Here is a 56,213-nt window from a genome sequence, read left to right as displayed (position 1 = left end):
TGCCCTCGCCGCCGTCGGCCACGGGAATTGCCGTCACGTCCAGGGTGCCGCTGGCGCCAGCCCGCAGGCCCCGCTCGAGGTGCCGGATCACGTCTGGGGCGGATAACGAGCCCTTGAATTTGTCCGGGGCGATAACCACACGCATTCCGGTACCTCCTTTCAGGTTTTTACTAGTCCAGCAGGGCGATGATCGCGGTGGGTGCGTCTTCGCCGTTGGCTGCCAGGTCTTCGAATTCGTTCACGCCGTCGATCTCAACACCCATGGAGATGTTGGTGATCTTTTCGAGGATCACTTCAACCACCACGGGAACCTTGAATTCCGCCATCAGGGCCTTGGCCTTGTCGAACGCGGCAGCCAGGTCGGCGGGGTCTTCCACGCGGACGGCCTTGCAGCCCAAGCCCTCGGCAACCTTGACGTGGTCCACGCCGTAGCCGTTGGTCTCCGGCGAGTTGATGTTCTCGAACGCCAGGGACACGTTCTGTTCCATCTCGAAGCCGCGCTGCGACTGGCGGATCAGGCCCAGGTAGGAGTTGTTCACCACCACGTGGATGTACGGCAGGTTGAACTGCGCGCCCACGGCCAGCTCTTCGATCATGAACTGGAAGTCGTAGTCACCGGACAGCGCAACCACAGTCTCGTCCGGCTTGCCACGGACGACGCCGAGCGCAGCCGGAGCGGTCCAGCCCAAGGGACCAGCCTGGCCGGCGTTGATCCACTTGCGCGGGCCGAAGACGTGCAGCAGCTGCGCGCCAGCGATCTGGGACAGGCCGATGGTGGACACGTACGTGGTGTCCTTGCCGAAGGACTTGTTCATTTCCTCGTACACGCGCTGCGGCTTGATCGGCACGTTGTCGAAGTGGGTCTTGCGCTGCAGGGAACCCTTGCGCTCGAGGCACTCAGCAACCCAACCCTTGTAATCCGGCAGCGTCTTGGCGGCCTGGCGTTCGCGGGCAATCTCGAGCAGGCCGTCCAGGGCTGCACCGGCGTCGGATGCAATACCCAAGTCGGGGGAGAACACGCGGCCGATCTGGGTGGGCTCAATGTCGATGTGCACAAACTTGCGGCCGGCCGTGTAGGTGTCCAGGCCACCGGTGTGGCGGTTGGCCCAACGGTTTCCGATGCCGATCACGAAGTCGGACGCCAGCATGGTCTGGTTGCCGTAGCGGTGGCTGGTCTGCAGGCCCACCATGCCGGCCATCAGGTCGTGGTCATCGGGAATGGTGCCCCAACCCATCAGGGTGGGGATGACCGGCACGTTCAGCAGTTCAGCGAGCTCCACCAGCTGGGCGGAAGCGCCGGCGTTGATGATGCCGCCGCCGGCCACGATCAGCGGGCGCTCGGCTGCGGTCAGCATGTCCAGGGCCTTTTCGAGCTGCTTGCGGGAGGCCTTGGGCTTCTCGACGGCGATCGGCTCGTAGGTGTCGATGTCGAATTCGATTTCGGCCATCTGCACATCGAACGGCAGGTCCAGCAGGACCGGGCCGGGACGGCCGGAACGCATCAGCTGGAAGGCCTTCTGGAAAGCGCCGGGCATCTGGCCGGGTTCCCGGATGGTCATGGCCATCTTGGTGACGGGCTTGGCGATGGACTCGATGTCCACAGCCTGGAAATCTTCCTTGTGCAGCTTGGCAACGGGTGCCTGGCCGGTGATGCAGAGCATGGGGATGGAGTCTGCCCAGGCTGCGTACAGGCCGGTGATCATGTCGGTGCCGGCGGGGCCGGAGGTGCCGATGCAGACGCCGATGTTGCCGTCCTTGGCGCGCGAGTAGCCGTCAGCCATGTGGCTGGCACCTTCTACGTGGCGGGCCAGCGTGTGGCGGATTCCGCCGTGCTTGCGCATTGCTGAGTAAAACGGGTTGATTGCCGCGCCGGGCAGGCCGAACGCCTCAACGGCGCCTTCCTTTTCCAGGATTGCGACGGCAGCATCTACGGTGCGCATCTTAGCCATGGTGTACTCCTTGAGAACTTTTTGGTGCCCGTGGTGGGCTGAATGTGGGTGGTGCGGGCCGCCGTCGTGGATGTCCGACGACGGCGGCCCGAGTGTGGTGCGGTGCCGCACCTGGTGGGGCGGCTGGCTGACTCGTGGGGTGGTTACTCGCGGCCGGACAGCTGGAGGACCTGCTTGAAGAGGCCTGAGTGGTCGAGTGCGCCGTCGCCCTGGTTGACAGTGGCTGCGACGAGCTGCGCGACGACAGCGCCGAGGGGAACGGCGACGTTGGCTTCGCGGGCTGCGGAGGTGACGATGCCGAGGTCCTTGTGGTGCAGGGCCAGGCGGAAACCGGGGTCGAAGTTGCGGTTGAGCATCTTCTGGCCCTTCTGCTCCAGGACCTTGGAGCCGGCAAGGCCGCCGCCAAGGACCTTCAACGCGGCGTCGGTGTCTACGCCATAGGCCTCAAGGAACGCGATTGCTTCGCCGAGGACCTGGATGTTGACGGCCACGATCAGCTGGTTGGCTGCCTTGACGGTCTGGCCGGAGCCGGCGGGACCAACGTGGACGATCGTCTTGCCGACGGCGTTGAGGACGTCCTGCGCTGCGTCGAAGTCTGCCTTTTCGCCGCCCACCATGATGGAGAGAACGGCGTCGATGGCGCCCTGTTCGCCGCCGGAGACCGGAGCATCGAGGGGGCGAATGCCGGCTGCGGTGGCGTCCTCGGAGAGGCGCTTGGCGACGTCGGGGCGGATGCTGGACGCGTCGATCCAGAGCGCACCCTGCTTGGCGTTGGCGAAGACGCCGTCCTTGCCGCTGACCACACCTTCAACATCGGGGGAGTCCGGCACCATGGTGATGACGACGTCGGCGTCCTTGACGGCGTCGGCGATGCTCGTGGCACCCTTGCCGCCTTCGGAGACGAGCTTGTCGATCTTGTCCTGGCTGCGGTTGAAGCCGGTGACGGTGTGCCCGGCCTTGACGAGGTTGATGGCCATGGGCAGGCCCATGATTCCGAGTCCGATGACTGCAACGTTGCTCATGAGGTTCTCTTTCTGGAAAGTCTGCGGGTGGTCTACCCAACTAGGTCGCAGTTGTTGTCGTTATGAGGGCTCAAAACGACAACAACTGCCAGTTAGTTGGGCGGGCGGGATTAAGAGGCGTTGGCGCGCTGGCGGATGGCCCAGCTGAACGCGGATTCCTGCGGCTCTTTGTATTCGAGGCCGATGTAGCCCTGGTAGCCCAATTCGCGGCTGCGGGCGATCCATTCACCCAGCGGGAGGGTGCCGGTGCCGGGGGCGCCGCGGCCGGGGTTGTCGGCGATCTGGATGTGGCCGAAGTCCTTGGCGTGCTCTTCGATGACTGCTGAAACGTCGTCACCGTTGACTGCCAAGTGGTAGAAGTCGGCCAGGAGCTTGATGTTGGTGGCCCCGGACTCTTCCTTGACGCGGGCGATGACCTTCAGCGCGTCAGCGGCGGTGAGCAGCGGATACTTTGCCGCGCCACTGACCGGTTCGAGAAGCACGGTGCCGCCGATGCGGGCCACGCCGGCAGCTGCTGCCGCGAGGTTCTTGGCGGCGATGTCGTCCTGCTCTTCTGCGGTGGCGTCGTCCTGACGGTTGCCGTAGAGGGCGTTGAAGGCCTTGCAGCCCAGGCGCTCGCCAATACCAACGACGACGTCGATGTTCTCTGCGAATTCAGCCTCGCGTCCCTTCCACGAGACCAGGCCGCGGTCACCGCCGGGCATGTTGCCGGCGTTGAAGTTCAGGCCGGTGAGCTGCACGCCGGCGTCGGTGATGGCCGACTCGAACTCGTTGATCTGGGCGTCGGTGGGCACCGAGGATTCGAAGGGCCACCAGAACTCGACGGCGTCAAAGCCGGCAGCCTTGGCAGCGGCCGGGCGCTCGAGCAGGGGCAGCTCGGTGAGGAGGATGGAGCAGTTCACTGTGTACGTCATCGTAGGTCCTTCCAGGGTGGGCTGGGATCTAAGTTTCGAGCTTCCCGCCCACTTCGCCGTTTCCGCTTTGTGGAATTTAGATTCTGCTTTATGAAAAGTGTAGGGAAGGTGAAGGCGGGAGTCAAGGGGGCGAGGGAGCTGCGCATCCTGTGGCCCAGTTCATAGCCACAGCAAAAGGGCGGAGCCACAGGAGAGTGGCTCCGCCCTTAGCGTGGGCTGATATTTGGTTCGCTGGCTATGTTCGCCAGCGGTGGTCGAAAGACTTTAAAAACTCAAGGCGGGACCACCAGGTGGCCCCGCCTTGAGTGCGTGAATTTACAGGATGCCGGTGGGAACCAGCAGGGCCCAGGCCAGCGCCGGAGCCACCAGGACCACGCCACCTGCGTACATCATGAGCTGGCGGTAGATCCGCTGCCGGTCAGCCTCCTGGGCGTTGGCCACGATGAGGGCGCCGTCGGTGGAGAAGGGAGAGACGTCAACCACGGTGGCCGCGATGGCCAAGGCGGCGACGGTGCCGGAAGCACTCAGGGTGCTGGAGGCCAGCAGCGGGCCAGCCAGTGGAATGAACGCCGTCAACAGTGCTGTGGACGATGCGAAGGCCGAGCCCACGCCGATCACGTAGCAGAGGACCAGTGCGATCAGCAGCGGGGCGCCGAGTGCCAGTGCCATTTCCGCCAAGGTGTCGATGACGCCAACGTGCTGCAGCAGGGATACGTAGGTGATCATGCCGGCCACGAGGAGGACGGTAGACCAGGAGACGCCGCCAATGAAGGTCTGGTGTTCCTTGATGTTGACCAGGGCCAGCAGCAGCCCGGCGGAGAGGGCCACGAAGCCGATCGGCATCCGGAAGCCGAGCGTGCAGACCAGCATCGCAATGATCAGGGCGAGGGTGAGGATCTGCTGGCCGTGCGGGCGGGTGGTGCGGGCAATCTCCAGGTCCGTTGCGGCAATGCCTGCGCCGTCCTTCAACTTTCCGAACGCGGCAAACAACACCAGAGAGAGGGCGGACAGGATGAGGTTGATGGCAAAGCTCGCGGCGAAGAGGCCGCCCTGGGAGATGGGGAAGCCATTGTCCAGCGCGATGTTGTGGACCAGGACCCCGGCCACCGACAGGGGCGAGAAGCCGCCGGCGTGGGCGCCGTTGATGACGAATGCGCCCATCAGGACGGGGTGGATGCGGGATTCGTAGGCGAAGCCCATGGCTGCGGGGGCCAGGAGCGCGACAGCGGCGGGAGAGAAGGTGCCCAGCGACGTCAGCGCGGCGGCGAGAAGGAAGAAGACCCAGGGGAGCAGCATGGTCTTGCCGCGCACCATCCGCACGCAGTTTTGGACGATCACGTTGATGGTGCCGTTGCGCTGGGCCATGCTGAAGAAGTAGGTGACGCCGATGATGGTCATGACGATGCTGGCGGGGAAATCAGCCAGGATTTCCTTGTCGGACATGCCCAACATGAAATAGCCAACGCCGAACGATGCCACCAGGCCCATCACGCCGATGTTCAGTGGCCACTTTGTCGCCACGATGAACATGATGACCAGGATCACCAACGGGATGATCTGGGTTGCGGTCAAGGTCGGCTCCGATCCTGAGGTAGCCGCCGGGTTGACGATGGCGTTGCCGAAGAAGAGAGCGGCCAGTCCCAGCACCGCAATCACCACTGTTGCTATCAGCAGGATACGGCGGCGCCGGTTGGTGCGGCTGGATTCGGGAGGTTCGGTGCTGTCCGCAGTCGCGGGAGCAGGTTTGAGGTCGGTGTTGGTCATGATCGTTTACTCCTCATTGAGTGGAAGGGCTGGAGTGTTATTGCGTTGCTGCTGCGAGTGCGGGTTCAACGGCGAAGCCGAGGACTTCCGGGACGTGAAGGGTGGTGCTGGCGATGGTGCGGGCGGTCCGGTCCACGCCCACCAGCAGTGACCCGTCCCGGTCCTCGCGCCAGGTCTCGATCACCCCAGCGGGGGTCTGCAGTCGCAGGGTGGCCGCTGCGGTGGTGGCGCAGTGGCGGTGAACGACAGTTCCGGGGGTGCTGGCAGCCAGGGTGATGGCGATGCTGCCGGTGATGGCCAGTGCGGGGTGGGGCTGGCCCATGGAGAGCATCAGGACGTTGATGTCGGCGTCGGTTGCAGCCTCGGCGGGGCGGCCAATGATCGCCAGCTTGGGGATGGCACGGGCGGCGGCGGCCTCGGTGGGGGCAAGCCCCATCCGGACTGCAGCCTGCCGACGGATTCGTTCCAGCGTGCCCAAGTGCGGCAGGACGCCGGCGGTCCACGAACTGTAGTCGGCCGCGTCCAGGCCCACCTCCGTTGCCTGGACCATGGCAACCGGTGCGCCGGCGTCGACCATGGAGACGGTCCACTTCGTTCCGTCGACGGTGATGGTGTCCGTTGGCGAGCCGGTGGGGAGCAGGTTCCCGGTGGTTTTTCCGGCGGGGTCCTGGAAGCCGAGGCCCACCCGGTAGCCGGGGAAGACGACGCCGGGCATCTGCGCGTCCGGAACAATCGGCAGTGCGCCGGCCGGGGTGGACACGCGCTGGATGATGATCTGGTTGGTGTTGGTATTGCGGGTGACGATCCGGGTGTGGTCGCCGCGGGGTGTCACCCAGCCCTTCTCGATGGCGTAGAGGCCGACGACGGCGGAACAGTTTCCGCAGTTGCTGCCCCAGTCAACGGTGGCTTCCTCGATGCCCACCTGGGCGAAGGTGAATTCAACGTCGACGGTGCGATCGGCGGGGCGGCTGAGGATGACGGCTTTGCTGGTGGTGGAGGTTCCGCCGCCGACGCCGTCAATCTGGCGGGGGTCGGGGCTGCCGAAAAGGCGAGGCAGCAGCTCATCCAGTTCGGTGCGGGTGTCCGCCAAGCTGTCCGCTTCGAAGACCCAGCACTTGCTGGTTCCGCCGCGCATCCATTCTGCTTCTACCTTCATGTCGATCCCTCCGTGTCGTGTGCCGCGCTATGTTCAGGGGCTTATTTCGAGCATGATCCTGATCACAAGTGAAGACAATGTTGGATAAATGAAGGGGTATGTAGAAAAACTTCAATCATTGATGGGGCAGTGATGGATCGGTGGACTTATGCGCCCGACGGCGCGAAAAGCAGCAGCGTAAACAGCAGAATCGCACCATCCTGAATAGAATGAACGAAAAGCACAGAAGGATTAAGCGATGCTTAAGGATCAGGGTTCAGAATTATTCGATATTCGCCGCCTGGCGCTCCTCGTGGAGGTGGTGGAGCAGGGATCCATTACTGCGGCGGCCGATTTGATGATGTATACGCCCTCTGCCGTGTCCCAGCAGTTGCGCAAACTTGAGCAGGAAGTGGGACAACCCCTGTTGAACCGCCGGTCTCGCGGGGTGGTGCCCACCGAGGCTGGCCAGGTCCTCGCCGGGCATGCCCGGAAGATCGTGGGGCAGATGCGGGCGGCCCAGAACGATCTCGACCAGATGGCTGGTCTGCGCAGTGGTTCGCTGTCGATCGGAACGTTTCCCACGCTGGCGGGATCGTTCCTGCCATTGGTGATTAGGGCGTTCAAGAAGCGGTATCCGGCGATCGCCCTGTCAGTCCGGAGCGCTCGTTTTGAGGAGCTGGTCTCGGACCTGGAGTCGGGTGACACGGGACTTTGCCTGCTGTGGGACTATCCCTGGAACCGCTTTCACGATGACTCCATCCGCATCACGGAGGTGTTCCAAGAAAGCACGGTGATCCTGGTGGCCAAGGGGCACCATCTTGCCGATCGTGACGAGGTGCGGATGGCGGATCTGCAGAAGGAGTCGTGGATTGTCCGCGCAGATTCGCACCCGGTGGTGGAAGTCCTGAAACGCTCCGCCAACGCCGCCGGTTTCGAACCCACCATCGGCTTCCTGGCGAACGACTACCAGGAGGCCCAGGCCATGGTCAGTGTGGGCATGGGCGTCGCCATCGTGCCCAAAACCGCGGTGGCGCTGCAACACCCGGACATCCGTGTCCTGAGCCTGGGGGCCGCTGCCCCGCTGCGTCGCGTCTTGCTGGCCCAGCGCCAGGACAAGGTCTACGCACCTGCGGAGGTCGCCTTCCACACCACCTTGTTGGAGATTGCCCGGGAGCACGTTGCGGACTACCTCTAGCACCGCCGTTCTTGCATCCCCGGCGAACTGGGTGACGCTCGGCAGGGGACTCTTGGTCCTGGGCTGCGCTGCCGTGGTGATCCTGGCGCTGCTGGGAACACTGCCGATGCGCTCGTGGTGGCTGCTGGTGCTCGCCGTTCCGGCCCTCATCCTGGACGCAGTGGATGGCGCCGTGGCCCGCCGCACAGGCACCGTCAGCCCCTTCGGTGCACGCCTGGACATGGAAACGGATGCCGCGCTGCTCCTGGTCCTCAGCGTCCCGGCGGCGGCGACCGCCGGCTGGTGGATCCTGCTGATCGGGCTCTTGCGCTACTTGTTTGTCGCGGCTTCGGCGCTGCGGCCGTTGCTCCGGGCGCCGCTGCCGTTCAGCCAGTTCCGGCGGACGACGGCGGCAGTCCAGGGGATCGCCCTCTGCCTCGCGTTGGTGCCACTATTCCCGGTGGCGGCGGCCCCCGTCGTCAGTGCGGCGTCTCTTGCCTTGTTGGTGGTGTCGTTTGGGCGGGACGTGCTGTATCTGGAGCGGCGAGGATAACGCCACCCTGCTGGAGTCTGCTGGCAGTACAGCGAAACAGCGGCTCTGACCTCGACCGCCGGCACCTCCGGTGCTGGCCCGGACAACTACAGTGTCACAACGAGGGAACCGGAAACACGATGAGAACAATCTTATGAATACGGCCAAGGAGCGAACAAGGGCGGCACGGTCCAATTTTGGGCAACAGCCTGGTGACCCGGGTTATGGCGCCCAAGTCCGAACCCGCTCAACAGATCGCTAAGGGGCCCTATTACTTTGAGCTGCTTGGACTTTCGGCTATGTTGCGGAATGGGAACTCACGGACGCTCGCACCAGATGGATCCCGAAGACGCAACGGGATCTCCGGCTGAGGTTCTCCTTCGTCGGCCGTCAAGTTCAGGTCGACTTCGACGGCGACGACTTCTACACCGATTTGCTCTTCAGGACTGCCCCGGGTTTTGTCGACTCGGGGGCAGTCCCGATCGTTTAGACGAGGTAAAGCTTGGGCCGCTGGTCGGCATGCCCCAGAAGCATTCTCACTCGGGCCGGTTTCGTCGTTAGGGGTATGACCAGAGATCCGGACACAAGCGCATCCGGGCAGGAATTGGGGAGTTCGAATCGGTCGCAGCCCAATTGGCCCTCGAACGTGACGTCCAGTCCTGCTGCTTCGAGTGCGAAGGTAGACCGCTCCGAAGTCCCTCCGAGGTCTGAGGGACCGGGCCCCGCAGAGATTCCGCGAAAGATGCATCTGGAGGTACTGCGCAGGGTCAACAGGACATGACGTCACTTATCGGCGTTTAAAGTGCGGGAGTAGAAGTAGCTGCTAGCAACTCCCTACAGAAATCCCATTCATCAGGTTCGAGCAATAGAGACTATCTCCCCCATACTGGCATCATGCCAAGAAGGTACTTCGAGATTGAATCCGACTCGCCCGAGGAGTCGTGGCGGCGAATCCGAGCATTGCGCTCTGGAGCACCCACCGGCATGCCCTCATCGCGGCGAATGCTCTTTACTAGCTCCTTGGAGCAGGCGCAGCAGCAATTCGAAGCAGCTGCTCGTGTGGGATTCGAGTCTCGGTCCCTGAATCTCTATTACGGCCTTTCGCAGGCTGGTCGCGCCATCGCCGCTGCTCTCACTCCCCCAAATATGGGGAAGTCCCCAGAGGTGAGCGGACACGGTCTTCGCATCGCAAATTTCCAGTCAGCAAAGGCCAAGAGTTTCTGGGAAATTGAGGTCAGAGCTGAGGGGAACGACGATACGTCGTATGGACGTTTAGCTTCGCTCCTTCGCTCATCTTCGTTGTCGACGCCCGTTTCCCTGGGAGAGCTCTGGCATATGGTCCCAGAGGTTCATCTGGACCATCCGATAGGAAATTTCATAGAACCACGGTGGGTCGACAAGCCTTATGCAAGTAGCGGCTTTGCGCAGGAGAATACCTTCACGCTGCAGGCGACTGACGAAGAAATGGATCACGATGCAGAAAAGCTGCGTGAGCTTTACCCAGACCTCAGAGAAGCCCGGGTATTGAGGTTTAAGGGGGGATCATATTCCGAGGACAAGGGCATCCGGACGGACGAGGCGGTCTTCTCCCATGAAGGACGGCAAGGACCCATGCGCATCCTCCGGGGTAGCACGGCGCTCATGCCCGCTACCCGGGGCAGCCTTCAGTCACTGGATCCACTCTTAACTTGGTGGACACTTCTTTACGCCCTATCGATGATTACTCGGTACAAGCCTGTTCTGTGGACTGAGGTCATCGACGTAAACCGATCACCTCTTGCTGTGCCCTTGGAGACTCTTCTCAGCAAAGCCCTTGAGGCCGTTCCAGCCCAGGTGTATACAACCTTGTCCACTAATGGAGATGCGCCGTCCTAGATGCCACCAAGCGAGCTGTCTGTGACGCTGACGGCTCGACGGCCCGTCGCCCTCAATTGGGAAATTCCCAATTGAGGGTAGGGTAGGTGCATGGAGACTGTAGGCACCCGGATCCGTCAGCGCATCGCTGAGCTGCATATAGGTGTGCCCGAAAAAGAAATCGCCGCGTCCGTCGGAATGACCCCCGATGTCTTGTCCAGGTCCTTGAATGGCAAGCGGACGTTTACGAGCATCGAGCTTGCCCACCTTGCCGAGCGCCTTTCGACGTCCATGTACCGGCTGGCCACAGGAGAGGCCGATCCCTTTGAAGCGCGGATCGCTGCACGTCACGAATACGACTTCTATGCCGGACGCTATGTTGAGGGCAAGGACGAAAGTATTAGTCAGACGCTGGACAACATCGAGCTGGCGTACCGCCAGGTGTACCAGGGAAGAAATGACGCACTCACGCCGGTTGCAGGTCCGGATGAAATCCGTGAGCAGTTGGGCGCCGGCTTCGTCGGTGATTTCGTCTCCCGCGTCGAAGAGATCCTCGACATTGACGTCGTTCGGGTCGAGGGCGTCACGTCCGCCTACGCCCTCCGAGCCGGAGGGCGCTATTGCATCGTCGTTCCCCGCAGCGGCAACTGGTTCCGCCAGAACAGCGACATCGCGCACGAGCTTGGCCACATCTACCTCGGCCACTTCAACGACCGCGACGAGGCCGCGTCTGACGTAAAAGAAGGCCCTGCCTTCGACTTTGCCGCGCAGCTTCTGCTTCCCGAAGCGACGATGCGCGCCGTCGACTGGGCGAAGACCACGTGGCTCGAGGTCGTCAATTTCCTGTGGGACCATGGGGTATCGACGAAATATCTCGCGAACCGCCTGCGGAAGCTGTCGCTCACGGCCCGCGCCGAGGTGTGGCAACTCCTGGAGCTCTCGACCTTCGACGTTTTCAGCCGGCCTCTGGAAGGGACGTCTTTCTCCCCCTTCGCGGTTGCCGCGCGAACCCAGCGTGCCGCGGAGCGCCGCTTCCCGGAAGCCCTGATCGCAGCTCACATGGAGGCCGCCTCGACGGGAAAGGTGGCGAAGGAGACGCTCGCATGGATGCTGGACGTCTCGCCCGAAGAGATCGAGGTGCACCCCCCGCAGTCCGCGAGTGTCAACCTCGACGATCTGGCGGCTGAACTGGGGCTGGTGGCCAAGGGTTGAGCGGCCGGCTTTTCCTGCCGGACAACACGGTGCTCGTGAACTTCGCACAGATCGGCCGGATGGATCTTCTACGGCTGGTAGCCGAAGGGCGCTCGACCTGGTGCTACACGGTCTCCGAGGAGTGCGCCAAGAGTTCGCAGGTGAGCGGACTTGAGCAGCTTGCCGAAGCACCGGGCATTTTCGGGGAACCGTTGAAACTGGAGACCCCTGTTGAGAATTCGGACACACGGGTCTTCCAGACACGGCTGAAAAAGGCAGGCGACGGCCCCGCCGCCAATCTTGGCGAAGCGGAAAGCCTCTCGATCATCATGAACCGCCAGTTGGACGCCACGTTTATCACCGATGACAACGGTGCGCTGGGCTTTGCAGTCGATCATGGTATTTCCTACATGACCACTTGGGACCTATTGAAGCTGTTCGTCCGTATCAAGAGGCTGGACCGAGACACAGCCTGGCAATACGTGCTGACCTTGGAAGGCCACAGGCGGCGGTACAAGGAACTGTGGGACCAGGTTTCCTTCTACGCATGGCTGGAAACCTCGGGTGCGCTCCAGTTCGCTCCCTGACGGGCTCTCTCGCCCGTCGTGCCTGATGCTAACCCGGACGGCTGCGCCCCGAAAATGATGCATCTGATTAAATACGCAGCGCTCAGCTTGACGGAAGGTCACTTATCGGCAAAAGCCTTACGACGGGTCGGCTGTGCAAGCACCTTCAGCATTTCGCACCGACTTGGCCCAGCGTTTGGCGGCCGAAGATTCCATGTCGTCGAGCCAGGTCACGGTTTCCCTCCAGCAGCAGCCCGGGCCCGGCGGATCGGCGCAAACGTGGGCGGGGCGTCCTGGGTTAGGAACGCGAGGATGAGCCGGTTGCAGAGATCGGGCTTCTCTACCAGCAGGCCGTGTGAGGTGCCGGGGACCACGGCGAGTTCTGCCGTGGGGAGCCCGCGATACATGGCGATCGCATGCTCAAGGCTCACCTCGTCATCGTCGCCGATCATCACCAGAGTCCGGGCCTTGATGCCCGCCAGGTCGGCGGTGGTGAACTGTGGCTCGGTCGCGTGCATCTGGTCCAGTTTGGCCATCACGACGTCGAAGTGGTCACCGCCGTCCGGTGACAATTCGGCGTAGGCCTCGCGGAAAAACTCCGGCAGCGGGTCATCCGTTGCGGCCCCGGAGTCCGTTGCCGGGCCGTCGTCAGTCCCGCCGCCGTCGTCCGAAACCTCCGGATTCCTGGTCCATCCCTCCCGGTGGAAAACCCCGGCCACCAGGACCAGCCGCCGGACCAGATCTGGCCGCAGCAGGGCAAGGGTCAGGGCCACCACGGAACCGTCACTGCAGCCCAGCAGGTGGACCGGCTCGCCCACCTGGGACTCGATGAACGCGATCATGTCCTGCGCCATCAGTTCATAGCTGATGGGGCCGGCGACATCCGGCGTGCGGCCGTGCCCGCGCCGTTCCAGCGTGTACACGCGCAGCTGCTCGGCGAGCGGGAGGACGGTGGCGTCCAGAGACCGGGCGTCGATGCCGCCGGGGTGCAACGCCACCACCGCTTCGCCGGAACCGTACGCCGCGAACCAGGTAGCGGCGGAGTCAGGTGCAGCAAACGGTGGGGTGGCCATGGTTGATCTTCCCCGCTGCGTTGCCGCGGCGTCCAGCATTTGAAGCCGCTCACCTGCGAACTCTTTCCTAAACGGGCAAGCCCACCGCAGAATGGGGCAATGACTGCCACGCGCGTTGCACCGTTGGGGGATGGCTTGAGCGCTGCCGAGGTTGCCGATCGTGTGGCCAAGCATCAAACCAACACCTTTGACCAGGACACCAGCCGGAGCCTGTGGGCAATTGTTCGCTCCAACGTGTTCACCCTGTTCAACGGCATCATCGCCGCCTGCTTCCTGGTCCTGTTGGTGCTGGATCGCTGGCAGGATGCGTTGTTCGGGCTCGCTGCGCTGTTCAACGCGGTGATCGGTGCCGTGCAGGAGTATCGGGCCAAGCGCGCGTTGGATCGGCTCGCACTGCTCCACGCCCCGAGTGCCCGCGTCCTGCGGGTCGGCGTCGAGCAGGACATCACGGTGGGCGAGGTGGTGCTCGATGACCTTCTGATCCTCCGCGCCGGCGACCAGGTGCCCGCAGATGGCCGGGTGCTGCAGGGGCGCGGGCTGCAGCTGGACGAGTCGATGCTCACCGGCGAATCGGACCCCATCGACAAGGTAGCGGACGACTACGTCCTCTCGGGTTCGGTGGTCGTGGCCGGTGAGGGGGCGGCCCAGGTAGTTCGGGTGGGCGCAGATTCGTTCGCCAACCGGATTGCCACCCAAGCGAAACGGTTCTCGCTGGTCAGATCTGAGCTGCGCACCTCGATCGACCGGGTGTTGAAATGGGTGGCGTGGCTCATCGGACCGCTCGGTTTGATCGTGCTGAATGCGCAGATGATGGCGGTGGGCGGCTGGGGAGTAGCAACCCGGACCGATGCGTGGCGGGACGCAGTGGTGGCAACGATTGCCTCCGTGGTGGCCGCTGTGCCCCTGGGACTGGTACTCATGACCAGCATTACCTTCGCCGTGGGCGCCGTGAAACTGTCCCGCCAGCAGGTCTTGGTGCAGGAACTCCCTGCCGTGGAGGGCCTGGCCAGGGTGGACATCATCTGCCTCGACAAGACCGGCACGCTCACCTTCGGCGACATCATTTTCGACGCCGCGCACCCACTTCCAGCCGCGCAGCCGCTTCCGGCGGCGCACCCGAAGGATCCAGACGCAACGCCTGGCTGGGAAAGCGTCCTGGCCTGGTACGGCGTCCAAAACGACGCGAACGCCACCGCGCGGAGCCTCGCCACGGAGTACGCGGCGCAGCCTACGGGGCAGCCGGCGGACAGGGTGGCCTTTTCCTCTGCCCGGAAATGGAGTGCCGTCACCTTTGGTCAGACCATGTGGATCCTGGGTGGGCCGGAGATGGTCTTCCCCGCCAATGCCGGCCACGAAGACCTGCACGCCAAGGCTGCGGAACTGGCCCTTACGGGTCGCCGCACGCTGGTGCTGGCCCAGGGAAGTCCGACGGCGGATGAAACGGTTCCCGCCGACGCCGCACCCGTGGCGCTGCTGACGTTCCGCGAAAACGTCAGGCCGGACGCGCAGCAGACCCTCACCTATTTCGCCGAGCAGGGAGTGGATGTGCGGGTCATTTCGGGCGACAACCCACAGACGGTAGCGGCGATTGCCCGCGACGTAGGCCTGGTAGCACCGCAGGGCTTTGATGCCCGCGACCTCCCGGCAGACCAACAGGAACTGATCAAGGTCCTCAACGAGAATGTGGTCTTTGGCCGCGTCAGCCCCGACCAGAAAAAGGAGATAGTGCTGGCGCTGAAGGCGGCCGGCCGGACCGTGGCCATGACGGGCGACGGCGTCAACGACGCGCTCGCCATCAAGGAAGCAGACATCGGCATTGCCATGGAGTCCGGGGCAGCAGCCACCAAGGCCGTGGCGCGACTGGTCCTCCTGGACGGTAAGTTTTCCCACCTCCCGGTGGTGGTGGCTGAAGGTCGGCAGGTGATCGCCAACATTGAACGGGTCTCCATGCTGTTCCTGACCAAGACCGCCTACGCCATTGTCCTGGCGCTGATCTTCGGCGTGCTGTTTCTGCCGTTCCCGTTCCTGCCGCGCCAACTATCGCTCACGGACGGACTGACCATCGGGATCCCGGCGTTCTTCCTGGCGTTGCTGCCCAACACCCGCCGCTACGTTCCTGGCTTCCTCAAACGCTCGCTGTCTTTCGCGATACCGGCCGGCGTGGTCATTGCCGTGGCGCTCGCGGTGTTCGCGCGGGTCACGGCGAGCTGGGGTTTGCCGGAACCGGAGATTCGCAGCGGTTCCGTGCTGCTGCTGGGTGTAGCCGGTTTGTGGGTACTCGCCGTTCTGGCCCGCCCCATCACGCCCTTCAAAGCTGGCGTTGTTGCCGTCATGGTGGCGGGGCTGGCGCTGGCGTACCTGCTGCCGTTGGCGCGGGACTTCCTGCAGTTTGCAGACCTGAGCCAAGCCGCCCTGCTGCTCCTCGCTGCCTTGGCCGCAGCGTGCGTTGGGCTGATCGAAGTGGTGGGCCGCCGTCGTCGGCGTTAATTCTGGGGGCTGTCCAGGTGCGCCTGAAGGGTCCGCATGGCGTCTGCCACGGCGTGCAGCTGCTGGTCGCTCAGCCCAGCGATGTAAAGATCGGCGACGGCGTGCAGGTGCGGCGAGGACGCGTTCCGGAAGGATTGCGCGCCAAGATCGGACAGCACAATGTCGGCGCCCCGGCTGTCCCCGGTGGCCGCCTCGCGGGTGATCAGCCCCCGGCGCTCCATCCGCCCCAGGTGATGCGAGAGCCTGCTGCGTTCCCAGCCAATATGCTCGGCCAGATGGGAGGAACGCATCCTGCCATTGGCACTCTCGGACAGTGCCAGCAATACCGAATAGTCCGGCATGGACAGGCCGGAATCCGCCTGCATCCGGGCTGCGATGAGGTTCTTCACCGCCTCGGACGTTTCGATGAAGGAGCGCCATGCGCCGAGCTGGCTGGCGGTGGGCGACTTCCGTCGTCGATTCGGTGTTGCGGGTGTGCTCATGATCATCCTCTAGTTGACATATCAACTATATGTTCGCATAATTGACGTGTCAACCAAAAGAGAAGGAAGCACACAATGCAGGATCTCGAATTCGGCCTCGATACCTTCGGTGATCTCCCGGAGACCGACGCTGGAACCATGGCCTCCCATCCAGAAGCGATCCGCCAGGTGCTGGCCGAGGCCGTCATGGCTGACCAAGTGGGCGTGGACGTCTTTGCCGTGGGCGAGCACCACCGGCCCGATTTCTCCGTCTCATCACCTGAAACCGTGCTGGCAGGCATTGCCACCGTGACCAACCGCATCCGCCTCAGCTCTGGCGTGACCGTGCTGAGCTCCGATGATCCGGTGCGTGTTTTCCAGCGGTTCGCCACCGTGGATGCGCTCTCGAATGGCCGTGCGGAGATCATTCTGGGCCGCGGCTCGTTCACGGAATCCTTACCGCTGTTCGGCTACGACATGGCTGACTACGAGACGCTGTTCGAAGAAAAGATTGAACTTTTCGCTGAATTGCTGAAAGAAAAACCCGTCACCTGGTCCGGGACCATGCGGCCAGCCCTCCATGAGGCAGATGTCTTCCCCAAAACCGAATCTGGCAGCCTGCCTACCTGGGTGGGCGTGGGCGGCTCGCCCCAGTCGGTCATCCGGACCGCCAAATACGGCCTGCCCATGATGCTGGCCATTATTGGCGGCAGCCCCGAACGCTTCGCCCCGTACGTGGACCTCTACCGGAAGGCCGCTGGCCAGTTCGGCACCACCGTACATCCGGTGGGCATGCACTCGCCGGGCTTCATCGCGGACAGCGACCAGGAAGCCCGCGAGATCTACTACCCGCGCTACAAGGTCATGCGCGACAGGATTGGCGCTACCCGTGGCTGGCCGCCCCTGACGCGCCGCGAATTCGACCAGGAAGTGGAACATGGTTCCCTCTACGTCGGCTCGCCCAGCACTGTGGCCAAGCGGATCGCTGCCGCCATCAAGGCCTTGAACGTTGGCCGCTTCGACCTCATCTACGGCGGTGGCCCCACCCCCGTCAGCGCCCGCCTCCGTGCCGTGGAGCTCTACGGCAAAGAGGTCATCCCCATGGTGCGGGACATCCTGGGCCGGCCGGGCGACGCAGCGTGACGGACTCCGCAATGGGACGTCCGACGACGGTTGGCATCCTGGGTGCCGGCAAGGTGGGTACCGTGCTGGCCCGGTTGGCCGTGGCCGCCGGGTACCGGGTCCTCGTCGCCGCGTCGGGGGATCCGGCCGCGATTGCGCTGACCATCGAGGTCTTGGCCCCGGGGGCCGAAGCCGTCACGGCAGGGCGCGCGGCTGCGGAGGCCGACGTCGTCATTCTTGCTTTGCCGCTGGGCAAATACCGCAGCATCCCAGCAGACCAGTTGGTGGGCAAAGTGGTGGTGGATGCCATGAATTACTGGTGGGAGGTTGACGGACTGCGCGACGATCTTGCGCAACCGGAGGCCAGCACCAGTGAGCTGGTCCAAGAGTTCTTGGCCGCATCGGTGCTGGTCAAGGCCTTCAATCACATGGGTTACCACGACATGAATGACGAACCACGGCCTGCCGGAACGCCTGGCCGGAAGGCTATTGCCGTGGCAGGCGATCGTGCCGACGCCCGAGCCCTGGTGGCTGACCTGGTCAACGATCTGGGCTTCGATCCGGTGGATCTCGGTGCGCTGAGTGCCGGCAAAATTCTGGAACCGGGTCACTACCTCTTCGGCGCCAACGTCTCTGCTGCCGATTTGCGCGCCATCGCGGACCGGTCGTTGGAGTCGAATGTTGCATAGGCCATGTTTGCAGGCCTTGCCCCGGGGCTAGGGTTCTGGCGTGATCACACCCTCTTGCGGGACACCGATCTGGGTGTGCTGATGCCTTGGGTGAACCTGGTGCACCACACCGTTCTTTCGCTGCCTAGCTATTCGGGAACGACGCTGTTTCCTTCGCCGTCTACGTCGGAGTCGGGAGCTGTGCCCTGGTAGGTCACGGTGTTGGCGCCGCCACTGATTTTGACGGTGACGATGTTGGCTGAGGCCACCGTATTGCCGATCCCGGTAATACTGACTGTGCCCAATCCGAAGGCTTTCAGGGTGTTGGCCCCGGCCTGGGGCTCGGCCGTGCTGGTGATGATTGCCGAATCGATTTGGCCCCCGGACAGATCGTTGCCGATACCGTCGATTAAAACCGACCCGATGTCCGACGCCCGCACGCTGTTGGCGTTTCCGGTGATTTCAATGGACTCGCAGCGCCCGGAGACATTTACGGAGGCGCCAATGGTCTCAATAACGATCTTTCCGCCCTGGCACGTGAGATTCACTTCTGACGCCGAGGATTTCACCGTGTTTGTTGCTCCAGCCTTGACCACCGCTGCCGCCGGATTCAAGGACGGAATCGCAATGCTGGCACTCGAAGTGCTTGGCGGAGTCGAAGCGGTCGGGGTGCTGGGGGTAGCCGATGACGTTGCGGGAGTGGCCGGCGTTGCTTCGGGGCTGCGCGACGTTTCAGTTGTTTGGGATGTGGTTGGAGCGCCTACCGGAGCACCGCCGGTGCCGCATGCTGTCAAAGCGAACAAGCCGACGGTTCCGAGTAGGGCAAACGAGCTGAGCGGTCGGGGACGAGTATTCATGATGGACCTCTTTGTTGATCGTGCTTGATGATCGCGCTATTGCATTATCAGCTTTGCCGCCCTGAATCGGTTTGTCATGACGGAAATACTGCTGTCGGCATTTCTGCCGACAGGCAGTACCTACTGCGTGGGCCACAATTGGAGCATGCAGAATGATGCACTGTTAGAGGGCCAGCCCGAACCGGCGCTGCTACGGACGCAGTTCCTGCGGCTGCTTGCCGCCTTGCGGTTCGGACAGGTGCTGATTTGGCCGGTTGGTTTGCTTTTCGGGCTGGGACTCGGTGTGCAGCACATGCCACTTGCCCTGGCCGGATATCTGGTACAGGCGCTCTGGTCGGTTGTCTGGGTGACCATGACGCTCAGCAGGCGAGGTGTACCGTCTTGGTCGGTGTGGTTCGATCTGGGCATTTCCGCGGCTGCCGCGGTGGTGGCGGGGCTGTCCTGCTATCCACAGGACGCCTTGAGTTGGTCAAATTTTGCCATTCCGCCTGCCCTCGGATGCGTCGTGACGGTGGCATTGCTCTTTCCGCTACGGAAGTTGCCGATTGCGTTCGCAGTGCTGATTCTCGGTATTGCTGTGGGCTCGAGCGTTGGGATGCTGCAAAACACCCAGGTGGTTTTGTCCTTCTTCTCGACGGCGCTGCTTTTGGTGGTGGTGGGTGTCGTCGCCGGTGTTACTGGTCAACGCCTGCAAACCCAAGCGACATCCTTGGCAAAGCTGACCCAGGAGATGCAGGCTGCGGTGGCGTGGCGGGAATCCGAGGAACGGCAGAACGCCGAGCGAGCCAAGCAATACCGCACCCTGCATGACACCGTACTGTCCACACTGAGCGCTTTGGCCAGGGGGACCTTGGACGCGTCCGATCCGGACGTTCAAAGTCGTTGCGCGGCCGACGCTGAGTACCTGCGGTCCATCATCTCGTCCGCAGACCGATCGGCCGCCAACCAACTGCAGGGCGAGTTGGCCGCCGTCGGACGCACCCAGGCCGTTTTGGGCGTGCGGGTCCATCAACACGTTGCCGAGCTGCCAACCATGCTCCCCGAAGAGGTGGTTTTTGCGGTTCGGGATGCCTGCCGCGAAGCGCTCAACAACGTGGTGAAGCACTCCGGAGAATCTGAAGCCTGGATCACCGGGGTGGGTGGTGACCGTCCCGGGTCCGTGGTGGTCTCAGTGACCGATCGCGGCAGGGGCTTCGACCCGATAGCAACCCCGCCAGGGCTGGGCCTCCGCCAGTCCATCGCTGCGCGGATGACCGAAGTGGGTGGCGTCGCCGTGATCGACAGCAGCCCGGGGCAGGGCACCAGCGTGGAACTGATGTGGCCCAAATGACCGTGGTGAGGATTGCCGCGATAGACGACGACCGGATGCTGCTGCAAGGCTTGCAAGCCTGGTTGGCGCCATCGCAGGAGGTCGAATTGGTGCTGACGGTGGGAACCGTGGCGGAGTTCCTGGACCGGGCAGAGCATGTTCAGGTGGTGCTTTTGGACCTCAACCTGCGCGACGGCAGCACGCCAAGTGAGAACGTACGGCATGTGCTGGAAACTGGCGCGGTGGTGCTGGTGGTATCCACTATTCCGGACCAGGAGCATGTATTAGCCACCCTGGAAGCAGGGGCGGCCGGATACATCACCAAAGATAACGATCTACCCACTCTGGTGGATTCCATCCTGGCCGCCGCCCGCGGAGAGCTGGTGGTGAGTCCGGAACTTGCTTTCCTGCTCAGCACCGACAGCAGACCGCAGCGGCCCCGTCTCTCCGCGCAGGAGGCCTTGGTCTTGCGCACCTATGCTTCCGGGGCAACCTTGGCTGCCACGGCGAGGAAAGCCGGGATCGCCTACGGCACGGCCAGGGAGTATCTGGAACGGGTGAAACGGAAGTACACCGAGGCCGGGTGGCCTACCAGAACAAAATTGGAACTCGTGGAAAGGGTAAGGGAAGAAGGACTGTAGCAAAAGCTGACCAGAGTCACCGGCCGGACCGCACGTCCTGGGCGCGGACTACTTGGCCAGCGTGAGGATTTCCGCGCCGCTGGCCGAGATCGCCACCGTGTGTTCGCTGTGCGCAGTGCGGCAACCTGTGGCGCTGCGGAGCGTCCAACCGTCCGCGTCTGTCACGAGTTTGTCAGTGTCCACCATGGCCCACGGCTCAATGGCCAGCAGCAGTCCGGCCTGCAGCTTGTAGCCGCGGCCCGGACGGCCCATGTTGGGAATGTGCGGATCCTGGTGCATGGTGGAGCCCACGCCGTGGCCGCCAAACTCGGTGTTGATGGGGTAGCCGGCGTCGCGGAGGACGGCGCCGATTGCATAGGAGATGTTGCCCATCTTGACGCCGGGCTCGGCTACCGCGATCGCTGCAGCGAGCGCCCGTTCGGTTGCGTCGATGAGTGCCAGATCTTCGGCCGAGGCGGTTCCCACGACAAAGCTGATGGCTGAGTCTGCAACAATCCCGGCCTTCGAGATGGCCAGGTCAAGCGTGAGCAGATCGCCATCGGCCAAGGCGTAGTCGTGGGGGAGGCCGTGCAGCACCGCGTCATTGACCGACGTGCAGATGTAGTGGCCAAACGGGCCGCGGCCAAAAGCTGGCGCGTAATTCACGTAGCAAGACTCTGCCCCAGCGGCCTGCATCATGGATTTCGCCCAGCCATCGATCTCCAGCAAGTTGGTGCCCACCGTGCTGCGTTCCTTGATGGTCTGCAAGATGGTTGCCACCAGCGCGCCAGTGTCGCGGCCGCGTGCTATCTCGGCCTGGTTCAGAATCTCGATCATGGGGCATCTCCCTGCGTACAGCCAACAAAGTTCGAGTGATCCTGGCGCTGGGGCGACCCATGCCCGGCCAGTTCGTCACAGTTTCCACCATAGCCGCCGGATGCCCCGAACTCCGTCACTATCGGGGCCTTCCGCGAACACTTGCCAGACCTCGTTAATAAAGCGAATTATGGTCACGAACGTGTGCAGATTACCCGCCACGGAGGATGACGGCCACCGTGTAAGTCTGGCCGAGCTGCAAGCCGAACTCTAAACGTGGGCTACACGGCGGGGCGGAACTTACTCACCATTAGCTTGGGCGGCCGACGGTGAGAAAGGTAGCTCTTGGGCGCGGTCGTTGTCTCCTGGCGCTTGCGCTTTAATCGACCCGTCGGCCGCCGCCGAGCATCACCACAGCGTCTGCCGCCGCGATCGCCTCCGGATCGTGGCTGACGCAGACGACGGCGGCACCCCGGTCCGCTTCTGCCTGCAGGATGGTGCGGGTACGGTCGCGACTCTCGGCGTCGAGCCCGGTGGCAGGTTCGTCGAGTAAAAAAATCCTCGCCTGCCGGGCCAGGCCTTGCGCGATCAAGGCCCGCTGGCGCTGTCCACCGGATAGCTCGGTGAAGGGGCGGTTGGCGAGATCCGCGAGGCGCACCCGCTCCAGTGCTTCGGCGATCCTGGCGCGCCGGTCGGACCGGCTCAACGTCACCCGGCCCCGCTTTCGCGTTCCCCAGGTACCCATCGCGACCGCGTCGGCCACGGTGAGAGGCAGGGTGTCGGGCGCCGCGATGCGTTGGACCACCAACGCGACCTCATCGGCCCGGTCCACTGAACCGCTGGCGGGCTTGCGGACTCCCGCGAGCAACTCGAGCAGGGTGGATTTGCCCGCCCCGTTGGCCCCGGCAATGGCCGTGACGGTACCCCAGGTGAGGTCCACGTCCACGTCGGTCAACACGGTTTGTTGGCCGAAGCTGAAGTGGAGGCCGCGGGCCTGCAGGGCAGTTTCGGAAGTGAGCACGAGTCAGTCTAAGCCTTTTTGATAATGAATCTCAATTAGATGTACGGTGGGGTCCGTGCATTGGCTGATAGACCCCTTTACCGCTGACTTCTTCCTCCGGGCCCTCCTCGGCGGCGCCCTCGTCGCGCTCATTTGCGGCCTCGTAGGAACCTGGGTGGTCATCCGTGGCATGGCATTCCTTGGTGAGGCGATCGGCCATGGCATGCTGCCCGGCGTCGCGCTTGCCACGGTGGCGGGTGCACCGGTGATCGTAGGCGGCGCGGTCAGCGCCATCGCCATGAGCGCCCTGATCAGCCTCCTGCAACGCCGCGGCCGGCTCTCCTACGACACCAGCATTGGCCTGCTCTTCGTGGCCATGCTCTCGCTCGGCGTCATCATCGTCTCCTCCTCGCGCTCCTTCGCCACGGACGCCACAGCAATGCTTTTCGGCGACATTTTGGCCATTGACGACGCCGACCTGCTGGGTCTCCTGGGCGCAGCGGCGGTTGCGCTGCTGGTGGTGGTGACCCTGCATCGCAGTTTCGTTGCCGCGGCCTTCGACCCGCGGATCGCGACGGCGTTGGGGCTCCGGCCACAGCTCGCCCAGGTGGCGCTGGTGGGCCTGGTGACCCTCGCCGTGGTGGCCTCCTACCAGGCCGTGGGGTCGCTGCTGGTGGTGGGTTTGCTGTTGGCGCCCGCCGTCGCCGCCGGTCCGTGGACCCGCAGTATCCCCCTGCGCATGGCCGTTGCTGCCGCCTTCGGAATCCTTGCGGTACTGCTGGGCCTGTTGTGCTCCTGGTATGCGGGAACGGCCGCTGGGGCATCGATTGCCGCCGCTGCCATTGCCCTCGCTGCAGTCTCCGGGCTGGCGGCCCAGGTGAGCCGTCGCCGGGCGGCAGCAACCTCGCCCGCCGATGCCTCCAGCCTCGTTTCTGCCCGCCCCATGTCCCTCCCCGGAAAGTAGCAATGAAACTCAGCAGTTCACAGTCCACCGGCCAGCCCGCCAATGCCGCGCGGGATCCCCGCCAATTCTTTTCCCGCCGTCCACTTTCGGGTGTTGTCTTGACCGGTGCCATCGTCACCTGCACCGTCTTGGCCGGGTGCGGCAGTCCCGCGGCAGAGCCGGGCACTGCGGCGTCCAGCACCGCGGCGGGCACAGAATCGGGCGAAGCCGACGCCTCGTCCGGGCACGGCCAGATCACCGGCGCAGCTGAGGTTGCCGAACCGCAGCTCCACCTCGTGGGGGTGGATGCCAGCGGAAACACCAGCATGCTGGACCTCCTCAACGGCACCGAAACCAACCTGGGCGCAGTCCAGCCAGCCACCGGAGTAAGCACCGACGGACGGTACGTCTTCGCCGCCAACAGTTCCGGCGTCGACATCCTCGACAGCGGCGCCTGGACCTGGGACCACGTGGACCACTTCCACTACTACCGCGCGGAGCCAAAAATGCTGGGCCGGGTTGAGGGTGCCGGGACCGCCACCGTGGCCACCGGCCCGCTTTCCACAGCGGGCAGCACGGGACTCTTCTTCCCAGACACGGGAACGGCCGTCCTGCTTGAGAACTCCGCGCTATCGGAGGGCCGGATCGCGGAGTCGCTGCGCCTCGACGTCGAGCCCCACCAGGGCATCATTGCTCCGCTGGGAACCGGCGCGCTGGTGACCGCGGCCGCCGGGGCATCCGAGGGTGGCAACGACGGCAAAGCGGCACGGGTTCGCGCCGTTGATGCCACCGGCAAGGAACTCGCCGCCACGCCGTGCCCCGATGCGGCAGGCACCATCACCACCAGGGTGGGCGTGGTGATCGGCTGCGCCGATGGTGCGGTGCTCGCCACCCTCGACGGCGATACTCCCGTCCTGACGCGCATCCCGTATCCAGCCGATGCATCCGCCGCGCCCGCCACCGCCTTCGACGCGCGAAAAGGTCGGCCCACCGTTGCCGGCCGCGGCACCGATGCCGGGCTGTGGCTGCTCAACACCCGGCAGCGCAGCTGGGAGTGGCTGCCCACCGAGACGCCGCTGCTGGCCGGAACAGCAGTGGACGACGCCGATAAGCACGTGGTTGCGGTCGGTACCGACGGCACAGTCCAGGTTTATGACGCCGGCACCAAGGAGCGGATCGCCAGCACCGGACCGGTGCTGGCCGCGTCCCTCGCCAACCCCGACGCTGGCAAGATCACCCTGACCGTCGACGCCCAGCGCGCCTACGTCAGCTCGCCCGCGGAGGGAGTGGTTTACGAGATCGACTACGCAGACAACGCCCGGGTGGCCCGAACGCTGCAGCTGCCCACCCGCCCGGTCCACCTCGTGGAGACGGGGAGATGAAGCGGCTCAGGCCGGTCGCCACCGCTCTGCTGCTCCTGGGGCTCGCCAGCGCACCCCTGACAGGCTGTGCCCAGAGCGCAGGTTCCCCTGCCACTAAGCCGACCGTGGTGGTCACCACCAACATTCTGGGGGATGTGACTCAGCAGGTTTTGGGTGACCAGGTGGACGTGGTCACGCTGATGCAGCCCAACGCTGACCCGCACTCGTTTGAAATCTCGGCCCAGCAGGCAGCCCAGATGGGCCGCGCGGACCTGCTGGTCTCCAACGGGCTGGGCCTGGAGGAGGGGCTGCAACAACACCTCGATCGGGCCACCGCCGCCGGTGCGCCTGCGCTGGTGGCAGGCGAGGTGATCGACGTCGTGCCCTACGCTGCCGGCGACGCCGAGGGAACGCCTGATCCGCACTTTTGGACCGACCCCGCCGGCGTGATCGACGTCGTCGACGCACTGGAAAAGGTTGCGCTCAGCATTGATGGAATCGATGCCGGGAAGCTGGCCGCAAGCGCCGCGGCGTACCGCACCGAACTTCAGGATCTGGATGCGGACATGGCGACGGCGTTTGCCGCCATCCCTGCCGAACGTCGCGCCCTGGTGACCAATCACCATGTTTTTGGTTACCTGGCGAAACGGTTCGACTTCCGCGTGGTTGGCGCAGTGATTCCCGGCGGCACCACACTGGCTGCGCCCAGTGCCGCGGACCTGCGCCACCTCAGCAAGGCGATCCGCGAGGCCGGCGTGCCCACCATCTTCGCCGAATCGTCCCAGCCTGACCGGCTGGTACAGGTGCTGGCCAGTGAGGCGGGCGTGGACGTCAAAGTAGCGGCGCTCTTCACCGAATCGCTGACCGAACCCGGCGGCGGCGCGGACACCTACCTGGCCATGATGCGCGCTAACACTGAGCGGATCGTCCAGGGCTTGACTGCCTGACGTCCGCGTCTGCGCCAACGCCGAACCACCACGAACTTCGCACCACACCAGTCCTTGCACCCCGACAAACCCTGCACCACAACAGACTCCGCACCACAACAGAAAATGAGGATCCACATGTTTCGCCAACAAAAAGCCCGACTGGGTGGAATCGCCGCCCTGGCCGGTTTCACCCTCCTGCTCTCGGCCTGCGCCACCCCAGCGGGGGCACCCAGCTCGAGCCCCGCTGCATCAGAGTCAGCCGGTTCGGCAATCACCGGTGGCCGGATCGCCGTCTCCTACCCCGGCGGAATCAGCGTGCTGGATGGAACCAGCCTGGCCGTCGTCGAGAAGTTCCCGTCCGAGGAGTTCACCCGGCTCAACGCGGCCGGAGACGGCCGGCACGTGTTCGTGACCACCTCCGCGGGCTTCCAGCTGCTGGACACCGTCACCCCCAAGCTCACCGACCTGGTGGTGGACGCGTCAGCAGCGGGGCATGTGGTGCGGCATGCCGGGAACACGGTGCTCTTCGATGATGGAACGGGTAAAACCACCATCCTGGACAGCACGGCGCTGGGCAATTCCGGGGCCACCCTGCCGGAAACCCGCACCTACACTGCGCCCGCACCGCATCACGGCGTGTCCATTGTGCTCTCCGACGGCAAGCTCCTGACCACGGTGGGGGACAAGAAGTCGCGGAGCGGCGCGGTGGCACTGGAACCCCACGACGGTCACTGGGACGAAGTAGCGCAAAGCAGCGACTGCCCCGGCATTCACGGTGAAGGCACGGCGGCCGATGAAGCCGTGATCTTCGGCTGCGAAAACGGTGCGCTGCTGTTCCATCACGGGAAGTTCGAAAAGTTCACCGCCCCGGACACCTATGGCCGGATGGGGAACGCCTTCGTATCGGAGACCAGCCCCATTGTGGTGGGCGACTACAAGAATGATCCGGATGCGGAAGGCTACCTGCTGAACTCCGTGGCCTTGATTGACACGGAAAAGCACACCTACAACGTGGTGAAACTGCCAGACACGGTCCAGTACACCTTCCGTGACATTGCCCGTGGTCCGGGGGAGTTGGCCTACATCCTCTCCACCGATGGTTCCATCCACGTGTTGGATCCAAAGGACGGGAAGATCGTCAACGAGTTCCCGGTGATTGCACCGTGGCAGGGACCCACCGAGTGGCAGGACGCGCACCCGGCCATCGTGGTCAACGGCAACACCGGCTACGTCACCGAGCCCGGTTCCAAGACCGTGCACGCCGTGGACCTGACCACCGGCAAGGTCTCCGCCTCAGCGGAACTGGACGTGGTGCCGAACGAAATCGCCATCACCTTGGGCGGGCACTAAAGCCCTACTCCTGCGGGTCCGTAACCAGCTCCGGCTGGTTGCGGGCCCGCCGGTATACGGCCAGGCCGATGGTGCCGGCAAGCCCAATCGCAAGCGCCACGACCACTGACAGTGCCGCACCTCCCGCCGGACCCGAGGACGCAGCGAAGATCTGCCGGAACGCCAGCAGCATCTCCTCAAGGTCGCCAAGCAGGACGCGGGTTCCCAGGACATAGTTCACAGAGATGAAAAGCGCGGGGACGAGCCACAACAACACCAGATTCAGCACCCACACCACGGCGCGGCCGGCCGGCTTCACCCCGCACCAAGCCAACGCCAAACCCACCAGGACTGCGGGCAGCCAGCGCCAGAGCGTCAACAGATGCTCGGGCATCCCGGTGGGCCCCATCAGGTTTGCCACCCCGTAGGCCAACCAGGAGACGAACGGCACGGCCATCAGGCCAACGCCCAAGGTGGCCACAGCCCGGGACTGGGCTGCGAGCATGAACAGTGCCACCACCCCCGCAATCACGGACGCGGCCGTGCCCAGCAACAGCCCGGCGCTGTAGAGCTCGGACTGCGATCCGGGCGTCAACCCGGCATTCACAACCGCGAAAGACTGAGCTGCCGCGACAATCTGGACCAGGACGAAACCGGTAGCTGCCAGCGCGAGGCCGAGCCGCCGTCGTACGGGCCGCCAGATCCGAAAAACGCCGCCGGCCAGCGCGCCGCCGGTGGCAATCAGCGCCACGATGGTGGTGGTTTCGTATTGGCTGAGCGGGAGGAGCGCCAGGGGCATGCTGTCCGGGCTGACGTCCGTGGCCCAGAGATTCTGCAGGGCGAGCCGGCCGCCGGTCAGGAGCCAGGGCGCCAGGCCGATGATGCCCGCGGCGAGTCCCACCACGAGGGCGAGCAATGCGTCGCGGGTGGGGTGCAGTGGCGCGATGGGCCGTTCGATGGAGTCCACGAGAAACCTTTGGTCGCTGAATCGGCGCCGGCGGGACGGCTGGGCGCATCCGGCAATACTACAGCGATTGGACGAACCCAGCCCTGCGAGCACCTACCGCAGTTCTGCCACCCACTCGCCGCGCCGCAGAACGCCTTCGAGGACGAGGTCCGGGTTGGTGATGACGACGTCGGCCGGCATCCCCGCGCGCAGGTCACCGGCAGTTTTGGTAAGACCCAGCACCGAGGCCGGCACCGAGGTGGCCGATATCACCGCGTCCGCCAGCGACACGCCCGCAGACACTGCCGAGCCGACCACGTCCAGCAACGTCGCCGTCCCGCCAGCGATCGCGCCGGTGGTATCCAACCGGGCAACGCCCTGGTCCACCGTGACGCCAAGCGGACCCAACATGTACTGCCCGTCCTGCAACCCGGTGGCGGCCATGGAATCAGTCACCAAGACGATATTCTGAGCCCCCACCAGGTCAAACACCAGCTTCACGGTCTGCGATGCCAGATGCACGCCGTCGGCAATCAGCTCCACCACCGCCTTCCCGGCCCGCGCAGCGTCCAAGCTCGCCGCAATCGGCCCGGGGGCGCGGTGGTGCAGGCTGGGCATCGCGTTGAACAGATGCGTCACGGTGGGTTTGGTGCGGTCCTGCCCAGCGGGTGAGGCAGCCGCCAAGCCAGCCGCTGCCCGCGCAAGGAACGCCGAAGCTTTCTCTGTCTCGGCCGCAGTATGGCCCAGCGATGGGATGACGCCGTGCTCCGTCAGCAGGTCCACCAGCCCATCAGCCCCAGGCAGTTCCGCGGCTACGGTCATCGATGCCAACGACGTTCCAGCAGCAGCCAGCAACGAGGTTGTGTAGTCCAGGTCCGGCGCGCGCAGGAGGCTGGGTTCGTGGGCGCCACACTGGTGCGAGGACAGGAACGGCCCCTCCAGGTGCGAGCCCGCGATCACCCCCCGGTCGGCCAGATCCCGCAAAACGTGCAGGCTGCGGAGGGTCTGCTCCGCCGGCCCGGTGACCACACTGGCCAGGAGTGTGGTGGTGCCGCGGCTGTGCAGGTACTTGGCGGCGGCTGTGGAACCTGCCACGGATCCCTCGGCAAAGTCGGACCCCACCGCGCCGTGGCAGTGCAAGTCCACCAGGCCGGGCAGCAGGATGCGGTCGGGTTGGGCTGGTCCGGCCTCGCCCGTGAAGTCCGACGCCGGACCGGCAAAGGTGATCACGCCGTCCGCCACCGCGATGATGCCGTCAGCCACGGTCAGGCTCGCGGACACGATCCGTCCGCGTAGGGTCTGGTGCGTGGTCACGATACAGGTCCTCCGAGGGTCAAGGCTGTTGCAATGCTGCGGGCAAATGCCAGGTCGGGCTGGTCGGTGCGAGCGGCACCGAGTCCCCGCGGCCGCGCGGACGTGTGGACGGCATGGACGCCGGAGCGCACCAACGCTGGAACGATCTCCGGCGTCACCCCGCCGCCGGCCATGACCTGAACCGACGGAGCGTGCTCCCGACCCAAGGCCACCAGTTCACCCAACGTGGCTAGACCGGCAGCGCAGTCGGTGGCTCCACCGCTGGTCAGGACTCGGTCAACGCCTGATTCCGCCAGCCGCCGCAAAGCCTCCGCGGCGTCGAACCCGCTTGCCAGCACAGTGTCGAACGCGCGATGGAACGTGACCTCGGCAGCCGGATACTGCTCCCGGGCCGCCGCAGCAAGCCGACGGGTGGCACGGACGTCAGGACCGCCGTCGGCCGCTATCACGCCGACCACGATCCCTACGGCACCTGCACGGATCACGGCCACCACATCTCGCTCCAGGACATCGAATTCCGCCGCCGAATAGGTGAAATCGCCGGACCGCGGACGGACCAGGACGTGCACGGGAAGCCCGATCTCGCAGGCCTGTGCCACGGTGCCGATGCTGGGCGTGATCCCCTCCGTTTCGGAGAGGGCTGCGCACAATTCCACCCGGGCTGCGCCAACGGAGGCGGCCAACCGGACTCCGGAAACGCCCTCGACAGCGAGTTCCAGGACCGGAACAGTCGCTAGAGGCCCTGCCATTCCGGCTTCCGTCCGAACGTGTCGCGGTAGTAGTCCTGGTGCGTCAGCTTCGAGGCAGCGGCCTCGTCCACCAGCACCGTGACGTGCGGGTGCAGTTGCAGTACCGACGCCGGGCATAGTGCAGCCAGCGGACCCTCGACGGCGGCCGCAATGGCTTCCGCCTTTGACTCACCCATGGCGAGCAGCAGCAGGTGGCGGGCCTGGCGGATGGTGCCCAGGCCTTGGGTGAGGACGTGGTCCGGGACGTCGTCGATGCTGTCGAAGAAGCGGGCGTTGTCCTCCTTGGTCTGCTGGGTCAGCGTCTTGATCCGGGTGCGGGAGGCGAGCGAGGACATTGGCTCGTTGAAGCCCACATGCCCATCGGTGCCGATGCCCAGGATCTGGATGTCCACGCCGCCTGCTGCGGCGATGGCGGCGTCATACTGTGCTGCCTCGGCCTCCGGATCGGTGGCCATCCCGTTCAGGCCGTGCACGGCGTCGGCGGCGAAATCAACGCTGGCCGTGAATTCGTCCCGGATCACTGAGTGGTAGGACTGCGGGTGCTCGGTGGGCAGTCCCACGTACTCGTCCAGGAGGAAGGCCTGCGTCTGGCCGAAGCTCAGGCCGCCGTCCCGGTGACGGGCGATCAGTTCTTCGTACGTTCCCAGCGGGGTGGACCCGGTGGCGAGGCCCAGGACGGACGGGCCGCGGCGGACCTGCTGCTCGATAGCGTCGGCGGCCTTACGGGCCACATCGGCGGGGGTGGGGAGGATGACGATTTCCATGCGTTGGAGCTTCTTTCAGGATGGCGTGGCGGGGTTGTTTCGCGGGTTTGGGACCAACAACTCACTGAAACCGGTTCTGTCTGGTTATAACCAGTTCAGTTTCCAGCAGGAAGCTGCACCCTGTCAACAGGTCAGCCTGTGACGAAAGCCCCTGCTGCGAGTGCTGGCGGTGGGCGGGTGCGCTAAAGCCGGACTTCCATATTGAGGGAGTAGCGGTCGGAGCGGTACCAGGACCGTGACTGCTCGATCGCCAACGAGCCAGACCAGGAAACTCGGTGGAACGCCAGCACCGGCGCTCCGGTTCCGGTGCCCAGAAGCGCCCCGATATCCGGTGGGGCGCCTTCGGCCCGAACGCTTTGCCTGGCCCTGTCGATCTGGTGGCCAAATCGGGTGGCCAGCGCCTTGTACACGGAGCTGGTGAGGTCGATCTCGAGGAGTTCGGGGGCGTATTCGGGGTTGTACCAAGCATCGTCAACGCTGACGGGCCTGCCGTCCGCCAGCCGGAGTCTGCGCAGGTGGAAGCCATCTGCGCCCGGTGCCAGGCTCAAATCTGCGGCTACGTGGTCTGGGGCCGCGGCGCGTTCTGCCATTAGGACCACCGTGCTGGGAACGTGCCCCATTGCCTCCATTTCCTGCGTGAAAGAGGCCAGGTGCAGGTTGGACTGGACGGGCGAATCCGCCACAAACGTGCCCTTGGCGGGAACGCGGACCAGGTGCCCCTCGTTGACCAGGCGGCCAATCGCCGCGCGCACCGTGATCCGGCTGACGCCATAGGAGTCCATCAGCGTGCGCTCGCTGGGAAGCCTGGCGCCGGGCTGCAGCTCATCCTTGGCCAGCCGCAGGATGATGAGTCGGAGCTGCTCGTGCTTGGGGACCTGCGAGTTGTGGATGGTGGTCACGCCACTGGGGGCGGCTGGTGCGGTACCAACCGAGCCGGTGTTCAGGGGATTCGCCACGTCAGTTCCTCGCCAAGATGGTTAGGTCCGGTTCGGACCACTCCCTCGGATTATCCCACACTGTGCCTGAGCGGAACCTTCTTAGACGGCCCTGCCCCGCTTGAGCGGCCCTGGCCAAGGCAGCTCAAGCGGGGCAGGGCCGCTCGTGCGAGATAAGACGTGCGCGAGTCCGCGGGGCGGGGAGGTGCGCGTCCTAGTGGGCGGAGGTGTCGTCCCGAGCCGACTTGCTCATCTGGAACTGCGGGATTTCCTCGGGGTGCGGTCCGCCGCGGAACTTCGGTGACGGGTCCTGGCCCTCGCTCAGGCGCTGGATTTCCTGGCCTTCGAAGACCTCTTCCTTGCCGAGCATGATGGCGGAGTCATGGTTGGTGATCTCGCCATTGAAGGCCCGCAGCATCACGCTGCGATCAAACTGGCCCTCCCACTTGGACACTACGAACGTTGCCACGCAGTTGCCCAGGAGGTTGACCACCACCCGCATGGAGTCCATCAGGCGGTCGGCACCCAGCAGGAGTGCTACGCCGGCGACTGGGAAGATGCCCAGGGCTGCTGCCGTGGCGGACAGTGCCAGGAATGATGAGCCGGGGACTCCTGCCATGCCCTTGGAGGTAAGGAGCAGGACACCCAGGGCGGCCAACTGCTGGCCAAGGTCCAGGTTGTGTCCAAACGCCTGTGCCAAGAATAGCAGCGAGATGGAAAGGTAGATGGCGGCGCCATCCAGGTTGAACGAGTAGCCCGTGGGAACAACCAGGCCAGTGGTGGCCCGGGAGCAGTCGGCATTGGTCAGCTTGGTCATGATGCGGGGCATAACGGCTTCGGTGGAAGCTGTGCCCAGGGCGAGGAGGAACTCTTCGCGGGTGTACCTGAGGAAGTGCCACAGGGGTACGCGGGCAAAGCCCCATGCCACCAGGAACAGCAGGCCGATGAAGACGATCGCAGCGCCATAACAGGCGGCGATCAGCATGGCGTAGGTACTGAGGGTGCTCAGCCCGTATTGGCCAATGATGAAGGCCATGGCTCCAAAAGCGCCGATCGGGGCAACCCGCATGATCCAGGACATGATCTTGAAGATGAGCTCGAGGACGGTCTCCATCAAGCTGATGACCGGCATGCAGCGATCGCGGCCGATGACCACAATCGCGGCGCCAAAGAAGACGGAGAAGAAGAGCACCTGAAGCAGGCTGTTGTTGGCAAAGGCGCCGATGACGCTGGCCGGGATGACGTCCAGGATGAAGGAGGACGCATCTTTCGGGGTTGCGGCCCCGGTCTTTGCGTCCACGTCGGCCTGGGAAAGCGTTGACGGATCGATGTTGAGTCCGGCCCCGGGCTGGACGATGTTGCCTACAATGAGGCCGAAAACGAGGGCAAAGAGTGTTGCTGCAGTGAAGTAAAGAAGGGCTTTGACGCCAACCCGTCCAACCGCCTTGACGTCGCCAACGGCTGAAATTCCGGTCACAATCACCAGGAAAATCAGCGGCGCGATGATCATTTTGATGAGTTTGATGAAGCCATCACCCAGCGGCCTCAGCTGTGAACCAAGGTCCGGCCAGAAATGCCCAATGAGCACACCTGCCACGACGGCGATCAGAATCTGGAAGAAGAGCGACTTGTACAGGGGCTTCTTCTTCGCGGACGCCGACTCGCCTTCAGCGCCTCAGGGTTGGGGATCTTCATTGACCTTTGCCTATCAATTTGAGGACAGCACCCGGAGTCGGGGGCATTGCCTAAAAGTAACCCCGATCACACTAGTTCCACAAGGGGAAATTGAGTTTCCGCATTGCGGAATAGAAGCCGCCGATTATGACTGGCCGGTGTTTGACATTGACCCACACGGAAGGGTGGCCAGGCTGCAGGTGACCTCGAGAAGTTGCCGGGCTGTGTCCGCAGGCGTGCCGTTGGCGTCCACGGTCACGAAACTGACGAACCCGGCGAGATTGCGGTAGCCCTCGCGGAACGCAATGAGGTCGGCCAGGGACTCCTGGTCCGTTCCGCGCGCCAGGATCCGCTGGTGTGCGGCGCCCGGGTCAACGTCAAAATGGACGACGGCGGCTGGCTGGGGCAGTGCGCGCAGCAGCCAGGGCAGGAAGCGGCCAGGCCGGAATCCCTTGGTGTGGCGGAGGGCCAGTTGGCAGTGCAGGTGCCGGTCCATGATGACGACGCCGGTGAAGCGGCTGGCGCGGAAATGGGAGATCAGGACGTTCCCCACGCGGAGGGTAGTTTCCACGGCGTCGGCAAGCCGTGGCGGGATGCTGATTCCCAACCGGGCTGCTGCGACGGACATGGTGCGGCGGCCTGCGTGGTTGTTCAGAATCAGGGCTGAACCACCGCCAGCTGCGATGTGGTCAGCCAGGGCGCGGGCGGCTGTGGACTTGCCGGATCCGTCGATTCCTGTCAGGACAATGATCATGTGGCCTCCTTCCGCCATCGCGTTTAACGCTGGCAGCGGCGGAAGTGTCCCGACTGAGTCGCAACTCACAGCTCCTGCCCAGCGCCGATGTAGGGAGCTGCGCAGGGAGCGGCACCGTCAGGCGAACCGTTTGCGGTAGCTCGCCATCGCCAGGAGGTACGCCACCACCAGCCCGCCCACGCACCAGGCCAGGGCGATCCAGATACTGCCGCCAACGGGCTGCCCGGCGAACAAGTCCTGGATGGTGTCAACGATGGCGGTGACCGGCTGGTTTTCCGCGAAGGCCCGCACCGGTCCCGGCATGGTGTCGGTGGGAACGAAGGCGGAGCTGATGAACGGCAGGAAGATGAGCGGATAGGAGAACCCGCCGGCGCCGTCCACTGACTTGGCTGCCAACCCTGCCAGTACCGCCAGCCAGGTCAAGACAAGGGTGAACAAGGCCAGGATCCCCACCACGCCCAGCCAGGCAAGAAGGCTCGCTGACGTGCGGAAACCCATGAGCAACGCCACCGCCATGATGATGACCAGCGAGATTCCATTGGACACCAGCGAGGTCACCACGTGTGCCCACAGGATTGAGGACTGCGCAATGGGCATGGCGTGGAACCGCTCAAAAATGCCACCCTGCAGATCGGTGAAGAGTCGCACGGCCGTGTACGCGATGCCGGAGGCAATGGCGATCAGCAGGATTCCGGGCAGCAGGTAGTTGACGTAGTTTTCCGTGCCGGTACGGATGGCCCCGCCAAACACGTAGACGAACAGCAGCATCAGCGCGATGGGCGTAATGGTGACCGTGATGATGGTGTCCGGACTGCGCCAGATGTGCCGCATGGACCGTCCCAGCAGGACGTTGGTGTCGGTGAAAAAGTGTGTAGACATCCTGGGTACCTACCTGCTCGTTGAGTCGTTGCCGATGATGGCGAGGAAGATTTCCTCAAGCGTGGGTTGCTTCTCCACATACTCGGTTTTCGTCGGTGGCAGGAGCTGCTTGAGTTCGGCGAGTGTTCCGTTGGCGATGATGGTGCCGCGGTGCAGAATCCCGATCCGGTCCGCCAAGTGCTCGGCCTCGTCAAGATACTGGGTGGTGAGGATGACAGTGGTGCCGTTGCGTGCCAGGTTCTTCACCACCCGCCACACCTCGGCCCGGGCCTCGGGGTCGAGCCCGGTGGTGGGCTCGTCGAGGAAAATCACCGCCGGGCTACCCACCAGGCTCATGGCGATGTCCAACCGTCGCCGCATGCCGCCCGAGTAGCTGGCAACCTTTTTGGCGCCGGCGTCAGTCAGCGCAAACTGTTCCAGGGCGGCGTCTGCCACCTTGCCCGCATCGGGGATATGGCGCAGTCGTGCTACCAAGATGAGGTTCTCGCGGCCGCTGAGGATTTCATCCACTGCCGCGAACTGCCCCGTGAGGCTGATGACTTGCCGGACCTCCGCGGCCTGGGTGCCGACGTCGTGCCCTAATATCTGGGCCGTGCCCGAATCGCTGGCCAGCAGCGTGGACAGGATCCGGATGATGGTGGTCTTCCCCGCACCGTTCGAGCCAAGGAGGGCGAAAACGGACCCGGCTGCGACGTCGAAATCCACGCCCTGCAGCACCTGCTGGTCCTTGAATGCCTTGGTGAGTCCGCGCACCTGAATCGTGGGCGCGGTGGTTGTTGCTGCCATGTCGCTACGTCCCTTTTGTTGACTAAGGAGCGCACGACGGCGGAGGGCTCAGCGCGCGGCTGGGCCTCGGTCATCGTGGTCCCCGGCAATGCCGTTGATGGTTTTGGTGAGCCGCTCGCGCTCCTTGTCGATCCAGAGTGTTTCCGGATAGTTGCGCATGAGCTCTTCGGCGAATTCGACGGGATCGTCGCCGACGATGTCTCGGATCGCGGTGGAGTCGGCGGCGGCCTGTTCCATGAGGTCCAGGGTGTCGTCGAGCAGGCGGAGAACGCTGTCTCCTTTGGCCGAGGCAAAATTCCAGAAGTACCGCTCCACCGCATCCATGACTTTGCGGTAGGGCTTGGGGAGCTGCTCCTTACGCGCCTTATAACGCTTGAAATGCTTTTTCTGCTCGATCATGTCGGTGACAAACATGGTCATTTCCCTTCGCTGCGGAGCTGTTCGAGCCTGCCGGCCAGAAAGCTCCAAGTTGTCCAAAAATCCTCAAGGTATTCGGCGCCCTGGGTGTTCAGGCTGTACACCTTGCGCGGTGGGCCCTTCTCCGATGGGCGCTTTTCCACATCCACCAGGCCGCGTTGCTCGATGCGCACCAGGAGTGCGTACACCGTGCCCTCGGCGATGTCGCTGAAACCCTTGTCGCGGAGGCGGGCCGTGATGTCGTACCCATAAGCCGGGCTGCCCGCCAGGATGGCCAGAACGATTCCCTCCAGGGTGCCCTTCAGCATCTCGGTCATCTGCTTTCCCATGGCTGGCCTCCCTTCACTACTTAGTAACGTTGACTACCAGTACATAGTAGCACTAAGTACCTTCCCTGCAAGAGGAGTCTTTGCGCGGGCCTAGACCCGCAAACAGTGGTTGGATAGCTGAGTGATAACCCGTCTAGATGTTGACCAGGCCGCCACCCGCACCCAGGGGCTGACCCGTGTGACCCCGTTGCTGGCTGCCGATCCCAGCACCTTCGCTGGGCCGGTGTGGTTCAAATGCGAATACCTGCAACACACGGGGACCTTCAAGGCCAGGGGCGCGCTCAACAAGATCTTGGCCAGCCAAGAACGCGGAGAACTTCGCCAGGACGCTGGCGTGGTGGTGGCCTCCGGAGGGAACGCAGGCTTGGCGAACGCCTACGCGGCGGCACGGCTGGGCATTCCCGCAACCGTTTTTGTCCCCGAGTCGGCCCCCGCGGTGAAGGTGCAGAAGATCAAGGCGATCGGAGCCACGGTGGTTCAGGGCGGAGCCGAATACGCGGTGGCCTACGAGGCCGCCCTTGCGCATGCCGAGGAAACCGGGGCGGTGTATTGCCACGCCTACGATCAGCCCGAGATCGCCGCCGGCGCTGGTGTGGTGGGAGTCGAACTGCTCACGCAGCTGCCGGACGTGGAGACCATTCTGGTGGCAGTGGGCGGCGGCGGGCTGATGGCCGGAATCGCAGCAGCCGTCGAGGGCCGGACCAAAGTGGTGGCGGTCGAGCCAGAGTCCGCACCGAGCCTGCACGCGGCGCTTGAGGCCGGACAACCGGTGGACGTTGCCGTCTCGGGAATTGCTGCCGACTCCCTGGGTGCCCGCCGCATCGGTGAGATTGGCTGGTCGGTGGCGGTCCGCACCGGCGTCGGGAGCGTCCTGGTGACCGACGCGGACATCATTGCCGCGCGTTCGGTGCTCTGGAGCCAGTACCGGATTGTGGTGGAACATGGCGCCGCTGCCGCCTTCGCCGCGCTGACCTCAGGCGCGTATACGCCGGCGCCAGGGGAGCAGGTGGCAGTGATCCTGTGCGGCGCGAACACGGACCCGGCAACCCTCTAGGGCTGCCGGGTCACCAAACGCAAGGTTAGTTACTGCGCGGCGGCGCTGCAGAACTGGCTGAAATCGCTGCCAGCCTTCTGGTAATCGGACTGCATGTCGGCAAGCTTGTCGGCGTCCGGCGTTTCCTTGGCCTGCTCGTCTGAGTACTCCACAATGGTGCTGAGGATCGGCTTCAGGTCGTCAGAGGCCACCGCTTCGATGGGGCGGAGTTGGTTGGCCAGGCGGTTCAGGCCTGTCTTGCCGGCGTTGTTGGAGGGGTTCGACACCACCGACTGAATGCGCTCGCAGGTTTCCTTGGTGGTGAGCTGGGTGGACGTGGAGCACGCCGTGGCGGACAGTGCCAGGCCAGCAGTGATCAGGGCGATAGCGAATTTCTTCATGAATCCCTCAGTAGTCGATTGAGGTTTCGATTGTAAGCAGATTCGGCGCTCGCGTGCCCTTGCTGACATGCCTGTGACCCGGCTGGCAGGAGAGCCAACCGGGTCGAGTAAAAGCTGTGGGCGGCGAAACCCGGAGGTCCGCCCGCCGGCAGGGCTAGACGGTGCGGGGTGCTTTTGCCAGGTTTTCGGCCAGTTCAGTGGCATTCTGGCGGACCACGTAGGCCGGACGGTCGCGCTCCACGCGCCAGGAGTCAGCCAGCGGGCCGATGTTGACAGTGTCGAAGCCGAACTCGTCGTAAAGCCGCGTGACCAGGTCGGAACCCTCGGCGGAATCACTCGCGGTGGCCAGCGCGCGGCGGTTGTCCGTCCCGGCCGGGGTGCCGTCGGTGGTGATATCGGCGGCCATGATGTGGTTGAAACCCTTGGCTACCTTCGACTCCGGCAGGTGCTCCTGCAGCAGGGTGGCCGTGGTGGTTTCGCCGTTGTCCAGTGCGGGGATACGGCCGTCGCGCTCCCAGTAATAGTTGTTGGTGTCGATCACGATCTTCCCGGCCAGTGGCTCCGCCGGGATGTCCTGGTAATTCTTCAGCGGCACGGTCACCACCGCAAAGTCGCCCGCCTGGGCGGCCTCGGTGGGGGTCGCCGCGCGGGCGTTAGGTCCCAACTCCGTCACCAGGTCCGCCAGGGTCTCCGGCCCGCGGGAGTTGCTGATGACCACGTTGTAGCCCAACTCCACCGCCTTCCGTGCAACTTGGCTGCCAATGTGTCCTGCTCCGATGATTCCGATTGTCGTCATACTGGGGCCAACCGCAGCCCCGGCCAAGATATTTCATGCGGATCCGGGGAATAAACTCCGCCAGTCACCGGACAGCAGCAACCCAGGGAATGGCACGATAGGAATCATCACCTACAAATGTCAGGACGAGGCATGAAGACTATGTTTGGCGCCACCAGTACCGCAGTCGAGGTCCTCGCTGGCATTGACGTGACCGGCCGAAAGGCGATCGTGACCGGCGGCGCGTCCGGCATTGGGGTGGAAACGGCACGTGCCCTTGTAGGGGCTGGTGCCGAGGTGACCCTGGCCGTTCGGGATGTAGCGGCGGGTCAGGTTGTTGCCGAGGACGTCCGGCGGACAGAAGGCAATGGGGCGGTGAGCGTGTCTCCTCTCGATCTGGCCGACGTCGGAAGCGTGGACCGATTCGTCGGCAACTGGAGCGGGCCGCTGGACATCCTCATCAATAACGCGGGGATGATGGCCGCACCCTTGCAGCGCACAGCGTTGGGTTGGGAGATGCAGTTCGCCGTCAACCACCTGGGACACTTTGCCCTGGCCACGGGCCTGCGCGAGGCGCTCAAAGCTGCCGGGAACGCCCGGGTGGTGTCGGTCAGTTCCAGCGGTCACGGCAACGCCGGTATCGATTTTGAGGACCCGTACTTCGAGCGCAGGCCGTACGACGCCGGCCATGCCTACGGTCAGTCAAAGACGGCAAATGTCCTTTTCGCCGTCGCGGCCGGGGAACGCTGGCGTGCGGACGGCATCACGGTCAAGGCTGTCATGCCGGGTGGGATCTGGACCAACCTGCAACGGTATTGGGACCCAGCGCTCCTGCAGGAGATGAAAGCGACATACCCCGGGAAGTCGCCCCAGCAGGGCGCAGCCACGTCGGTCTACGTAGCCACCAGCCCAGCAGTGACTCCCGACAGCCCTGTCTACTACGAGGACTGTCACCCTGCCGAGTTGGTGTCTGCCATTGCGGATGGGCTCCACGGCGTCACGGCGTACGCACTTGATCCTCACACCGCGGGCAGGCTGTGGGAGTTCTCCGAGCAACAACTCCGCCTGGCTCGGGCAGCCGGGAACCAACAACCCCTCGACTGAGACCGCACGCCGGACCTTCAGCCACCGCAGCCGAACGGGTCAAACCAGCCTGCAGAACTGGCGGATCCGTCCGCGGCGTTGTTTCCCGGGTTCGTCGGATATGCTCCCGTCATGCGTCTGGCTATCATCGGTGCCGTCTTGCTCGCTGCCGGAGGCGCAGCAGCTCTGTTTGGGGTAGTCCCGGCAGCTGATTTGGGGGCGCTTGTAGAGCGTGTGGCCCCCATCCTGATGTTCGTGGTGGCCATGACTGTGGTGACAGAGTTGGTGATCGAGGCCGGACTTTTCCACCTGTTGGCCAGGCAGATGCGCCGCTGGGGCCGCGGCAGTAGCGCGCTGCTGTGGTTGCTGGTGGCTGCGGTAGCCTGCCTGACCACCATCTTCCTGTCCTTGGATACGACGGCGGTGTTGCTGACTCCGATCGTGGTCACGCTCGCCCGCCAGGCCAAACTGCCGCCGCTGCCGTTTGTTTTGACCACGGTGTGGCTCGCCAACACAGCCAGCATGCTCTTGCCTATCTCCAATCTGACTAACCTGTTGGCCCAACATGCCATGGGGGGCATCAGCCCACTGCAGTTTGCGCAACTGATGCTGGCACCGGCGCTCGTGGCGATTGTGGTTCCGCTGGCTTTCATTGCGCTCGTGTTCCGGAAGGACCTGGCGCGAAAGTACACGGGGGATGCGGATGCCCCTACGCTGCGCGGCGCGGCCAGCCGAGAGAAGTCAGCCCCTGACAAGCCCGACTCATTCCTCCTGGTCCTCAGCGCAGTGGTCTTGGTGGTGTTGCTGGCGCTCCTGGTGGCGGGGATGCCGGTGTGGATCCCGTCCACCGGTGCGGCAGTGCTCCTGGCAGTGGTGTTCGCGTTCCGCCGCCCGTCCGTGCTGAGTCCCATGCTGGTGCCGTGGTCGCTGCTGCTCTTCGCTTCTGGCTTGTTCCTGGTCATGGAGGTGGCCCAGCACCTGGGTGCGCCGGCGTTGCTTTCGGCGCTGTCTGGCCAGGGCGAACATTTGGGCGAATTGTTGCGGGTTGCCGGTACAGGCTTGGTGGGCGCCAACCTGATCAACAACCTCCCCGCATACCTCGCGTTGGAGCAGGCGGCAGGCACACCGGTCCGGTTGGCGGCACTGCTGATCGGGGTCAACGCGGGCGTGCTCATCACCCCGTGGGCATCGCTGGCCACGCTCCTGTGGCATGACAGGCTCCGGAAAATGAACGTGCTGATTTCCTGGAAAGGGTTCGCGATCTACGGCCTGATCGTGGCGCCGCTGACGGTGGCGCTTGCCGTGGGCGCACTCGCGCTTGTCGCTGGCTAGGAAGAACACTGACGCAGGCGGCTAGGCCGGCCAACCCTCGCCCCACGCCGGCCGGCCCGGCTCGCACGCTGGCCTCAGCTAGCGGCGCGGATTCTTGCGCAGGATGGCGGCACTCAGGATCGTGGCGAACGTGCACCAGGCAGCGTAAGGAACCAAGGCGGCACCGGCTCCACGGGACGTCTTGGCCGCTTCTGCGGCTAAATCGGCCGAGCTGATAGCGAGTGCGCCCGCCACTGCCACCGCCGGAGCGAGCTTGTGCGCCTTGAAGAACACCCAGGACCACGAGGCGTTGAGGACGAGGTTCAGCGCCAGCTTGGTGCGGAACCGGGCTGCCCGCTCCGCGCCGTCGTCGTTGTCCTCTTTGGCCCGGTGCAGCACCACTGCGGAGCTGCCGGCGATGGTCGCATACAGTGCTGTCCACACCACCGGGAAGGCGATGGCCGGCGGTTGGATGACGGGCTTCCGGAGGGTTCGGTACCAGAGGCTCTTCGTGTCCGATGACGCCACCGCCCCGATCGCGGCCGTAGCTGCCGTCGCGGCGGATGTACCCAAGAGAGTTTTGAACATGGGTCCACCCTATTCCTCGGACAGGGATTCAGGATGCGGTTGCCACGTGCGGCCCTCACCCGCACAAGCGGTGCTGCCCAGCACCGTTTATGCGGGGCACGGCCGCTCTCACGCGGAGGTACACCCGCGGAGGTGCTCATGCGGGGCGTACGACGGCGGCGCGTTCAGTCGAGCGGCAGGGTCACAGTGACGCTGGTCCCGGCGCCGGGGTGGGTGCTGATGTCGAGCTGCCCGCCGGCGTCGTGCACGGCTGTGGCCATCAACCGGAGCCCATCGCTGGGTTGCCGGCTCTGGGCGGAGGCTGAGCCGTCGTCGGCCACTACCAGTTGGACGCCGTGATGCACGGCGAGCAAGTGGACAGTGAGTTCGGAGGCGTCCGAGTACGTGAAGGCGTTGCTCAGCGCCTCGCGGGCTGCGCGGTACAGGAGGATTGCTGACTCGGACGGAATGTCCACGCCCCAGTGCGGGGTGTCCCAGTTGATGGTGGTGCCGCGTTCCCGGAGCGGGCCGGTGAGGCGGTCGATGCAGCCGGCGAGTCCCAGGCTGTAGAGGTCCACCGGGCGGGCGTCGAAGAGATTCCCGTTGACGTCGCTGACGCGGTGGTGAGCTGCGTCGATACTCATGCCGCCTCCAGACGCCGGTGGTTGGTTTGCTGCCTCCATGCTGGCGCGGCAACGTCAGGGCGGTGCAAGGATTAGCTCAAGATCGCATCAATTCCCCGATGAACTGCTTCTGAGCTGGGCGTGGGTCTAATGTGGCTGCGGGGGTTAAGCACACCGAGGTTCGGAAAGTGGGCGCAGGATGCCGCTATGGTTGCAAGCGTTTTTGTGGGGCGCGGGTGCTGGTGCGGCGTTGGTGCTGGGCGCCGCGGTGTCGTGGCGGTGGAAGTTGCCGCCCAAAGTGGTGTCCACGGTGATGGCGTTCGGTGCGGGCGTCCTGATCTCGGCGCTCGCTTTTGAGCTGGTGGATGAGGCGGTGCAGGGTGGTGGACTGTGGCCCACCATGGCCGGCTTCCTGGCGGGCTCCCTGATCTACGTGGGGGCGAACGCGCTGCTGAACCGAGCGGGGGCCAAGCATCGGAAACGGTCGGGCGGGCAGCAGCCGTCGGAGAAGGACAGCCCGGGGAGCGGCTCGGCGATTGCCGTGGGAGCGCTCCTCGACGGGGTACCGGAATCGGTGGTGCTGGGCGTGGGCCTGTTGGCCGGTGGCGCGGTGAGCCCGGCCATGCTGGTGGCGGTGTTCATCTCCAACGTTCCAGAAGGCCTCTCCGGCACTGCGGGCATGAAGAGCTCGGGCCGGAGCGCCAAGTACGTTTTTGGGTTGTGGGGTGGGATCGCGGTGCTGTCGGGGCTGGCGTCGCTGCTGGGCTACGTGGCGTTGGAGAATGCCTCGGGCGAGTTGGTGGCGTTTATCACTGCCGTTGCCGCTGGCGGGATCCTGGCCATGTTGGCGGACACCATGATTCCGGAGGCGTTCGCGGAGCACCACAACCTCACAGGGCTGACTGCATCCGTGGGATTCATGACCGCGTTTGGGGTGCACCACCTGGGCGGGTAGCCACAGCGGACGGACGTTGAATCCCAGGCGGTCGGCGGAATATCTGCCGGATGGTGCGGCTTGTGGCTAGTGGACCGCTGTTGGCGTGATGCCGCGACACCTCGGACGGGTACGCCCTGGAAACGAGGCACCTCAGCCGGGCACTCACGCCACACAGACCACGCAGCACACAGCAGAAGGAGCCGCATGACAACCAGCGCAGGAACAGAAGCGGGCAACGGACGGACGGCACTCGTCGTGGGAGCCACCGGCATCGCGGGCTCCGCACTGGTGGACACCTTGACCCGCTAGGGGTGGCCCGTGCTGGCCCTGTCCCGCAGGCCCGGCCCGGAGCGCCCTGGAGTCACATGGCTCTCCGCAGACCTGACATCGGCCGCCTCACTGACCGCTGTCCTTGAGCCGGAGAACCCAACGCATGTCTTCTTCACCGCCTGGTCAAAGCAGGCCACCGAGGAGGAGAACATCGCCGTCAACGCCGGCATGGTGCGTGACCTCCTCGCGTCGCTCCGTGGCAAGGACGTAGCCCATGTTGCACTGATGACCGGGCTCAAGCACTACCTGGGACCGTTCGAGGCATATGCCGCCGGAGAAATGCCGGACACTCCCTTCCACGAGGAGGAGCCGCGCCTTCCCGTGCGGAACTTCTACTATGCGCAGGAGGACGAGCTCTGGGAAGCAGCGGGGGAACAGGGGTTCACCTGGTCCGTCCACCGCGCCCACACCGTAATCGGGCATGCGGTGGGCAATGCAATGAACATGGGCCTCACCCTGGCCGCGCAGGCCACGCTGTGCAGGGAAACCGGGGAACCCTTCGTGTTCCCCGGGTCCGAAACGCAATGGAACGGGCTGACCGACATGACGGAAGCGGGTCTGCTTGCCGAGCACATGCTCTGGGCCGCAACCACTCCGGCAGCCGCCAATGAGGCCTTCAACATCGTCAACGGCGATGTGTTCCGCTGGCGTTGGATGTGGCCCAAGCTCGCAGCCTATTTCGGCGTGGAATGGGAGGGGTACCAGAGCGAGCCACGCCCGCTGGAGCTGTCCATGGAGGGACGGGAGGACCAGTGGCGCCGGATCGCCGAGGAGAACAACCTCAGCGAACCGGACCTGAACCACGTGGCGTCCTGGTGGCACACGGACGGCGACCTGGGACGGAACATCGAGGTGGTGACGGACATGGGCAAGAGCCGCGATGCAGGATTCAAAGGGTACCGACGCACTTTGGATGCCTTTACGGCCCTCTTCGACAGGTACCGGTCAGAGAAGCTGATCCCCTGAGCGCCTTCGCCGCCTCAGGGGAGAGAACCTCAGGGGCTTCGGACCTGTGACGCAGTAAGGGGTAGAGCCCACAAACAGTGCTGAATCCGCCTCCGGCGAAACCACCAAATTCCCAGCCCCCGCACCCCGCCACAGGCTAGATTCCGGACGTACACTTACCCTTGGTTGCCTCAAGGAACTAAGTCGCAAAAGGTGTGCTGGATGCTCTGGAAACTGCTTGTTGAATACCTGCGGCCGCACCGCGCGCTGCTCGCCGTCGTCGTGATTTTCCAGTTGGCGCAGTCCATCGCGTCGCTGTACCTGCCCACGCTGAACGCGGACATCATCGACAACGGCGTGGCCACGGGCGATACAGGGTACATCCTGGGCCAGGGCGGACTGATGCTGGGGATCACGCTGCTGCAGATCGTGTGTTCGGTGATCGCGGTGTACTTCGCGGCGAAGGCTGCCATGGGTGCGGGCCGGGATATCCGTGCGGCAGTGTTCTCGCGGGTGGGGGAGTTCTCCGAGCAGGAGGTCACCAAGTTTGGCGCGCCCAGCCTGATCACCCGCTCCACGAACGACGTCCAGCAGGTCCAGCAGTTGGTGCTGATGAGCGCCACCATGCTGGTCACGGCGCCCATCCTCAGCATCGGGGGCGTGATCATGGCCGTGCGGCAGGACGTGCAGCTCTCGTGGCTGATTGCCGTGGCGGTGCCGGTCCTGTTGATTGGAGTGGGGCTGATTGTGGTCCGGATGGTGCCGATGTTCCGGCTGATGCAGAAGCGGATCGACACGGTGAACCGGGTGCTGCGGGAACAGCTCACGGGCATCCGGGTGGTTCGGGCGTTTGTTCGTGAGGATCTGGAGGCGGAGCGTTTCGGCAAGGCAAACCAGGACGTTACGGACACTGCGTTGAGCGCCGGCCGGCTGATGGCGCTGATGTTCCCGATGGTGATGCTCATCCTGAATGTGTCCAGCGTGGCCGTGATCTGGTTCGGCTCGTTCCGGATCCAGGACGGGTCCATGCAGGTGGGCACGCTGATCGCCTTCCTCAGCTACCTGATGCAGATCCTGATGTCCGTCATGATGGCCACGTTCATGGCGGTGATGATCCCGCGCGCAGCGGTGTCTGCGGACCGGATCAGCGAGGTGCTGCGGACAGAGTCCAGCGTGAGGCCGCCGTTGGACCCGGTCGCACCCGCCGCGTCTCCGGGCCGCCGGGGTGCGGAGTTGGAGATGCGCGACGCCGGATTCGCCTACCCGGGTGCCGATCAGCCGGTCCTCACCGGGATCAGCTTCACGGCTCGGGCGGGGGAGACCACCGCGATCATCGGCAGCACCGGCGCGGGCAAGACCACGCTGGTGAACCTGATGCCTAGGTTGTTTGATGCCACCAGCGGCGCCGTACTGATTGACGACGTTGACGTGCGGAAACTCCATCCGGACCTGTTGTGGGGGCACATTGGGTTGGTGCCGCAGCGGCCGTACCTGTTCAGCGGGACCATCCGCAGTAACCTGCAGTACGGCAAGCCCGACGCCACCGAGGAGGAGTTGTGGACGGCGTTGGAGATCGCGCAGGCCCGCGGCTTTGTGGAGGAGATGTCGGAGGGGCTGGATGCGACCATCTCCCAGGGCGGCACCAACGTTTCCGGTGGTCAACGCCAGCGGCTGGCTATTGCCCGGGCGCTGGTGAAACGGCCTGAACTGTACATTTTTGACGATTCGTTCTCGTCGCTGGACACCGGCACCGATGCCAGGCTCCGGCAGGCGTTGAAGCGGAACACGGCCGGCGCCACCATGGTGATCATCGCGCAGCGGGTGTCCAGCATTGTGGAGGCGGACCAGATCCTGGTGCTCGACGACGGCGCGATCGTGGCGCGCGGAACGCACCAGGAGTTGCTGGAGACATCGGAAACGTATCGGGAAATCGTGTCGTCCCAACTGGCAGCGGAGGAGACGGTATGAGCCGGCCAACAGCTTCAGCACCCGGCGCCGGAGGCGGACCCGCGGCGAAAAGTGGGGACGCCGACGTCGTACGTATCCCCAGGCCAGCGGGCGGACCGGGGCGGGGCGGGCCGTTTGCCGGGATGAACGTTCCGGCTGAGAAAGCGATGAATTTTGGGCCGTCGGCCAAGCGGCTGCTGGCGACGTTGCTGCCGGAGCGGGCCTGGCTGATGCTCGTGCTGCTGATGGGCGTGGCGGGTGTGGCGCTGTCCGTGATTGGGCCGCGGCTGCTGGGCGAGGGCACCAACCTGATTTTCGCGGGCGTAGTGTCCAAGGACCTGCCGGCGGGGGTGACCAAGGATGAGCTGATCGCGCAGCTGCGGGCCACGGGGGAGAACCAGAAGGCGGACATGCTCTCGCCGATGGCGTTGACGCCGGGGCAGGGGATCGATTTCGGGGCGCTGTCGAGTGTGCTGCTGTGGGCGCTGGTGCTGTATGTGCTGGCGTCGTCGTTCATGTGGGTGCAGGCGTATGTGCTCAACGGCGTGGTGCAGCGGACGGTGTTTGGGCTGCGCGGCGAGATTGAGGGGAAGATCAACCGGCTGCCGCTGCGGTATTTCGACTCGATCCAGCGCGGTGAGCTGTTGAGCCGGGTGACAAACGATGTGGACAACATTTCGCAGAGCCTGCAGCAGACCATCAGCCAGGCCATCACGTCGGTGCTGACGGTGGTGGGGGTGCTGGTGATGATGCTGATCCTCTCGCCCACGCTGGCGCTGATCGCGGTGGTGACCATTCCGCTGACGCTGGGGATCACGGCGCTGATTGCCAAGCGCTCGCAGAAGCTGTTCGTGGCGCAGTGGAAGAACACGGGCGAGCTGAACGGGCAGATCGAGGAGACATACACCGGGCACGCGCTGGTCAAGGTGTTTGGCCGGCAGGCTGAGGTGGAGGAACGGTTCCGGGCCAAGAACTCGGAGCTGTATGAGGCGAGTTTTGGGGCGCAGTTCATATCCGGGCTGATCATGCCGGCCATGACGTTCATTGGGAACCTGGTGTACGTGGGGATCGCCGTGGTGGGCGGCCTGCAGGTGGCGTCCGGGGCGATGCAGTTGGGCGATGTGCAGGCGTTCATCCAGTACTCGCGGCAGTTCACGCAGCCGTTGGCGCAGCTGGGGTCCATGGCGAACCTGCTGCAGTCCGGGGTGGCTTCGGCCGAGCGGGTGTTTGCTTTGTTGGATGAAGAGGAAGAATCAGATGGGCCTGCTGACTCTGCTGCTTCGTTTGGGCGGGGTCGGCTGGTGTTCGAGGACGTGTCCTTCTCCTATTCGCCTGACAAGCCGCTGATCTCTGGTTTGTCGCTGGTGGCCGAGCCAGGGCAGACGGTGGCGATTGTGGGGCCCACTGGGGCGGGCAAGACCACCCTGGTGAACCTGATGATGCGGTTCTACGAGATCGATTCCGGCCGGATAACGCTCGACGGCGTGGACATCACCTCGGTGCCGCGGCGCGAGCTGCGCTCGCGGATGGGGATGGTGCTGCAGGATACGTGGCTGTTTGGCGGGACCATCCGGGACAACATTGCTTATGGGCGGCCCGGCGCTTCGGAGTCGGAGGTCTTGGAGGCTGCGACTGCTACGTACGTGGACCGGTTTGTGCACTCACTGCCGGAGGGGTACGACACTGTGCTTACTGATGAAGGGGCCAACGTTTCGGCTGGGGAGAAGCAGTTGCTGACCATTGCCCGGGCGTTTTTGGCGCGGCCGTCGGTGCTGATCCTGGACGAGGCGACGTCTTCGGTGGATACGCGGACGGAGGTGCTGGTGCAGAAAGCGATGAGCGCTTTGCGTTCCGACCGGACTTCGTTTGTCATTGCGCACCGCCTGTCCACGATCCGCGACGCCGACCTCATTTTGGTGATGGAGGCTGGCCAGATCGTGGAGCAGGGGAACCACGCTTCTTTGTTGGCCGCCGGCGGGGCTTACGCGCGGTTGTACGAGGCGCAGTTCGCGGCTCCTGCGGCGGAGGTTTAGAAAGGCATTTAAAGACGAACTTTCATCCCAATGATGTAACTGAAACATTGTGCACACTGAGGGCTGATGTCCAGTCGCGTCGCCGACGTGAAGTCCAATCCCCGTCAATGTGCGAAAGGTATGCCAACCAGCCTTCAACGTGATTGATATAGGAAAGGACGGAGTCAAAGTTGCGACGCTCCGCATAATCGATGGGCCCGTACTTAGCAACGGCGTGAATATGCAAATCCACCATGCGCCGCTGTTCGCGAAGAATACCCACACCAGTGTCCGTCACCAACATGCCAAGAACGATCTTCCGTGCGCCTGGTGGTATTATCTTGGTTTTCTTCGCATGGAGTGTGAGTCCCGAAGCTGTAACAAGTCTCCGAACTTGCCCAATGAATTCGGCAGCGCGGGCCCGATCTAAAGGGCCGCGCGAGGAAAAAGTCATATCATCAGAATAACGTGTATACCTCAAATGCGCGTTTAGAGCGAGCGTTGAAAGATCGTTGTCCAGTTGTCGAGTGCAAGCATTGGCTAACGCTCCGCTTGTCGGCGAACCTTGCGGAAGATATCCAAGAGGGGTGCGCGGATATGGAATCTCAGAATCCGTAATTGCAGATTCGGTTGCCTCTAGTTGGACGCCAGGCCGAACCCAAGTGCATATTCGGGAAAGTTCGAAAGAGACCAAATCTGAATAGCCCATATTGAGAAAAACGGTATAGACCGACTTTTCTGAGATTGACGGAAAATAGTTATGTAGGTCGGTCTTTATAAGCCAAGACGCACCCGCATGTCGCTCTACACACTCCTTGGGCGTGATCTTCGCAAAGTATGCGAAACTATTAATCTGCCGAGGAACCTTCGAAAGAATTTCATGCAGAATCCATCGCTGAACTTGCATCAAGGCTGGTGCCGGTGATAACAAATCTCGAAAGCCGCCGGTGTTCTTGGGAATCCGGATGGCTTTGTAAGCTTGCGTATTGCGGCGGATAACGCCGCGGAGGAACCCATAGTCAACGCCGGTGCTCAAGGCCAAATGCTTCAGCGAGTACAAAACCGGCGCACCGTGCTGACGGAGTGTCTCTTCCCTGAACATCATGGCGTTGGCAAGCGCCGGACCGTCGCCGCCGCTAATGACTGGAGGTGCCCAACTGAGGTGCGCGTCTGTGCTCACCTACTTCGAACCTCCCCGGAGGGGTGGGGAGTGATTCCTCGTCGAGACTTCGAGGAGGAATCACTCACCGACGCCTCCGAATCGGAAGCTTGTCCACCGGTCGTGGATTGCCACAACCTGACACCTCTCGGTGCCCGAGCCAGGCAATATGCCAGGCTTCATCACTAGGTAATTCACTCGTTCACCTCAGTTGGGTCGGTTCATACGGTACAGGAGGTGCGGGTTTATGACGGTATTTAGGTCTAGCTAAGCCCTTGCGTCGCGCGTGCTGCAGTTCTGCCTTCCCACGTTTGGTCAGTCTTCCATCCAATGAGATACACCCCAGCGCTATCAGAGAAGTCTTTAGGTCAATCAACTTCGACGCGCTGACTCCTAGCATGGCGTAGACATGTTCTTCTGACATTCCATAGTCGAGCAGATGCAGGGCCGCCAATGCCCTCAAGCCTCGGACTGGCCGAGTTTCTGCCTCCAAATGATCTGCAAGATCCTCTGCTCCGAGGTTTCGCAGCGTCCTATCCAGTGATGGTGACGGATTATAAGAGCGAAGCTCGTTGAAAAAGTCGTTGGGAACTTCACGTCCGGCGAAAAGACCGGGGTGGTGTCCTTTAGCTCGAATTAGTATCTGGGGAAGATTGTTGGGAACTCGCAAGTTCGTTAGATATAGTCCAAAACTATCGCCATATCCCAGCGCTGGGTACTGCTCATCTTCATTCGCATAGTCTTGGCAAAGTTGATTTATGCGTTGTCTTTGTGATGCGCTCCAGTCAGCTGATCGCGCTGACTTGGCGAAGATTTGCGTTTGAAAATTGACATGTCGGTCGTTTTGAAATATTTCAGACGCCTCAAGGCTAGCTGCATAAGTTACAACGTTGATTTCCATCAATCGATAAGATATCCAACTAGCAATCGTCGTATTGGACTTGAAAGTACGTGCAAAACGTGAAGCCTGCTTGCCACTTCCACTGTAATCAGTAATTAAACAGAGCTTCCGGGCCTTAACCGCCCGCAATTGGCTAAGGGAGGCCTCAGGGGACAACAAATTCGAACGATCACCGTCGATAAGACCTCTGATTAGGCCGCCAATTTCGGCTTCGCTTCCCGGAAGTGAGGGGTACGAAGCGCCGGGATCGAACGTCTGGTAGGCAACGTGCTCGAGTCTTCCATCTGCAAGCTCAGGAAGATCCTCGATAGAGCGAATTGGCACAAGTGCTACAGGAGTATTTTCCGGGTTACTATTAACTAACCCTCGGACTTGTTCGCCAATGGACTTCATGATTTCTGCGTGGTCGTGAATCTCTAAACTATCAATCAGCAAGGCCGCGATAGACTGGTCAGCCTCCGCAAATTGGCTAATCCAATAACGTCCACGCCCTGTCATCGACGGCGTTACAATCAATTGTCTTCCCTAACGTTTGTGGCTTCTTGGCCGCCGTCTATCACCCTATGAGTGGCGAGGCTATTGACGCGAGCTTTCAGTAAAGCTAATAATTGATTTAAGGCAGCGCACGAGGGAATCTGGTACTGCCGTGCAATCCGCTTCCTTAGTTGCGAATCTGTACTTGTGAGCATGCTTGGTGCGAAGCTTTCCGGAACACGCCTCAAGCTGGTCGACGAAAGCGTCCCATTCAGATAGTTCATCTTCTAAGTCACGTTGGAATGCTGTAAAGCAGGGACCGACATAGGAGCGGTCGCCAAAGCTGAATTCAGTGCCCGCAGCCTCACGAGAGCTGCTTGGAAGCCAGCCGAGAAGGTCATTGGTCGCAAGCTCGTGCCGTGTTTTCTTCGATGCAATTTCTGAAGGGAGTGGCGAGGCTGATGTGTATTCGGGTGCGTAGTCAGCGTCAAACACCACGTAAACGGGGACGCCTGAGCTTCGTAGGATTTCAAAAGCCATGGGCATGTTCTCCTTCCCTCCTACGTTAAGTACACAGATGCCGCGCTTAGCTAACGACATTTCGAGTCTCTCGCTTAGATGTTCGAATACAACTTGATCAGTTGGGCCTTCTACCAGGGCCACGGCGTCTGCGAAGAAGCCCTCTGAGAACGAGGTGGGTAGCCATTGCTGAACCTGCTTGGATACTTTGTCCTTAGGTCTTCCAAGTGCCTTGGCCACGGCATTTTCGTCCATGCTTGTCACACGGGAACGTCCGCCATGGAGTCGTAGCCGGCGCAGACTGGAATATTGCTCCGGCCTTACAAAGTACGGTGAGTGGGTTGCGAGCAGAACCTGCCGGCCTTCCTGAGCTGCTAGGGCAGTCAGTGAGGATGCAAATGCTCGCGCCCGGGTCGGGTGCTGATAGACCTCAGGCTCTTCGATGCAGAGAATCAGGGTCGGGCGGTCATCGGAATTGGAGTCGCCGCCAAGGGCCATTGCTTGAAGTATCGACATCATGACGGCCCGCTGGACTCCGTGCCCCTGACGAGATACGTCGGCAATTGCGCCGTCAATTTCGACAGTCGTCTGGATGTTTGCGTCAATTTTCGGTGATAATGGCTCAACTGTTGGAGAGAACGTTACTCGGGCGCCGGGGACTAAATCCCCTAGTGCGCTGTTGACTCGAGATGTCGCTTCGTGCGTGCTGACGTTAATGGAATCCACAACACTATTGTTGAGTTTTTTGAGAGTCGTCTTGTGTTCCTCAATCCAGTCATTGCGAGCAGATTGTCCAGCATCGGTGAGAAAACTTCCAATAAGTTGGTTAAGGACGCTTCCTTTATTTGTTGTTCCGATGTCGGATATAAGGTCATTGCCGGCGGGTATCAATACTAGCTTTACGCACTCCCGAAGAACATTTACTCCATTGAACCCGAACATGTGCTTGGCATCCGTGTTGTCGATGGCCACCAGCAAGTGACGGTTTTCGGCGGACTCTTCCCATCTTGCTAGCCCAATTTCGATGTCGTCACTCTTTGCAAGCCGTTCTATTTTTGGCAGGGTTGAAAATTCTTCGCGAAGGCGGTTATAAGCCGTTCGTTTTTCGGTGACGGACTTTACTGCCCTTACAGCCGCGAAGCCTGGTCCCTGAAGTGAGTCTCCGATGAACTTCGTTTCGTAACCAGTCTCCGTAATCCGCCAAATCTTGCGGAAGGTTACCGTTTGCTTTCGTCCGTACTCGCGGAGCAACCGTCGATCGCGCGGCCGTAAATCGCTGAAGGTAACTTCGACCTGAAGTTCATTCACCTCAGGTGCTTGCTCACCGGGCGCTGAGAAGAGATCCCTGGGTTCTAAAGTGCGGTCATTAACGAACCAGTCCAGAGCATAAAGCACCGCGGATTTGCCACAACCATTTGATCCTATGAGCACAGTGTAGTCGTCAATCCCAAGCTCTGTTTCTTCGTGTGATCGGTAGCCGCGGACCTTTATCGAGCTGATGAGCATTTCTCCCCCTGAGTTTGAGTGGCCATCCTAGCGATCTGGTGGTTCAAATGAGAAAGGCGCAACGGAAAGATTGCCCTCAGCTGTTTTAGCGTTGACTTGCGTGCCCCAACCAGATACACAGATTTGGCCAATTCTAATGTGGAATGGGCTTGTTTGGCCGCAACGCCCGTGCCTGGTTGGTGAGGACTCCTTACATCGGGCAGAGAGTGCTGCAAACATCAGAAAGGCGTCCGGATTGTACGGCGCCCACCTCCGTCGTAGTCCACGGAAACACAGCGCAACGTCCCAACCCCCATGCGTAACCTGTTGAGATGCCTCGCTTCGCGCTAGATATAGACTCAGTCGCCCGTCCCGTCTGCGCGCAGGGCGCTCCTGGATGCCGTGAACAACCGGGGCGTCATCGCCGACGGGGCCATGGGCACCATGCTGCAGAGCAGAGAGCTCTCGCTCGAGGATGACTTCCAAGGCCTCGAAAGCTGCAACGACATCCTCAACGACACCCGCCCGGACGTCCTCGCCGACACCCACGACGCCTACTTCGCCGTCGACGCCGTGGAAACCAACACCTTAGGGGCCAACTGGTCCATCCTCTCCGACTACGGCATCGAGGAACTCGCCCGCAAAGGCGCCAGAATCGCCCGCGAACGCGCCGAAGCTGCCGAATAAACAGACGGCCGGATACGCTGGTTCCTCGGCTCCATTGGCCTCCTCGGCACCAAACTCCCCAGCCTCGGCCACACCACCTACGACTACCTCAAACAGACCTTCGCGCTCCAAGCCGAAGGCCTCATCGACGGCGGCGCGGACGCGTTCCTCATCGAAACCAGCCAGGACCTCCTGCAGACCAAGGCCGCCGTCAACGGCTGCAAGCAGGCCATCGTCGCCAAGGGAATCCGCCTCCCATTTTCGTGGAGGTGACCGTCGAAACCACCGGCACCATGCTCATGGGCTCCGAAATCGGCGCCGCCCTCACCGCCCTTGAACCGCTCGGCCTCGACGCCGTCGGCCTGAACTGCGCCACCTGCCCGGACGAGATGAGCGAGCACCCCCGCCACCTCTCCAAGCAGTCCACCGTCGCCATCGCCTGCATGCCCAACGCCGGCCTGCCCGTCCTCGGCCCCGACGGCGCGCACTACCCGCTCACCCCCACCGAACTCGCCACCGCGCACGAACAGTTCGTCCGCGAATCCGGCCTCGGCTTGGTGGGCGGCCGCTGTGGTTTACGAGAGCAAACAGCACGCCTGTGCCAGAACGGCGGACGACGACGGTAGGTTTCCGCTGTCGTCCGCCTTCTTGCCCCAGTCATCGGCATTCTCAGTCCGTGCGAATCCAGGCAGCGGCCGAGTTGCAGGCGCCGAAATATCAGGTAGCCGAACGTCAGGATGGCCGGGACGCCCCGGCAAGCGTGGCGGTGATCTATTCAGCCCCGGCGGCAGGGGCTCGGTGATCAGCAACTCGCTTAGGATCCCTCCCACCTGGCCTGAAGGTTCGATGATGCAGCTTTCGGTGACCCGAGAGGTCGAGATCTTCGATGTAACCAGCGCGAAACTGACCTGCCTCCCGGGCATGGCTGGAGCTGCCTCAGACCAAGCGATCGCGGGCACATCAGCGCAAACAATTGGCCTCAACTGCGTGACTGGCATAAAAAATATAAGTCTGTATGGTATTGGTACACGCTATATAAGGAAAGGTGTGATTCTGGTGTCGGGTAAATCGCCCAAAAACGGTGGTAACAAAAAAGCGGGAAAGTCAATCCTCGAAAAGCGGGCTGACAAAAGAGCCAAAAGTGAGTTGAGTGACCTTAGCTTCACTAAACCACGGAAACGCCAGCGTTGATATGCAAGCCCTTAAAACCAAGTGCAGCGCGCTGATCATTCCGGCGCAACTGACTCAGCCAGTGCGCCTCGAATCGGTTGACACTGACATGCCAACTCTCCAGCGATTGGTCGCTGGAAATATCGAGTCCATCAGCACCCGGGACTGGCATGTCTATGTCAGCGACGAAGGTGGCCGGATGCCGCAGAACCCCAGGGCAGAGGTCCTCGCCAGGGAAGCTGGGGTTGATCTGGTCGATGCCCTCAATGGGACGGCTGTTTTCCTGGGCCACTGCAGTCGCGATCAGGAATCCGACGCACCTCAGCGCCTGATCCGCCTTGCGGAGAGTCTTTTTGGATCATCCAAGCTCTAGGCATGGCGCTCTCGATTTGAGTTTTTCGACGTACGCAAACAAGGTTCTGACAAAATAAAGTTTTTGAGCGGGATCTTGGGTTTGGCCTGAAATTGTCGTACCCATTTTATATAATTGAGACATGGGTAACAGGGCGGTTCTCGAGGTTAGTGATGGGTCCCATATTCGGGCTGCCGTCGCCTCGGTCGCTGCCTTGGTTGATCACCTTACCTGTGTTGTTTCCGGCGCGAATGGCGCTTCTGAGATTGGCGGTTTTTCTTTCGAGGGTGATCCGTTGCGGGATTTTGCTGATTCGTGTTTGTCGGGTCTTGAGGTGTTGGCGCGGGTGGAGGCTGCTACGGCGGCGGCGAAGGTTCGTTTGGTGGCGGCGTACGCGGAGGCCGCGGAGCTGCTCGCCCCACCCTCAGTGCACGGAAACGGGTCTGGGGCTGGGTCCTCTGCGGTGGGGATGTGTGTGGTCTCTGAGGTCGCGTGTGTGTTGACGATCGGTGAGCGGGCCGCGTCCGCGCTGCTCTGTGAGGCGCAGGCGTTGACGGGGTCGTTGCCGGTGGTGTTGGGGGCCTTGGAGGCCGGGACGATTTCCTGGCAGCACGCCCGGGTGGTGGTCGATGAAACCACCGGCCTGACACCCGACGCCGTGACGGCGGTGGTGACGCATTTCTTCGGCACGGACACGGTGAACCCACCAGGCCAGACCACCCAAGAGACCCTGGACGGTTTAGACAGCCTGAACGGTCTCGACGGCCTGGCTGATGTCCCGGGTGCTGGTGTTGGGGGTGTGGTGGTGTCGCGGTTCCGTCGGAAGGTGCGGGGGTGGCGGGAGCGGCATCATCCGGAGTCGTTGGAGGCCCGGCATGTGAAGGGTGTGGCGGATCG

The 56,213-nt window shown here is 63.2% G+C and carries 53 protein-coding genes and 3 pseudogenes (1 of these 56 running past the window's edge); 27 read left to right on the top strand and 29 right to left on the bottom strand.

All coding sequences use genetic code 11. The features are described 5' to 3' along the window. The 6 genes from PSET11_RS07740 to PSET11_RS07715 all read right to left on the bottom strand — a co-directional run. Positions 1-145, bottom strand: partial view of a glycerate kinase gene (locus tag PSET11_RS07740; RefSeq protein ID WP_124091530.1) — the 5' portion only. Its footprint begins 1,049 nt before the window's first position; only the first 145 of its 1,194 coding nucleotides appear in the window; it begins with the start codon at positions 143-145; its stop codon lies off the left edge, out of view. Positions 146-170: 25 nt separating this feature from the next. After that, positions 171-1,949, bottom strand: a complete 1,779-nt coding sequence (gcl, locus tag PSET11_RS07735) for a glyoxylate carboligase (protein ID WP_124091529.1) — start codon at positions 1,947-1,949, stop codon at positions 171-173. A gap of 143 nt (positions 1,950-2,092) precedes the next feature. After that, positions 2,093-3,022 carry a 2-hydroxy-3-oxopropionate reductase gene (locus PSET11_RS07730; RefSeq protein ID WP_282432673.1) on the bottom strand — a complete coding sequence of 310 codons (930 nt, stop codon included), beginning with the start codon at positions 3,020-3,022 and terminating at the stop codon, positions 2,093-2,095. Positions 3,023-3,081: 59 nt separating this feature from the next. Continuing rightward, on the bottom strand, positions 3,082-3,885 hold the full coding sequence (locus PSET11_RS07725; protein WP_124091527.1) for a hydroxypyruvate isomerase family protein: 804 nt from the start codon (positions 3,883-3,885) through the stop codon (positions 3,082-3,084). Between the two features lie 315 nt (positions 3,886-4,200). Next, positions 4,201-5,649, bottom strand: a complete 1,449-nt coding sequence (locus PSET11_RS07720) for an SLC13 family permease (RefSeq protein ID WP_124091526.1) — start codon at positions 5,647-5,649, stop codon at positions 4,201-4,203. A gap of 37 nt (positions 5,650-5,686) precedes the next feature. After that, complete coding sequence (locus PSET11_RS07715) at positions 5,687-6,805, bottom strand: PrpF domain-containing protein (RefSeq protein ID WP_124091525.1); 1,119 nt, start codon at positions 6,803-6,805, stop codon at positions 5,687-5,689. A gap of 238 nt (positions 6,806-7,043) precedes the next feature. Here PSET11_RS07715 and PSET11_RS07710 point away from each other — a divergent pair, with 238 nt between their 5' ends. The 5 genes from PSET11_RS07710 to PSET11_RS07690 all read left to right on the top strand — a co-directional run bounded on the left by PSET11_RS07710 (position 7,044) and on the right by PSET11_RS07690 (position 12,125). Beyond that, positions 7,044-7,982, top strand: a complete 939-nt coding sequence (locus PSET11_RS07710) for a LysR family transcriptional regulator (protein ID WP_124091524.1) — start codon at positions 7,044-7,046, stop codon at positions 7,980-7,982. A 31-nt stretch (positions 7,983-8,013) separates the two neighbouring features. Then, positions 8,014-8,514 (top strand): CDP-alcohol phosphatidyltransferase family protein, encoded by a 501-nt coding sequence (locus PSET11_RS07705; protein ID WP_203415932.1) that lies wholly within the window; start codon positions 8,014-8,016, stop codon positions 8,512-8,514. Between the two features lie 873 nt (positions 8,515-9,387). Then, positions 9,388-10,368, top strand: a complete 981-nt coding sequence (locus tag PSET11_RS07700) for a YaaC family protein (RefSeq protein WP_124091522.1) — start codon at positions 9,388-9,390, stop codon at positions 10,366-10,368. A 90-nt stretch (positions 10,369-10,458) separates the two neighbouring features. Next, positions 10,459-11,559 (top strand): ImmA/IrrE family metallo-endopeptidase, encoded by a 1,101-nt coding sequence (locus PSET11_RS07695; protein ID WP_124091521.1) that lies wholly within the window; start codon positions 10,459-10,461, stop codon positions 11,557-11,559. A gap of 35 nt (positions 11,560-11,594) precedes the next feature. Next, the gene (locus PSET11_RS07690) at positions 11,595-12,125 is read left to right on the top strand and encodes a hypothetical protein (protein WP_124091520.1); all 531 of its coding nucleotides are present in this window, start codon (positions 11,595-11,597) and stop codon (positions 12,123-12,125) included. A gap of 209 nt (positions 12,126-12,334) precedes the next feature. On the opposite strand, the gene PSET11_RS07685 is transcribed toward PSET11_RS07690, so the two are convergent. Further along, complete coding sequence (locus tag PSET11_RS07685; RefSeq protein ID WP_124091519.1) at positions 12,335-13,177, bottom strand: alpha/beta fold hydrolase; 843 nt, start codon at positions 13,175-13,177, stop codon at positions 12,335-12,337. 99 nt (positions 13,178-13,276) lie between these two features. Between PSET11_RS07685 and PSET11_RS07680 the strand changes: the two genes are divergently transcribed. Further along, the gene (locus PSET11_RS07680; protein WP_124091518.1) at positions 13,277-15,664 is read left to right on the top strand and encodes an HAD-IC family P-type ATPase; all 2,388 of its coding nucleotides are present in this window, start codon (positions 13,277-13,279) and stop codon (positions 15,662-15,664) included. On the opposite strand, the gene PSET11_RS07675 is transcribed toward PSET11_RS07680, so the two are convergent. Beyond that, a complete protein-coding gene (locus PSET11_RS07675) occupies positions 15,661-16,146 on the bottom strand; it encodes a MarR family winged helix-turn-helix transcriptional regulator (protein WP_124091517.1) in 486 nt (161 codons plus the stop codon). The two genes, PSET11_RS07680 and PSET11_RS07675, sit on opposite strands and share 4 nt — an antisense overlap. 75 nt (positions 16,147-16,221) lie before the next feature. Between PSET11_RS07675 and PSET11_RS07670 the strand changes: the two genes are divergently transcribed. Together PSET11_RS07670 and PSET11_RS07665 are read left to right on the top strand one after the other, a co-directional pair. Then, positions 16,222-17,268, top strand: a complete 1,047-nt coding sequence (locus PSET11_RS07670) for an LLM class flavin-dependent oxidoreductase (RefSeq protein ID WP_124091516.1) — start codon at positions 16,222-16,224, stop codon at positions 17,266-17,268. Further along, a complete protein-coding gene (locus PSET11_RS07665; protein ID WP_345788820.1) occupies positions 17,265-17,936 on the top strand; it encodes an NADPH-dependent F420 reductase in 672 nt (223 codons plus the stop codon). The genes PSET11_RS07670 and PSET11_RS07665 overlap by 4 nt, the downstream gene beginning before the upstream one ends. 128 nt (positions 17,937-18,064) lie before the next feature. On the opposite strand, the gene PSET11_RS16640 is transcribed toward PSET11_RS07665, so the two are convergent. Continuing rightward, complete coding sequence (locus PSET11_RS16640) at positions 18,065-18,463, bottom strand: DUF3060 domain-containing protein (protein WP_160118972.1); 399 nt, start codon at positions 18,461-18,463, stop codon at positions 18,065-18,067. 22 nt (positions 18,464-18,485) lie between these two features. Here PSET11_RS16640 and PSET11_RS16635 point away from each other — a divergent pair, with 22 nt between their 5' ends. The 3 genes from PSET11_RS16635 (at position 18,486) to PSET11_RS07650 (ending at position 20,722) form a co-directional block, all read left to right on the top strand. After that, positions 18,486-18,800, top strand: coding sequence for a hypothetical protein (locus PSET11_RS16635; RefSeq protein WP_160118971.1), 315 nt, complete (start codon positions 18,486-18,488; stop codon positions 18,798-18,800). A 117-nt stretch (positions 18,801-18,917) separates the two neighbouring features. Further along, positions 18,918-20,102, top strand: a complete 1,185-nt coding sequence (locus tag PSET11_RS07655; protein WP_124091514.1) for a sensor histidine kinase — start codon at positions 18,918-18,920, stop codon at positions 20,100-20,102. Next, positions 20,099-20,722, top strand: a complete 624-nt coding sequence (locus PSET11_RS07650) for a response regulator (protein WP_124091538.1) — start codon at positions 20,099-20,101, stop codon at positions 20,720-20,722. The genes PSET11_RS07655 and PSET11_RS07650 overlap by 4 nt, the downstream gene beginning before the upstream one ends. A gap of 48 nt (positions 20,723-20,770) precedes the next feature. Here PSET11_RS07650 and map read toward each other — a convergent pair whose 3' ends face one another. Further along, positions 20,771-21,538: a type I methionyl aminopeptidase gene (gene map, locus PSET11_RS07645; protein ID WP_124091513.1), complete on the bottom strand. Its 768-nt coding sequence runs from the start codon at positions 21,536-21,538 to the stop codon at positions 20,771-20,773. Positions 21,539-21,658: 120 nt separating this feature from the next. Between map and PSET11_RS17165 the strand changes: the two genes are divergently transcribed. After that, positions 21,659-21,748, top strand: a complete 90-nt coding sequence (locus PSET11_RS17165; protein WP_124091537.1) for a type II toxin-antitoxin system prevent-host-death family antitoxin — start codon at positions 21,659-21,661, stop codon at positions 21,746-21,748. A 148-nt stretch (positions 21,749-21,896) separates the two neighbouring features. Here the strand turns inward: PSET11_RS17165 and aztA are convergent, their stop codons facing one another. Beyond that, positions 21,897-22,538 (bottom strand): zinc ABC transporter ATP-binding protein AztA, encoded by a 642-nt coding sequence (gene aztA / locus PSET11_RS07635; RefSeq protein WP_238989080.1) that lies wholly within the window; start codon positions 22,536-22,538, stop codon positions 21,897-21,899. Positions 22,539-22,593: 55 nt separating this feature from the next. Here aztA and aztB point away from each other — a divergent pair, with 55 nt between their 5' ends. The 4 genes from aztB to aztD all read left to right on the top strand — a co-directional run bounded on the left by aztB (position 22,594) and on the right by aztD (position 27,100). After that, positions 22,594-23,481, top strand: a complete 888-nt coding sequence (gene aztB / locus PSET11_RS07630) for a zinc ABC transporter permease AztB (protein ID WP_124091512.1) — start codon at positions 22,594-22,596, stop codon at positions 23,479-23,481. 2 nt (positions 23,482-23,483) lie between these two features. Further along, positions 23,484-24,842: an ABC transporter gene (locus PSET11_RS07625; RefSeq protein WP_203415930.1), complete on the top strand. Its 1,359-nt coding sequence runs from the start codon at positions 23,484-23,486 to the stop codon at positions 24,840-24,842. Further along, positions 24,839-25,768: a zinc ABC transporter substrate-binding protein AztC gene (aztC, locus tag PSET11_RS07620; protein ID WP_124091511.1), complete on the top strand. Its 930-nt coding sequence runs from the start codon at positions 24,839-24,841 to the stop codon at positions 25,766-25,768. The genes PSET11_RS07625 and aztC overlap by 4 nt, the downstream gene beginning before the upstream one ends. 105 nt (positions 25,769-25,873) lie before the next feature. After that, entirely contained in the window at positions 25,874-27,100 is a 1,227-nt protein-coding gene (gene aztD / locus PSET11_RS07615; protein WP_124091510.1) for a zinc metallochaperone AztD, read from the top strand. 4 nt (positions 27,101-27,104) lie between these two features. Here aztD and PSET11_RS07610 read toward each other — a convergent pair whose 3' ends face one another. The 11 genes and pseudogenes from PSET11_RS07610 to PSET11_RS07560 all read right to left on the bottom strand — a co-directional run bounded on the left by PSET11_RS07610 (position 27,105) and on the right by PSET11_RS07560 (position 36,626). Continuing rightward, positions 27,105-28,046, bottom strand: a complete 942-nt coding sequence (locus PSET11_RS07610) for a hypothetical protein (RefSeq protein ID WP_238989079.1) — start codon at positions 28,044-28,046, stop codon at positions 27,105-27,107. 93 nt (positions 28,047-28,139) lie between these two features. Beyond that, positions 28,140-29,339 carry an N-acetylglucosamine-6-phosphate deacetylase gene (locus PSET11_RS07605; RefSeq protein WP_124091509.1) on the bottom strand — a complete coding sequence of 400 codons (1,200 nt, stop codon included), beginning with the start codon at positions 29,337-29,339 and terminating at the stop codon, positions 28,140-28,142. Beyond that, entirely contained in the window at positions 29,336-30,088 is a 753-nt protein-coding gene (locus tag PSET11_RS07600) for a copper homeostasis protein CutC (protein ID WP_124091508.1), read from the bottom strand. The genes PSET11_RS07605 and PSET11_RS07600 overlap by 4 nt, the downstream gene beginning before the upstream one ends. Next, positions 30,073-30,852, bottom strand: a complete 780-nt coding sequence (nagB, locus tag PSET11_RS07595; RefSeq protein ID WP_124091507.1) for a glucosamine-6-phosphate deaminase — start codon at positions 30,850-30,852, stop codon at positions 30,073-30,075. Before nagB ends, PSET11_RS07600 begins: the two co-directional genes overlap by 16 nt. Positions 30,853-31,034: 182 nt before the next feature. After that, the gene (locus tag PSET11_RS07590) at positions 31,035-31,808 is read right to left on the bottom strand and encodes a GntR family transcriptional regulator (RefSeq protein WP_238989078.1); all 774 of its coding nucleotides are present in this window, start codon (positions 31,806-31,808) and stop codon (positions 31,035-31,037) included. A gap of 193 nt (positions 31,809-32,001) precedes the next feature. Continuing rightward, positions 32,002-33,482: pseudogene (locus tag PSET11_RS07585) on the bottom strand (cation:dicarboxylate symporter family transporter). 124 nt (positions 33,483-33,606) lie between these two features. Continuing rightward, the gene (locus tag PSET11_RS07580; RefSeq protein ID WP_124091505.1) at positions 33,607-34,215 is read right to left on the bottom strand and encodes an AAA family ATPase; all 609 of its coding nucleotides are present in this window, start codon (positions 34,213-34,215) and stop codon (positions 33,607-33,609) included. Between the two features lie 117 nt (positions 34,216-34,332). Then, positions 34,333-35,094 (bottom strand): ABC transporter permease, encoded by a 762-nt coding sequence (locus PSET11_RS07575; RefSeq protein ID WP_124091504.1) that lies wholly within the window; start codon positions 35,092-35,094, stop codon positions 34,333-34,335. Between the two features lie 9 nt (positions 35,095-35,103). Further along, a complete protein-coding gene (locus PSET11_RS07570) occupies positions 35,104-35,880 on the bottom strand; it encodes an ABC transporter ATP-binding protein (protein ID WP_124091503.1) in 777 nt (258 codons plus the stop codon). Positions 35,881-35,928: 48 nt separating this feature from the next. Then, positions 35,929-36,294, bottom strand: coding sequence for a DUF1048 domain-containing protein (locus tag PSET11_RS07565; RefSeq protein WP_124091502.1), 366 nt, complete (start codon positions 36,292-36,294; stop codon positions 35,929-35,931). Positions 36,295-36,296: 2 nt separating this feature from the next. Next, positions 36,297-36,626: a PadR family transcriptional regulator gene (locus PSET11_RS07560; protein ID WP_124091501.1), complete on the bottom strand. Its 330-nt coding sequence runs from the start codon at positions 36,624-36,626 to the stop codon at positions 36,297-36,299. A gap of 121 nt (positions 36,627-36,747) precedes the next feature. Between PSET11_RS07560 and PSET11_RS07555 the strand changes: the two genes are divergently transcribed. Continuing rightward, a complete protein-coding gene (locus PSET11_RS07555; protein ID WP_124091500.1) occupies positions 36,748-37,680 on the top strand; it encodes a threonine/serine dehydratase in 933 nt (310 codons plus the stop codon). A gap of 29 nt (positions 37,681-37,709) precedes the next feature. Here the strand turns inward: PSET11_RS07555 and PSET11_RS07550 are convergent, their stop codons facing one another. Both PSET11_RS07550 and PSET11_RS07545 read right to left on the bottom strand, forming a co-directional pair. After that, entirely contained in the window at positions 37,710-38,060 is a 351-nt protein-coding gene (locus PSET11_RS07550; protein ID WP_124091499.1) for a YgdI/YgdR family lipoprotein, read from the bottom strand. Positions 38,061-38,214: 154 nt separating this feature from the next. Beyond that, the gene (locus PSET11_RS07545) at positions 38,215-38,856 is read right to left on the bottom strand and encodes an NADPH-dependent F420 reductase (RefSeq protein ID WP_124091498.1); all 642 of its coding nucleotides are present in this window, start codon (positions 38,854-38,856) and stop codon (positions 38,215-38,217) included. A gap of 132 nt (positions 38,857-38,988) precedes the next feature. Here PSET11_RS07545 and PSET11_RS07540 point away from each other — a divergent pair, with 132 nt between their 5' ends. After that, entirely contained in the window at positions 38,989-39,939 is a 951-nt protein-coding gene (locus tag PSET11_RS07540; protein WP_238989077.1) for an SDR family NAD(P)-dependent oxidoreductase, read from the top strand. Positions 39,940-40,050: 111 nt separating this feature from the next. Next, entirely contained in the window at positions 40,051-41,250 is a 1,200-nt protein-coding gene (locus tag PSET11_RS07535; protein ID WP_124091496.1) for an SLC13 family permease, read from the top strand. A gap of 78 nt (positions 41,251-41,328) precedes the next feature. On the opposite strand, the gene PSET11_RS07530 is transcribed toward PSET11_RS07535, so the two are convergent. Together PSET11_RS07530 and PSET11_RS07525 are read right to left on the bottom strand one after the other, a co-directional pair. After that, a complete protein-coding gene (locus PSET11_RS07530; protein ID WP_124091495.1) occupies positions 41,329-41,817 on the bottom strand; it encodes a TspO/MBR family protein in 489 nt (162 codons plus the stop codon). A gap of 164 nt (positions 41,818-41,981) precedes the next feature. Further along, positions 41,982-42,440, bottom strand: a complete 459-nt coding sequence (locus PSET11_RS07525) for a sensor histidine kinase (RefSeq protein ID WP_124091494.1) — start codon at positions 42,438-42,440, stop codon at positions 41,982-41,984. Positions 42,441-42,618: 178 nt separating this feature from the next. Between PSET11_RS07525 and PSET11_RS07520 the strand changes: the two genes are divergently transcribed. The 4 genes and pseudogenes from PSET11_RS07520 (at position 42,619) to PSET11_RS07505 (ending at position 48,611) form a co-directional block, all read left to right on the top strand. Then, positions 42,619-43,374, top strand: coding sequence for a ZIP family metal transporter (locus PSET11_RS07520; protein ID WP_124091493.1), 756 nt, complete (start codon positions 42,619-42,621; stop codon positions 43,372-43,374). A 186-nt stretch (positions 43,375-43,560) separates the two neighbouring features. Next, positions 43,561-44,652, top strand: a pseudogene (locus PSET11_RS07515) (SDR family oxidoreductase). A 201-nt stretch (positions 44,653-44,853) separates the two neighbouring features. Next, the gene (locus PSET11_RS07510) at positions 44,854-46,599 is read left to right on the top strand and encodes an ABC transporter ATP-binding protein (RefSeq protein WP_124091492.1); all 1,746 of its coding nucleotides are present in this window, start codon (positions 44,854-44,856) and stop codon (positions 46,597-46,599) included. Further along, positions 46,596-48,611 carry an ABC transporter ATP-binding protein gene (locus PSET11_RS07505; RefSeq protein ID WP_124091491.1) on the top strand — a complete coding sequence of 672 codons (2,016 nt, stop codon included), beginning with the start codon at positions 46,596-46,598 and terminating at the stop codon, positions 48,609-48,611. Before PSET11_RS07510 ends, PSET11_RS07505 begins: the two co-directional genes overlap by 4 nt. A 22-nt stretch (positions 48,612-48,633) precedes the next feature. On the opposite strand, the gene PSET11_RS07500 is transcribed toward PSET11_RS07505, so the two are convergent. The 3 genes from PSET11_RS07500 to PSET11_RS07490 form a co-directional block, all read right to left on the bottom strand. Continuing rightward, positions 48,634-49,770, bottom strand: coding sequence for a reverse transcriptase family protein (locus PSET11_RS07500; protein ID WP_124091490.1), 1,137 nt, complete (start codon positions 49,768-49,770; stop codon positions 48,634-48,636). A 181-nt stretch (positions 49,771-49,951) separates the two neighbouring features. Beyond that, positions 49,952-51,166 carry a phosphoribosyltransferase-like protein gene (locus PSET11_RS07495; protein WP_124091489.1) on the bottom strand — a complete coding sequence of 405 codons (1,215 nt, stop codon included), beginning with the start codon at positions 51,164-51,166 and terminating at the stop codon, positions 49,952-49,954. Between the two features lie 60 nt (positions 51,167-51,226). Next, the gene (locus tag PSET11_RS07490; RefSeq protein ID WP_124091488.1) at positions 51,227-53,149 is read right to left on the bottom strand and encodes an AAA family ATPase; all 1,923 of its coding nucleotides are present in this window, start codon (positions 53,147-53,149) and stop codon (positions 51,227-51,229) included. 311 nt (positions 53,150-53,460) lie between these two features. On the opposite strand from PSET11_RS07490, the pseudogene PSET11_RS07485 reads away from it, so the two are divergent. The 4 genes and pseudogenes from PSET11_RS07485 to PSET11_RS07470 form a co-directional block, all read left to right on the top strand. Further along, positions 53,461-54,369 (top strand): annotated as a pseudogene (locus PSET11_RS07485) (homocysteine S-methyltransferase family protein); the annotation flags it as partial. Positions 54,370-54,640: 271 nt separating this feature from the next. After that, positions 54,641-54,985: a hypothetical protein gene (locus PSET11_RS07480; protein WP_124091487.1), complete on the top strand. Its 345-nt coding sequence runs from the start codon at positions 54,641-54,643 to the stop codon at positions 54,983-54,985. Between the two features lies 1 nt (position 54,986). After that, positions 54,987-55,337 (top strand): DUF3846 domain-containing protein, encoded by a 351-nt coding sequence (locus PSET11_RS07475; RefSeq protein ID WP_427846147.1) that lies wholly within the window; start codon positions 54,987-54,989, stop codon positions 55,335-55,337. Between the two features lie 361 nt (positions 55,338-55,698). Next, a partial coding sequence (locus tag PSET11_RS07470; protein ID WP_238989076.1) for a DUF222 domain-containing protein occupies positions 55,699-56,213 on the top strand: 515 nt, incomplete at its 3' end.

This window comes from Arthrobacter ulcerisalmonis, from assembly GCF_900609065.1.
Classification (GTDB): Bacteria; Actinomycetota; Actinomycetes; order Actinomycetales; family Micrococcaceae; genus Arthrobacter; species Arthrobacter ulcerisalmonis.
This window is presented reverse-complemented; position numbering and strand designations above follow the sequence as displayed.

What these genes read in the sequence shown, in the direction of transcription:
- PSET11_RS07530 (WP_124091495.1), bottom strand. Translation starts at nt 41,817, where the DNA reads ATGTTCAAAACTCTCTTGGGTACATCCGCCGCGACGGCAGCTACGGCC.
- PSET11_RS07505 (WP_124091491.1), top strand. Translation starts at nt 46,596, where the DNA reads ATGAGCCGGCCAACAGCTTCAGCACCCGGCGCCGGAGGCGGACCCGCG.
- PSET11_RS07550 (WP_124091499.1), bottom strand. Translation starts at nt 38,060, where the DNA reads ATGAAGAAATTCGCTATCGCCCTGATCACTGCTGGCCTGGCACTGTCC.
- PSET11_RS07510 (WP_124091492.1), top strand. Translation starts at nt 44,854, where the DNA reads ATGCTCTGGAAACTGCTTGTTGAATACCTGCGGCCGCACCGCGCGCTG.
- PSET11_RS07670 (WP_124091516.1), top strand. Translation starts at nt 16,222, where the DNA reads ATGCAGGATCTCGAATTCGGCCTCGATACCTTCGGTGATCTCCCGGAG.
- PSET11_RS07695 (WP_124091521.1), top strand. Translation starts at nt 10,459, where the DNA reads ATGGAGACTGTAGGCACCCGGATCCGTCAGCGCATCGCTGAGCTGCAT.
- PSET11_RS07710 (WP_124091524.1), top strand. Translation starts at nt 7,044, where the DNA reads ATGCTTAAGGATCAGGGTTCAGAATTATTCGATATTCGCCGCCTGGCG.
- PSET11_RS07545 (WP_124091498.1), bottom strand. Translation starts at nt 38,856, where the DNA reads ATGACGACAATCGGAATCATCGGAGCAGGACACATTGGCAGCCAAGTT.
- PSET11_RS07700 (WP_124091522.1), top strand. Translation starts at nt 9,388, where the DNA reads ATGCCAAGAAGGTACTTCGAGATTGAATCCGACTCGCCCGAGGAGTCG.
- PSET11_RS07570 (WP_124091503.1), bottom strand. Translation starts at nt 35,880, where the DNA reads ATGGCAGCAACAACCACCGCGCCCACGATTCAGGTGCGCGGACTCACC.
- PSET11_RS07540 (WP_238989077.1), top strand. Translation starts at nt 38,989, where the DNA reads ATGAAGACTATGTTTGGCGCCACCAGTACCGCAGTCGAGGTCCTCGCT.
- PSET11_RS07575 (WP_124091504.1), bottom strand. Translation starts at nt 35,094, where the DNA reads ATGTCTACACACTTTTTCACCGACACCAACGTCCTGCTGGGACGGTCC.
- PSET11_RS07600 (WP_124091508.1), bottom strand. Translation starts at nt 30,088, where the DNA reads ATGGCAGGGCCTCTAGCGACTGTTCCGGTCCTGGAACTCGCTGTCGAG.
- PSET11_RS07680 (WP_124091518.1), top strand. Translation starts at nt 13,277, where the DNA reads ATGACTGCCACGCGCGTTGCACCGTTGGGGGATGGCTTGAGCGCTGCC.
- PSET11_RS07490 (WP_124091488.1), bottom strand. Translation starts at nt 53,149, where the DNA reads ATGCTCATCAGCTCGATAAAGGTCCGCGGCTACCGATCACACGAAGAA.
- PSET11_RS07535 (WP_124091496.1), top strand. Translation starts at nt 40,051, where the DNA reads ATGCGTCTGGCTATCATCGGTGCCGTCTTGCTCGCTGCCGGAGGCGCA.
- PSET11_RS07650 (WP_124091538.1), top strand. Translation starts at nt 20,099, where the DNA reads ATGACCGTGGTGAGGATTGCCGCGATAGACGACGACCGGATGCTGCTG.
- aztD (WP_124091510.1), top strand. Translation starts at nt 25,874, where the DNA reads ATGAGGATCCACATGTTTCGCCAACAAAAAGCCCGACTGGGTGGAATC.
- gcl (WP_124091529.1), bottom strand. Translation starts at nt 1,949, where the DNA reads ATGGCTAAGATGCGCACCGTAGATGCTGCCGTCGCAATCCTGGAAAAG.
- PSET11_RS07675 (WP_124091517.1), bottom strand. Translation starts at nt 16,146, where the DNA reads ATGAGCACACCCGCAACACCGAATCGACGACGGAAGTCGCCCACCGCC.
- PSET11_RS07725 (WP_124091527.1), bottom strand. Translation starts at nt 3,885, where the DNA reads ATGACGTACACAGTGAACTGCTCCATCCTCCTCACCGAGCTGCCCCTG.
- PSET11_RS07475 (WP_427846147.1), top strand. Translation starts at nt 54,987, where the DNA reads ATGCAAGCCCTTAAAACCAAGTGCAGCGCGCTGATCATTCCGGCGCAA.
- PSET11_RS07565 (WP_124091502.1), bottom strand. Translation starts at nt 36,294, where the DNA reads ATGTTTGTCACCGACATGATCGAGCAGAAAAAGCATTTCAAGCGTTAT.
- PSET11_RS07580 (WP_124091505.1), bottom strand. Translation starts at nt 34,215, where the DNA reads ATGATCATTGTCCTGACAGGAATCGACGGATCCGGCAAGTCCACAGCC.
- PSET11_RS07685 (WP_124091519.1), bottom strand. Translation starts at nt 13,177, where the DNA reads ATGGCCACCCCACCGTTTGCTGCACCTGACTCCGCCGCTACCTGGTTC.
- PSET11_RS07625 (WP_203415930.1), top strand. Translation starts at nt 23,484, where the DNA reads ATGAAACTCAGCAGTTCACAGTCCACCGGCCAGCCCGCCAATGCCGCG.
- PSET11_RS07480 (WP_124091487.1), top strand. Translation starts at nt 54,641, where the DNA reads ATGATGCAGCTTTCGGTGACCCGAGAGGTCGAGATCTTCGATGTAACC.
- PSET11_RS07715 (WP_124091525.1), bottom strand. Translation starts at nt 6,805, where the DNA reads ATGAAGGTAGAAGCAGAATGGATGCGCGGCGGAACCAGCAAGTGCTGG.
- PSET11_RS07525 (WP_124091494.1), bottom strand. Translation starts at nt 42,440, where the DNA reads ATGAGTATCGACGCAGCTCACCACCGCGTCAGCGACGTCAACGGGAAT.
- nagB (WP_124091507.1), bottom strand. Translation starts at nt 30,852, where the DNA reads ATGGAAATCGTCATCCTCCCCACCCCCGCCGATGTGGCCCGTAAGGCC.
- map (WP_124091513.1), bottom strand. Translation starts at nt 21,538, where the DNA reads ATGATCGAGATTCTGAACCAGGCCGAGATAGCACGCGGCCGCGACACT.
- PSET11_RS07560 (WP_124091501.1), bottom strand. Translation starts at nt 36,626, where the DNA reads ATGGGAAAGCAGATGACCGAGATGCTGAAGGGCACCCTGGAGGGAATC.
- PSET11_RS07720 (WP_124091526.1), bottom strand. Translation starts at nt 5,649, where the DNA reads ATGACCAACACCGACCTCAAACCTGCTCCCGCGACTGCGGACAGCACC.
- PSET11_RS07520 (WP_124091493.1), top strand. Translation starts at nt 42,619, where the DNA reads ATGCCGCTATGGTTGCAAGCGTTTTTGTGGGGCGCGGGTGCTGGTGCG.
- aztC (WP_124091511.1), top strand. Translation starts at nt 24,839, where the DNA reads ATGAAGCGGCTCAGGCCGGTCGCCACCGCTCTGCTGCTCCTGGGGCTC.
- PSET11_RS07655 (WP_124091514.1), top strand. Translation starts at nt 18,918, where the DNA reads ATGCAGAATGATGCACTGTTAGAGGGCCAGCCCGAACCGGCGCTGCTA.